This is a genomic window from Actinoplanes sp. NBC_00393 (assembly GCF_036053395.1).
Classification (GTDB): domain Bacteria; phylum Actinomycetota; class Actinomycetes; order Mycobacteriales; family Micromonosporaceae; genus Actinoplanes.
This window is the reverse complement of the sequence record NZ_CP107942.1, coordinates 115,343-172,150: the sequence shown is the minus strand read 5'-3', so window position 1 is coordinate 172,150 and position 56,808 is coordinate 115,343. Positions and strand designations below refer to the sequence as shown.

Annotated in this window: 51 protein-coding genes (1 of these 51 running past the window's edge); 11 read left to right on the top strand and 40 right to left on the bottom strand. The window is 69.1% G+C overall.

The window, feature by feature from the left end:
• On the top strand, positions 1 to 1,360 hold the 3' portion of the coding sequence (locus tag OHA21_RS00745; protein ID WP_328469054.1) for an MFS transporter. Its footprint begins 74 nt before the window's first position; 1,360 of the gene's 1,434 nt are visible here — the last part of the coding sequence; its start codon lies beyond the left edge, outside the window; the stop codon is at positions 1,358 to 1,360.
• A gap of 32 nt (positions 1,361 to 1,392) precedes the next feature.
• Here the strand turns inward: OHA21_RS00745 and OHA21_RS00740 are convergent, their stop codons facing one another.
• Genes OHA21_RS00740 through OHA21_RS00700 form a run of 9 tightly spaced genes read right to left on the bottom strand, consistent with a single transcriptional unit; the run spans position 1,393 to position 11,340 of the window.
• Positions 1,393 to 2,958 (bottom strand): MFS transporter, encoded by a 1,566-nt coding sequence (locus tag OHA21_RS00740; RefSeq protein ID WP_328469052.1) that lies wholly within the window; start codon positions 2,956 to 2,958, stop codon positions 1,393 to 1,395.
• A complete protein-coding gene (locus tag OHA21_RS00735; protein WP_328469050.1) occupies positions 2,955 to 4,166 on the bottom strand; it encodes an MFS transporter in 1,212 nt (403 codons plus the stop codon). Before OHA21_RS00735 ends, OHA21_RS00740 begins: the two co-directional genes overlap by 4 nt.
• Positions 4,163 to 4,912 (bottom strand): alpha/beta hydrolase, encoded by a 750-nt coding sequence (locus OHA21_RS00730; RefSeq protein ID WP_328469048.1) that lies wholly within the window; start codon positions 4,910 to 4,912, stop codon positions 4,163 to 4,165. Before OHA21_RS00730 ends, OHA21_RS00735 begins: the two co-directional genes overlap by 4 nt.
• The gene (locus OHA21_RS00725; protein ID WP_328469046.1) at positions 4,913 to 5,740 is read right to left on the bottom strand and encodes an N-acyl homoserine lactonase family protein; all 828 of its coding nucleotides are present in this window, start codon (positions 5,738 to 5,740) and stop codon (positions 4,913 to 4,915) included.
• Positions 5,740 to 6,549, bottom strand: a complete 810-nt coding sequence (locus tag OHA21_RS00720) for an IclR family transcriptional regulator domain-containing protein (protein ID WP_328469044.1) — start codon at positions 6,547 to 6,549, stop codon at positions 5,740 to 5,742. Before OHA21_RS00720 ends, OHA21_RS00725 begins: the two co-directional genes overlap by 1 nt.
• On the bottom strand, positions 6,549 to 7,295 hold the full coding sequence (locus tag OHA21_RS00715; RefSeq protein ID WP_328469042.1) for an enoyl-CoA hydratase/isomerase family protein: 747 nt from the start codon (positions 7,293 to 7,295) through the stop codon (positions 6,549 to 6,551). The genes OHA21_RS00720 and OHA21_RS00715 overlap by 1 nt, the downstream gene beginning before the upstream one ends.
• Positions 7,292 to 8,884 (bottom strand): class I adenylate-forming enzyme family protein, encoded by a 1,593-nt coding sequence (locus OHA21_RS00710; RefSeq protein WP_328469040.1) that lies wholly within the window; start codon positions 8,882 to 8,884, stop codon positions 7,292 to 7,294. Before OHA21_RS00710 ends, OHA21_RS00715 begins: the two co-directional genes overlap by 4 nt.
• 40 nt (positions 8,885 to 8,924) lie before the next feature.
• Positions 8,925 to 10,094 (bottom strand): iron-containing alcohol dehydrogenase family protein, encoded by a 1,170-nt coding sequence (locus OHA21_RS00705; protein WP_328469038.1) that lies wholly within the window; start codon positions 10,092 to 10,094, stop codon positions 8,925 to 8,927.
• Positions 10,095 to 10,152: 58 nt separating this feature from the next.
• The gene (locus OHA21_RS00700) at positions 10,153 to 11,340 is read right to left on the bottom strand and encodes a CaiB/BaiF CoA transferase family protein (RefSeq protein WP_328469036.1); all 1,188 of its coding nucleotides are present in this window, start codon (positions 11,338 to 11,340) and stop codon (positions 10,153 to 10,155) included.
• 418 nt (positions 11,341 to 11,758) lie between these two features.
• Between OHA21_RS00700 and OHA21_RS00695 the strand changes: the two genes are divergently transcribed.
• Genes OHA21_RS00695 through OHA21_RS00680 form a run of 4 tightly spaced genes read left to right on the top strand, consistent with a single transcriptional unit; the run spans position 11,759 to position 16,528 of the window.
• Positions 11,759 to 13,102: an MFS transporter gene (locus OHA21_RS00695; RefSeq protein WP_328469034.1), complete on the top strand. Its 1,344-nt coding sequence runs from the start codon at positions 11,759 to 11,761 to the stop codon at positions 13,100 to 13,102.
• Positions 13,099 to 13,848 (top strand): N-acyl homoserine lactonase family protein, encoded by a 750-nt coding sequence (locus tag OHA21_RS00690; RefSeq protein ID WP_328469032.1) that lies wholly within the window; start codon positions 13,099 to 13,101, stop codon positions 13,846 to 13,848. Before OHA21_RS00695 ends, OHA21_RS00690 begins: the two co-directional genes overlap by 4 nt.
• A complete protein-coding gene (locus OHA21_RS00685; protein WP_328469031.1) occupies positions 13,845 to 15,419 on the top strand; it encodes a class I adenylate-forming enzyme family protein in 1,575 nt (524 codons plus the stop codon). Before OHA21_RS00690 ends, OHA21_RS00685 begins: the two co-directional genes overlap by 4 nt.
• Positions 15,416 to 16,528 (top strand): hypothetical protein, encoded by a 1,113-nt coding sequence (locus OHA21_RS00680; RefSeq protein WP_328469029.1) that lies wholly within the window; start codon positions 15,416 to 15,418, stop codon positions 16,526 to 16,528. Before OHA21_RS00685 ends, OHA21_RS00680 begins: the two co-directional genes overlap by 4 nt.
• 36 nt (positions 16,529 to 16,564) lie before the next feature.
• Here OHA21_RS00680 and OHA21_RS00675 read toward each other — a convergent pair whose 3' ends face one another.
• From OHA21_RS00675 to OHA21_RS00630, 10 genes are all read right to left on the bottom strand, one after another.
• The gene (locus OHA21_RS00675) at positions 16,565 to 17,032 is read right to left on the bottom strand and encodes a hypothetical protein (protein WP_328469027.1); all 468 of its coding nucleotides are present in this window, start codon (positions 17,030 to 17,032) and stop codon (positions 16,565 to 16,567) included.
• A gap of 66 nt (positions 17,033 to 17,098) precedes the next feature.
• Positions 17,099 to 17,980, bottom strand: a complete 882-nt coding sequence (locus tag OHA21_RS00670) for an FAD:protein FMN transferase (protein WP_328469025.1) — start codon at positions 17,978 to 17,980, stop codon at positions 17,099 to 17,101.
• Positions 17,981 to 18,143: 163 nt separating this feature from the next.
• The gene (locus OHA21_RS00665) at positions 18,144 to 19,001 is read right to left on the bottom strand and encodes an aldo/keto reductase (protein WP_328469023.1); all 858 of its coding nucleotides are present in this window, start codon (positions 18,999 to 19,001) and stop codon (positions 18,144 to 18,146) included.
• 74 nt (positions 19,002 to 19,075) lie between these two features.
• Complete coding sequence (locus OHA21_RS00660; protein WP_328469021.1) at positions 19,076 to 20,161, bottom strand: NAD(P)-dependent alcohol dehydrogenase; 1,086 nt, start codon at positions 20,159 to 20,161, stop codon at positions 19,076 to 19,078.
• Positions 20,162 to 20,166: 5 nt separating this feature from the next.
• Positions 20,167 to 21,579, bottom strand: coding sequence for an aldehyde dehydrogenase family protein (locus OHA21_RS00655; RefSeq protein WP_328469019.1), 1,413 nt, complete (start codon positions 21,577 to 21,579; stop codon positions 20,167 to 20,169).
• A gap of 132 nt (positions 21,580 to 21,711) precedes the next feature.
• Positions 21,712 to 22,476: an IclR family transcriptional regulator gene (locus OHA21_RS00650; RefSeq protein WP_328469017.1), complete on the bottom strand. Its 765-nt coding sequence runs from the start codon at positions 22,474 to 22,476 to the stop codon at positions 21,712 to 21,714.
• 26 nt (positions 22,477 to 22,502) lie between these two features.
• Positions 22,503 to 23,249 (bottom strand): enoyl-CoA hydratase/isomerase family protein, encoded by a 747-nt coding sequence (locus OHA21_RS00645; protein WP_328469015.1) that lies wholly within the window; start codon positions 23,247 to 23,249, stop codon positions 22,503 to 22,505.
• Positions 23,250 to 23,298: 49 nt separating this feature from the next.
• Entirely contained in the window at positions 23,299 to 24,471 is a 1,173-nt protein-coding gene (locus OHA21_RS00640) for an FAS1-like dehydratase domain-containing protein (protein ID WP_328469013.1), read from the bottom strand.
• Between the two features lie 58 nt (positions 24,472 to 24,529).
• Positions 24,530 to 25,603, bottom strand: a complete 1,074-nt coding sequence (locus OHA21_RS00635; protein ID WP_328469011.1) for a zinc-binding dehydrogenase — start codon at positions 25,601 to 25,603, stop codon at positions 24,530 to 24,532.
• Positions 25,604 to 25,621: 18 nt separating this feature from the next.
• Complete coding sequence (locus tag OHA21_RS00630) at positions 25,622 to 26,809, bottom strand: CaiB/BaiF CoA transferase family protein (RefSeq protein ID WP_328469009.1); 1,188 nt, start codon at positions 26,807 to 26,809, stop codon at positions 25,622 to 25,624.
• 266 nt (positions 26,810 to 27,075) lie between these two features.
• Between OHA21_RS00630 and OHA21_RS00625 the strand changes: the two genes are divergently transcribed.
• On the top strand, positions 27,076 to 28,002 hold the full coding sequence (locus tag OHA21_RS00625) for an NAD(P)-dependent oxidoreductase (RefSeq protein ID WP_328469008.1): 927 nt from the start codon (positions 27,076 to 27,078) through the stop codon (positions 28,000 to 28,002).
• 24 nt (positions 28,003 to 28,026) lie between these two features.
• Entirely contained in the window at positions 28,027 to 28,422 is a 396-nt protein-coding gene (locus OHA21_RS00620) for a carboxymuconolactone decarboxylase family protein (protein ID WP_328469006.1), read from the top strand.
• A gap of 113 nt (positions 28,423 to 28,535) precedes the next feature.
• Here OHA21_RS00620 and OHA21_RS00615 read toward each other — a convergent pair whose 3' ends face one another.
• On the bottom strand, positions 28,536 to 29,564 hold the full coding sequence (locus OHA21_RS00615) for an MBL fold metallo-hydrolase (RefSeq protein WP_328469004.1): 1,029 nt from the start codon (positions 29,562 to 29,564) through the stop codon (positions 28,536 to 28,538).
• Between the two features lie 252 nt (positions 29,565 to 29,816).
• On the opposite strand from OHA21_RS00615, the gene OHA21_RS00610 reads away from it, so the two are divergent.
• Positions 29,817 to 31,301 (top strand): aldehyde dehydrogenase family protein, encoded by a 1,485-nt coding sequence (locus tag OHA21_RS00610; RefSeq protein WP_328469002.1) that lies wholly within the window; start codon positions 29,817 to 29,819, stop codon positions 31,299 to 31,301.
• Between the two features lie 94 nt (positions 31,302 to 31,395).
• On the opposite strand, the gene OHA21_RS00605 is transcribed toward OHA21_RS00610, so the two are convergent.
• The 16 genes from OHA21_RS00605 to OHA21_RS00530 form a co-directional block, all read right to left on the bottom strand.
• Positions 31,396 to 32,226, bottom strand: a complete 831-nt coding sequence (locus tag OHA21_RS00605) for an oxidoreductase (RefSeq protein ID WP_328469000.1) — start codon at positions 32,224 to 32,226, stop codon at positions 31,396 to 31,398.
• A gap of 274 nt (positions 32,227 to 32,500) precedes the next feature.
• Positions 32,501 to 33,886, bottom strand: a complete 1,386-nt coding sequence (locus tag OHA21_RS00600) for a GGDEF domain-containing protein (RefSeq protein WP_328468998.1) — start codon at positions 33,884 to 33,886, stop codon at positions 32,501 to 32,503.
• A gap of 448 nt (positions 33,887 to 34,334) precedes the next feature.
• Positions 34,335 to 34,667, bottom strand: a complete 333-nt coding sequence (locus OHA21_RS00595; RefSeq protein WP_328468996.1) for a peptidase inhibitor family I36 protein — start codon at positions 34,665 to 34,667, stop codon at positions 34,335 to 34,337.
• Between the two features lie 373 nt (positions 34,668 to 35,040).
• On the bottom strand, positions 35,041 to 35,178 hold the full coding sequence (locus OHA21_RS00590; protein ID WP_328468994.1) for a hypothetical protein: 138 nt from the start codon (positions 35,176 to 35,178) through the stop codon (positions 35,041 to 35,043).
• Positions 35,179 to 35,267: 89 nt separating this feature from the next.
• Positions 35,268 to 37,526, bottom strand: a complete 2,259-nt coding sequence (locus OHA21_RS00585; RefSeq protein WP_328468992.1) for a glycoside hydrolase family 3 C-terminal domain-containing protein — start codon at positions 37,524 to 37,526, stop codon at positions 35,268 to 35,270.
• A gap of 271 nt (positions 37,527 to 37,797) precedes the next feature.
• Positions 37,798 to 39,309, bottom strand: a complete 1,512-nt coding sequence (locus OHA21_RS00580; protein WP_328468990.1) for a carboxylesterase/lipase family protein — start codon at positions 39,307 to 39,309, stop codon at positions 37,798 to 37,800.
• 158 nt (positions 39,310 to 39,467) lie between these two features.
• Positions 39,468 to 40,337 carry a carbohydrate ABC transporter permease gene (locus OHA21_RS00575; RefSeq protein ID WP_328468988.1) on the bottom strand — a complete coding sequence of 290 codons (870 nt, stop codon included), beginning with the start codon at positions 40,335 to 40,337 and terminating at the stop codon, positions 39,468 to 39,470.
• Position 40,338: 1 nt separating this feature from the next.
• Entirely contained in the window at positions 40,339 to 41,262 is a 924-nt protein-coding gene (locus tag OHA21_RS00570; protein ID WP_328468986.1) for a carbohydrate ABC transporter permease, read from the bottom strand.
• Entirely contained in the window at positions 41,259 to 42,644 is a 1,386-nt protein-coding gene (locus OHA21_RS00565) for a substrate-binding domain-containing protein (RefSeq protein WP_328468984.1), read from the bottom strand. The genes OHA21_RS00570 and OHA21_RS00565 overlap by 4 nt, the downstream gene beginning before the upstream one ends.
• A gap of 394 nt (positions 42,645 to 43,038) precedes the next feature.
• Complete coding sequence (locus tag OHA21_RS00560) at positions 43,039 to 43,893, bottom strand: helix-turn-helix domain-containing protein (RefSeq protein WP_328468982.1); 855 nt, start codon at positions 43,891 to 43,893, stop codon at positions 43,039 to 43,041.
• A gap of 84 nt (positions 43,894 to 43,977) precedes the next feature.
• Positions 43,978 to 45,129, bottom strand: coding sequence for a (R)-mandelonitrile lyase (locus OHA21_RS00555; protein WP_328468980.1), 1,152 nt, complete (start codon positions 45,127 to 45,129; stop codon positions 43,978 to 43,980).
• Positions 45,130 to 45,209: 80 nt separating this feature from the next.
• On the bottom strand, positions 45,210 to 46,193 hold the full coding sequence (locus OHA21_RS00550) for an aldo/keto reductase (protein WP_328468978.1): 984 nt from the start codon (positions 46,191 to 46,193) through the stop codon (positions 45,210 to 45,212).
• A 76-nt stretch (positions 46,194 to 46,269) separates the two neighbouring features.
• Entirely contained in the window at positions 46,270 to 47,166 is an 897-nt protein-coding gene (locus tag OHA21_RS00545; RefSeq protein ID WP_328468976.1) for an aldo/keto reductase, read from the bottom strand.
• A gap of 5 nt (positions 47,167 to 47,171) precedes the next feature.
• Entirely contained in the window at positions 47,172 to 47,567 is a 396-nt protein-coding gene (locus OHA21_RS00540) for a DUF2255 family protein (RefSeq protein ID WP_328468974.1), read from the bottom strand.
• Between the two features lie 118 nt (positions 47,568 to 47,685).
• Positions 47,686 to 48,723, bottom strand: coding sequence for a zinc-dependent alcohol dehydrogenase family protein (locus OHA21_RS00535; RefSeq protein ID WP_328468972.1), 1,038 nt, complete (start codon positions 48,721 to 48,723; stop codon positions 47,686 to 47,688).
• A gap of 54 nt (positions 48,724 to 48,777) precedes the next feature.
• Positions 48,778 to 50,169 carry an MFS transporter gene (locus OHA21_RS00530; protein WP_328468970.1) on the bottom strand — a complete coding sequence of 464 codons (1,392 nt, stop codon included), beginning with the start codon at positions 50,167 to 50,169 and terminating at the stop codon, positions 48,778 to 48,780.
• Positions 50,170 to 50,269: 100 nt separating this feature from the next.
• Here OHA21_RS00530 and OHA21_RS00525 point away from each other — a divergent pair, with 100 nt between their 5' ends.
• Complete coding sequence (locus OHA21_RS00525; protein WP_328468968.1) at positions 50,270 to 51,151, top strand: helix-turn-helix transcriptional regulator; 882 nt, start codon at positions 50,270 to 50,272, stop codon at positions 51,149 to 51,151.
• Between the two features lie 75 nt (positions 51,152 to 51,226).
• Here the strand turns inward: OHA21_RS00525 and OHA21_RS00520 are convergent, their stop codons facing one another.
• The 3 genes from OHA21_RS00520 to OHA21_RS00510 form a co-directional block, all read right to left on the bottom strand.
• The gene (locus OHA21_RS00520; protein WP_328468967.1) at positions 51,227 to 51,919 is read right to left on the bottom strand and encodes a flavodoxin; all 693 of its coding nucleotides are present in this window, start codon (positions 51,917 to 51,919) and stop codon (positions 51,227 to 51,229) included.
• Positions 51,920 to 51,934: 15 nt separating this feature from the next.
• The gene (locus tag OHA21_RS00515) at positions 51,935 to 52,819 is read right to left on the bottom strand and encodes a helix-turn-helix transcriptional regulator (protein ID WP_328468966.1); all 885 of its coding nucleotides are present in this window, start codon (positions 52,817 to 52,819) and stop codon (positions 51,935 to 51,937) included.
• An 85-nt stretch (positions 52,820 to 52,904) separates the two neighbouring features.
• Complete coding sequence (locus OHA21_RS00510; protein ID WP_328468964.1) at positions 52,905 to 54,086, bottom strand: aldo/keto reductase; 1,182 nt, start codon at positions 54,084 to 54,086, stop codon at positions 52,905 to 52,907.
• Between the two features lie 779 nt (positions 54,087 to 54,865).
• Here OHA21_RS00510 and OHA21_RS00505 point away from each other — a divergent pair.
• Positions 54,866 to 55,843, top strand: a complete 978-nt coding sequence (locus OHA21_RS00505; RefSeq protein WP_328468962.1) for an alpha/beta hydrolase — start codon at positions 54,866 to 54,868, stop codon at positions 55,841 to 55,843.
• A 58-nt stretch (positions 55,844 to 55,901) separates the two neighbouring features.
• The gene (locus OHA21_RS00500) at positions 55,902 to 56,123 is read left to right on the top strand and encodes a hypothetical protein (protein WP_328468960.1); all 222 of its coding nucleotides are present in this window, start codon (positions 55,902 to 55,904) and stop codon (positions 56,121 to 56,123) included.
• 206 nt (positions 56,124 to 56,329) lie between these two features.
• On the opposite strand, the gene OHA21_RS00495 is transcribed toward OHA21_RS00500, so the two are convergent.
• Positions 56,330 to 56,779 carry a DoxX family protein gene (locus tag OHA21_RS00495; RefSeq protein WP_328468958.1) on the bottom strand — a complete coding sequence of 150 codons (450 nt, stop codon included), beginning with the start codon at positions 56,777 to 56,779 and terminating at the stop codon, positions 56,330 to 56,332.
• Positions 56,780 to 56,808: the final 29 nt, after the last annotated feature.

The following is a 56,808-nucleotide window of genomic DNA, read 5'->3' as shown; positions in this document are numbered from 1 at the left end:
GGTGAGCTATCTGATGATCGTGATCGACATCTCGATCGTCATCACCGGGTTGCCGCAGATCCGCGCCGATCTCGGGTTCTCCGCCACGGGGCTGTCCTGGGTGACGAACGCCTACACGCTCGCGTTCGGTGGACTCCTCCTGCTGGGCGCCCGGGCCGGCGACCTGTTCGGCCGGCGGCGCATGTTCATCACCGGACTGGCGCTGTTCATGGTGGCGTCCCTGGCCGTCGCGACGGCGCAATCGGTCGTCTGGCTGCTGACCGCCCGGGCGGTGCAGGGCGTGGGAGCCGCCGTCCTCGCGCCGTCGACGCTGGCGCTGCTGACCACGACGTTCCCGCCCGGGCCCGGGCGGGTCCGGGCGATCGGCTTCTATGGCGCCACCGCCGGGCTGGGAGCCAGTGTCGGCCTGGTCCTGGGCGGCGTCCTCACCGACCTGGTGTCCTGGCGCGCGGGCTTCTTCCTCAATATTCCGGTGGGTGTCGCTCTGGTGGTCGCGGGCCGGCGCCTGCTTCCCGAGACGGACCCGCGCCCGGGACGGCTGGATCTGCCGGGCGCGCTGACGTCGACGCTCGGCATGACGGCCGTGGTTTTCGGCCTGGTGAACGCGGCCGAAACCGGCTGGTCGGATCGGCAGACCGTCGGCGCGCTCGCCGGGGGCGTCCTGCTGCTCATGCTCTTCCTCGTCCAGGAACGGCGCGCCGAACAGCCGATCCTGCCGCTGCGCTTGTTCGCGAGCCGCGAGCGCACCGGAGGGTACGCCGGCCGTCTTCTGTTCCTCGGCGGGATGTTGAGCTTCTGGTTCTTCATCACCCAGTACCTGCAGGGAGTGCTCGGCCTCAGTCCACTGGCGACCGGGTTCGCCTTCCTGCCCACGACGGTGGTGAGCTTCGGCGTTGCGGTCTCGGCGCGTCGGCTGACCCAGTGGTTAGGCAGTGCCCCGGTGCTGGCCGGTTCCATGATCCTCTCGATCATCGGCATGGCATGGCTCGGCCGGCTCTCCGCGGACACCTCGTACCTGACCGGCGTCGCGCTGCCGATGCTGCTCATCGGCGCCGGGCAGGGCGGCACGATGCCTCGGCTCACGTCAGCGGGCGTGGCAGGCGTACCCGCGGAGGACGCCGGCGTCGCGGGAGGACTGGTCAATGTCGCCCACCAGCTCGGCGGTTGCCTCGGCCTCGCGGTCCTCGTCACGGTGTTCGCCGCCGCGGGTTCCGCCGACCTCGACGGCGATCGTCTGCTGGCGCACCGGATCGGGGCCGCGATCACGTCCGGCGCAGCCCTGATCACCCTGGCTTTCGTCGTCGTGACGGTCCTCATCGTCTGGCCCGCTCTACGACGCGGCCGCCTCCGGGAGCAATGACCCGACGGCTTGGTGCCCCACTCCCGTCGCTGTCACGGTGGCAGCAGGTGGTCCGCCCGCGGAGGCGGATCCGAGAAGGCGTACGCCGTAGTCTCGAGCGCCCTGTCCTCTGCGGTGAGGCGTCCGCCGTGCTGCCGCACATGCTCGTCCCACGACGGGACGGTGAAGAACTCGACGAAACGGTCGGGGCGGGCACCGTCGCGGTACAGCTCCCACCGTGACGCCCCGGTGCGCAGGCGGGACCGGCGCAGCGGCGCCATCGCCTCCAGGAATCTCGCCTCCCGCTCCGACCTGACCGTGTACTCGACCGCCACCACGACCGGACCGGCTTGTGGTTCCGGCTCGAAGGCCAGTCGCGCGTCCGGCCAGACCACCGGCTGGAGGTCGAGCTGCTCCGTCTGGGGGACAGGCCACACCAGGCCGGCCAGGACACCGGCCAGCACCGCCGCCGCGGCCATCAGCAGCGCCGATTCCAGACCCGTGCCATCGGCGACGAGCCCCCACAGCAGGGCTCCGAGAGCCTGCGAACCCGTGACGACGACGAGGTACAGCCCCAGGCCGCGGGCGCGGACCCACGCGGGCAGGAACAGCTGCAGCTCAGCGTTCAGCGTGGACATGACCGCCGTCCAGGCCAGTCCCGCGAGCAGGAGTGTGACCAGAGCCGCCAGGAAACCGGGAGCCAGGACGATCGCCGCCTGGGCAGCGGCGTAGAGAGTCCCCGCGGCGCCCAGCATCCCGTTGGTTGTCAGGTGCGTCCGTACTCGTCCCAGTACCAGGGCTCCCAGGACGGCTCCGACGCCGAGCGCGCCGAACAGCGCCCCGAAACCGTCCGCGCCGAGCCCCAGACGCCGGCTGGCGATGAGGGGCAATAACCCCCAGAGCGCCATCGCGGGCGCGATGAACAGGGCCGATCGCAGCATGACCCGTCGTACGACGGGTTCGTTCCAAACGTAGCGGCCGCCCGCCCGGAGCGCCGGCAGAAAGCGCTCCCGCGCCGGCGAACCGCCCAGGGGCCGGCGCCAGAGAAGGAGCACCAGGGCGAAGAACATCACCGACGCCGCGTTCACCGCGAAGACGAACGGAACGCTCAGGCGGGCGATCACGAGTCCCGCCAGGGCAGGTCCGACGGAGCGGGCAAGGTTGACGCTGACCATGTGCAACCTGGCCGCGGCCCTCAGCTGCGTCCTGGGAAGCAGCTCCGGGATCAGGGATTGCCATCCTGGGTGCTGAACCGCCACGCCGGCTCCGAGCGCGAACGTCAGGGCGAGCAGGAGTGACGGCGGCATCGCTCCCGCCACCGTGAGCACGACGAGCAGGCAGGCGACCGCGAGAAAGTAGATCTGCACCGTCAGGAGCAACCATCGCCGGTCGAAGGAATCGGCCAGCACCCCGCCCGGCAGCGCCAGGAGCATCACCGGCAGGGTGCTGGCCGCTTGGACCAGCGAGACCAGGACGGCGGCGTTGGGGGCGTCGACCAGCAGCCACTGAGCGCCGACCGTCTGCATCCACGTGCCGACGGTGCTGACCATCATCCCCAGCCAAAGCCAGCGGAAGGCGCGTCGCCGGAACGGCGCCCAGATCGAGGCTTCCACGGTCATCGTCGCCCGCCGGCCGGCCGCAACAGCCACAGCGCGAGAAGCCCGCAGATCAGGGCGCAGGCTCCGCCCACCACGAGCGCAAGCCGGGTCCCGAGCGTCTCCGCGAGCAGACCGCTCAGTGGAGCGCCGAGACCGACCCCGCCCAGGACGGCCACGGTGAACAGGCCCATCATGCGTCCGCGCATGCCCTTGTCCACGCGCAGCTGGAGACTGGCCGCTCCGCCGTTGACGAGCACGGTTGTGCCCAGCCCGAGGAACACCGCTGTCACCGCTGCGAAGCCGACCGTCGGGGACACCGCCAGGCAGAGCTGGGCTGCCCCGTACACGCAGGCACCGCCGCCCAGCAACTGCCCGCCCACGCCGGTCCGGCGGGCCAGCCAGAAGGCTCCCGCGATCGAGCCGACCGCCATCGCGGCCATCAGCAGTGCGAACGTCGTGCTCGTCCCGCGCAGGTCCCGGACCGCGAACAGCGGGAAGAGGACGTGCCAGTTGAAGGCGAGGGTCGACGTGCCGAGCAGCAGCAGCAGGACGACACGCAGATACCGATCCCTCCAGGCCAGGCGAAGCCCTTCGCGCAGTGTTCCCCGAGCTGATGCGGCGGGGCTGCGGAAAACCTTCCCACCTCGGCCGATGATCACCAGCGCGAGCAGGGACAGCGACGTGCACACGCCGGTGGCGACGAAGCCCCAGCCGAATCCGAAGGAGTTGATGACGAGGGCGGCGAGCGCCGGTCCGATCATGCGTGCGAGCTGCAGCAGGACGCCGTTGAGGCTCAGCGCGTTGGTCACCGCCTCCTCGGGTACCAGCTCGGCGGCGTACGTGCGCCGAGCCGGTTGGTCGAAGGCCCACGCCACGCCCGTGACGGCGGCGAACACCAGTACCCACGCCACCGAGACCACGTCGGCGAGCACCATCAGGCCCAGCAGCAGCGAGCTGACTGTCGTCACCGCCTGGGTGGCGAGGATGAGCCGCCGGGTGTCGACGCGGTCGGTCAGTGCTCCGGCGTAGGGCGCCACCAGGAACAGCGGAATGTTCTGCACTGCGGTGACGATCCCGACCATGGTTCCGCTGTCTGTCAGCTCGAGCACCAGCAGCGACTGGGTGACCACGTAGAACCAGAAGCCGGTCTGCGAGATCGACTGGCCGCCGAAGAACAGGCGGTAGGAGCCGTAGCGGAACGAGGCGAACGTCCCGGTCTTCGTGTTCATGTGGGCGCCACGAGGTCGACGCTCTCCAGGAGCAGGCTCGTCAGTGCCTCAGGCGCTGTGACCATGGCGTCGTGGACGGCGTCGAGCCGGCGATAGTGGAAGCGGTCGTCGCGCGCGCTCCGCTCGCGGGCTCGCTCCAGCAGCTTCGGCCACGTCGGCGACCGGACGCACTCGATGTACATGCCCGGCCAGGCCCACGCCCGTTCGGTGGAACCGGCGGGGTCCCGATAGGTCTTGAGCGGCTGGGCGGTCGTCCTGCTGTTCACCCAGGCGACGTCCGCCGGATCGGACACCCCGTATGACGACGCGTCGGACGGAGGCAGGAACCAGCCCTCGCCGTGCGCGTCGGCGAGCGCGACCATCTGAGCGGCACGGTCAGGACCGATCAGGTCGAACACCGATTCCCCGGTCCTCGGCATGTGCGCGTCGAGGTGGACGAGGATCCGGACGCGCCGGCCGATGTGCTCCATGGCGGCGCCGGCGACAGCACCGCCGTAACTGTGCGCCACGAGCACCGCCTGCTCGATGTCCTCGAACTCGAATACCCCGACCAGGTCCTGGACGTGAACCTGGAGGCCGATGTCCGGATGCAGCAGGTGCGACCGCTCCCCCAGCCCGGTCAGCGTCGGGGCGTACACCTCGTGGCCGGCCGCGCGGAGCAGGCGTGCCACACGGCGCCAGCACCAACCTCCGTGCCGTCCACCGTGCAGCAGGACGAAGGGCGGGCGCCTCTGGTTCTGCGCCACTCACCGTCTCCCGTTGTCAGTGAGGGGACCGAGCGGCCGGGTGAGGTCGGCGCACTCCGGCGCAGTCGTCTCGAACATCCGCATCACGGCTGCGTCGTGGCCCGGCACGAGAGTGGTGCCGGGGCGGGCGGCGAGCCTGCGCACCTGTTCGAGGCCGCGGTAAACGCCTTCCAGGTCGGTGAAGATGTGGAAAGGCCGGTCGCGCGTGAGCACGTCGTAGTAGTGGACGGCGTCGGAGGCGAGCAGCACGCGACCGCCGGCCGTGCCGGCCTCGACGACCAGCTGGCCCGGGGTGTGCCCCGGGACCACGGTCGCTTGGATCCCGGGGAAGAGCTCGGTGGTCCCGTCGCCGACGAGTTGCAGCCGGCCCTCCGCGTCGAGGCGCTGGACCTGTTCGAGCTCGCTGCGCTCGATCGCCCACCCGATGGTGGGCCTGCTGCCGAAGGGTCCCGCCCAGAACTCGAGCTCGGCGTGGGCCATGCTGAAGGTGGCGTTCGGGAACAGCCCGATGTTGCCGACGTGGTCGAAGTGCATGTGTGAGAGCACCACGTGGTCGACGTCCCCGGGCCGGACGTCCATGCGGGAGAGCAACTCGAGCGGCACGGTGGTGAAGGCACGGTTGCGCTGCGCCGCTTTCTCCTCGCTGTAGCCGCAGTCGACGAGGACCGTCCGCCGGCGGTCGCGGATCAGCCAGAAGTAATAGCCGGAGGTGATCTGCTCGTCAGGCTCCCCGTAGAGCTCGAAGCGGTAGTAGGTCCCGCTGGCGGTCGTGTCCGACCGCGTGGCGTACCGCAGCGCATGGACCTCGTAAGCGGGCGACGCGTCCACTAGATCGGCTCCCGCGGGGCGGTCTTGCGCCGGGTCCACGAGGCGACGTGCTTGAGCAGAATCTTGCGCACCTTCTCCTCCTGCGGCTCCACCTCGGCGGTCTGACCGATCAGGACGGCCGCGGCGACGCTCTCCCCCGCCTGGTTGCGCACCACGCTCGCGAGCGCGATCTGTGTGCCGTGGTGGCGGAAGTTGCGGGAGACACCGGTCCTGCGGATCTCGGCGAACTCGGCGAGGAACATCGACACGGCCTCGCCGTCCGCCGCCTGATGCCGGCGCAGGTAGGCATCCCGCTCCGCGTCGGCCTTCGCTGCCAGCAGGGCCTTGCCGCCCGCGGTGTTGATGACCTGCCGTCGGATGTTGGTGCGCGCGGCGAAGCCGGAGAGGGCATCAGTGCCCGACTCACCGACGTAGATGAGGTGATCGCCCGCCTCGACCCCGAGGAACACCGTCATCCCCGTGTCCTTGTGCAGGGCGTCGAGGTCGGCTTGGCTCACCTGACCGGCTCTGATGTGACCGCTCGCCAGCGTCAGCCCGTAGATGGCGGGCCCGAGGTAGAAGCGCCGATCGACCTCGTACAGCCAGCCCTTGGCCAGAAGCCCTCGGATGAAGCCGTGCACGGAACTCTTGGGCGCGTCGAGGGCCCTGGCCAGATCGGCGAAACCGATCCCTGGGTGGTAGACGACCTCCTCGAGGATCTGCGTCACCCGATCGATGGTGCGGTGATTCTTCGGGCCGCCCGGCTCGGCCTGCGTGGATTCCTGGATCACACGCGGCAGTGTACCGACCACCGTACGCTGATTCGCCATTACGAACCCGTGAAGTGAGGCGGCCGCTTGGCGAACGACGCCGCGACTCCCTCGGCGAAGTCGGCCGTCCCGAGCAGCGCGGCCTGCGCGTCCGCCTCCAGGTCGAGTGCGGTGCCCACGTCGGCGATCAGCGGGCGGCGCAGCGTGGCGCGGATCGAGCGCACGGACAGCGGCGCCGAGGCCGCGATCCGGCCGGCGAACTCGACGGCCGCCTCGCGCGGATCGTCCGCCACGGCGTCGCACAGGCCCATGGCCAACGCCTCCTCACCCGAGACCGATCGTCCCGTGTACAGCAGTTCCTGCGCCCGTTGCGCACCGACCGCTCGCGGCAGGGTGACGGTCAGCGCGAACCCCTGGTGGAAGCCGAGCCTGGCGAAGTTCGCGGTGAGCCGTGCCCCCGGAGACGCCACGCGGAAGTCCGCGGACATCGCCAGCCCGAGACCACCACCGATCGCCGCGCCGTGCACCGCTGCCACCACGGGCGTGCGCGCAGAGAAGATCCGGTACGCCTGCCGGTACACCCGCCGGATACCCGCCGCGCCCAGCCCGCGCAGGTCCGCACCCGCGCAGAAGTGCTTGCCCTGCGCGCAGAGCACAACCGCCGTGACGTCGTCCGTCTCGTCGATATCGAGGAGGGCGTCGGCCAGCTCGGTGAGCAGCGCCTCGTCGAAGACATTGCTGGGCGGGCGTCGCAGCTCCAGCAGGGCGACGCGGTCGGCCGCCTTCTCCCGTTCGACGTCGCTCATGCCGCTCCCCCCGGCGCGGTGGTGAGCGCGGCCGCCGCTTCGGCCGCCAGCACCCCCTTGTCGATCTTTCCGGAGTGGGTGGTCGGCAACGGCTCGCGCTGGATCCGCCAACGCGTCGGCACCGCGAAGGACGCGAGCCGGGACCTGAGACCACGCGCGAGGTCCTCGGCGATGAGGTCCGCCTCCACGACGACGGCGGCCATGATCTCCTCGCCGAGATCGGGATGCGGCACGCCGAAGACGGCTGACTCCACCACCCCGTCGATGCCAGACAGGGCCTTCTCCACCGCTGCCGGCGCGACGTTCTCACCACCCCGGATGATCATTTCCTTTGCGCGGCCGGTGATCCACAGGTAGCCGTCCTCGTCGAGACGGCCCAGGTCGCCGGTGTGCAGCCAACCCTCGGCGTCGATCGGCGAGTCCTCGGCGCCGTAGTACCCGATCATCTGGGTGACGCAGCGGATCACGATCTCGCCGTCCGGCCGACCGGACGGCTCGAGCGTCCGCAGTTCCACGAGCGGCAACGGCCGCCCGGTGCTGCCGGGGCGTTCGGTGGTGTCGCGGCCCGAGGCGGCGGTGGCTTGCCCGCCGTTCTCCGTCAGGCCGTACCCCGTCGCGACCCGGGGTTCCACGCCGGGCAGCCCCGCCCGGAGCTGGGCCAGGAACTCGGCGTGCACTGGTGCCCCGCCCACTGTGATCGACACGATCGACGTCAGGTCGCGCGTGTGGACGTCGGGGTGCTCCAGGACCCGGGAGACCATCGTGGGGACGGCGCTCCAGCGTACGATCCGCCATTGCTCGATCAACCGCAGCGCCTCCGCCGGGTCGAACCGCCCCGCGGGCATGACCAGCGTGTCCCCCACAGTGATCGCCCGGATCAGCGTCTGGATGCCGCCGATGTGGAACATCGGCCCGGTGTGCAGTCCGGCGTCCCCGGTGGCCTCGTCGACCTGCTGCGGCAACCGACGGGTGATGTGCAACAGCATGTGCAGCCCGGCCAGCAGCGAACGGTGTGAGAGGACGACCGCCTTCGGCGTGCCCGAGGTTCCTGAGGTGAATACGAACGCCGCCGGGTCGTCCTCGTCGCGCACACGAGCGGCAGCCGGCGCCACGGCGGCCGTCGGGACCGGACAGTCCCATGGCCCGGCCGGCATACCCTCGGGCAGGGCACGCGCCGCGCGGGCGTCCGCGAGGACGAGGGCCGGCTCCAGCAGGTCCAGGGCATCCGCCACCTCGCCGGCGCCCCACCATGCGTTGCCCAGCACCGGAACGGCCCCCACGGTCACCAGCGCCCAGAAGTTGATGATCCACTCCGGGCTGTTGAAGCCCGTCAGCAGCACTCGATCACCGGGCGCGAGCCCGTCCGCGGCGAGCCGCGCCGCCTTGGCCTCGGCCGCCCGGCGCAGACCAGCGAAGGTCACGACCCGCTCACCCTGGACCAGGTGCGGACGGTCGCCCCAGCGGTCCGCGAAGGCGAGCAGCGTCCCGATGTCGCGGGGACGCTCGGTGTAAACGCGGAACGGGACGCCCCGGACCCGTTCGGTGCCGATCTCCTTGCCCCATACCGCTGGCGACGTTTGCGTCGTCATCACGTTCCTCCGGTGATCGTCGTGCGTTCGGTGACCGGCTTCACCACGCGCCCACCAGCAGCTCGCGCACGTCGCGCTCGTCGGGCGGACGGGGTCCGGCGGTGATGGCCCAGTCGTCCATGGCGTGAGCGACGACCTCGACGATCGAGTCCTGTGCCACGCCGACGTCGCGGAGCCGGGACGGCACCTCGAAGCTCGCCAAGAGGCGCTCGATCTCCTCGATCACCGCGCCGGGGGCGGGCTCGGCAAGCCCCAGGTAGTCACCGAGGGCCACGATCCGGTGCGGGACGGCGCTCGCGTTGAACCGCATCGCGTGCGGCAGCAGCAGCGCCTCCACGACACCGTTGGGCGCCGCGGATCGGGGCCCGATGGCGTGCGACAGCGCCTGGGCGAGACCGCCGCCGCTGTGGTCGCTGCCTTGCCCGCTCAGGACGGCCGCGAGCATCAGCTGAAGGCGCGGCCCCGCCTGGTCCGGCTCTTCGGTCACCCTCGGCAGCCACGCCACCACCGTACGGAGTGCGTGCGCCAGCAGGGCGTCGGCGAGGGGGTCGACCTGCCGGGACTGCAGGCCCTCCACCGCCATCGAGAAGACGTTCAGGGCGGCGGACCAGCTCAGCCGGGGTGGCGCGGTGAGCGCCATCACCGGGTCGAGGATCACGCCCTGGGCGCGGGCCTTCGGGTCGTAGAGCGCGAGCCGCTCACCCGTCTCCGGATCCCGCACGGCTGCACCGGCCTTGGCGTAGGCCGACGTCGGCGTGCTCGGCACGACCCATTGCGGCAGCTTGGGCGCGGCGAGCCGCGGGCTCACCAGGCGCCCGCCCTCCCGCCGGGTGCACAGGTCCCGTACGTCCTTGCCCTCGCCCAGCAGGATCGTCGCCGCGCGCGCCGTGACGACAGACGAGCCACCGCCCACGGCGACAACCGCGTCCGCGTCGTGGGCCTCGAGGAACGCGCGGGCCCGCTCCACCGTGGGCAGGGGGCTGTGCTCCTCGACGCCGTCGAACTGGCCGGCGAGACGGTCGCCGAGCGCCGCGTGCAGCGCGCCCATCGCTTCGGTGTGCTCGGCGACCGCGGGGATGCAGACGATCACCGCGCGGCGGGCGCCGACGCGGGCCAGCTCGCGAGGAAGCGCTTCGAGCGCCCCCTCTCCGCAGAAGGTGCGGAAGGCGGGGCTCAGGTGGCGGATTCTCAGTTCGGGTGCAGTGCTCACTCTGATCACGGTCGCCGTGTCCCTTCGTCGTGGCGCGACGAGAGCGCCGTGCCGGCCATCAGATGACCCCGGCGTTGCGGAGCCCGGCGATCTCGCCGGTGGTCATGCCCAACTCCTTGGTCAGCACCTCGTCGGTGTGCTCGCCGAGATCGCCGGCCCGGGTGGGCTCGACGATGGGTGAGCCGGAGAGGAACAGCGGGCTGCCCAGCGTCATGAAAGATCCCTTGTCGTCCGTGACGGTGCGCAGGACGCCGCGGGCGAGCACGTGGGGGTCCGCCAGCAGCTCCGGGAGCGTCACCACCGGGGCACAAGGAATCTTCAGCCCGCCGAGCAGGCTGGTCAGGCCGCCCTTGGTCCGGGTGGCGGTCCAGTGGCCGATCATGACGTCCAGGTCGTCCATGTGGCGGCACCGGTCCGCCATCGTCGCGAAACGCGGGTCCTCCGCGGCCGGGTCCCCGATCTGGGCGCGCAGGCGCTCCCAGTGCGCCTGGGTCGGGCACAGCAGGGTCACCCAGCCGTCGATGGCCGGGTACGCGTTGTAGGGCGCCACTGCCAGGCTGCCGTGCCGGTTGCCGGTTCGCTCCGGGCTGTCCGTGGCCTGGCTGATCACACCCGCGATGTTGGACGTCAGGGCGGGGAGGATGGCGTCCTGGAGGGCGACCTCGACATGCTGCCCCTCACCGGTTCGGGTCCGCTGGAACAGCGCGGTGACGATGCCCGCGAGCATGTGGGCGCCGCCGACGAAGTCGACGACGGACGGGCCGGTACGCACCGGGGCGCCGTCCTCGAAGCCGGTGGTGCTCATGATCGCGGTGCGCGCCTGAATGGTGAGGTCCATGGCGGACTCGCCCGCATAGGGACCGAACGACCCGAAACCGGTGCCGGACGCCATGATCAGCCGGGGGTTGACCCGCCGGAGATCGTCGTAGCCGAGGCCGAAGCGGTCCATGGCGCCCGGGGAGAGGTTCTGCACCAGCACGTCGGCACCGCGGACGAGGTCACGGAGCACGTCCTGCCCGGCCGGGACGGACAGATCCAGGCGGATGGTCCGCTTGCCGGAGTTCAGGAACCGGAACTGGATCGGGCCGCCGTCCGCGTCAACCGTGGGCAGCCGCCGGTAGGGGTCGCCCTGCGGCGCCTCGATTTTGATCACGTCCGCACCGAGGCGGGCCATCAACATCGTGCAGTACGGCGCGAAGTAGAACTGCCCGACGCAGATCACCTTCACACCCTCTAGCGCGGTCATCCGGGCGCCTCCGTCGATGCCGGCGTCACACGGCTCGGGAAGGACGGTCGTCGTTCGGTCACGGCAGCCCCCTCCAGGTCACGACACCGTCGGCAGGGCTGAGGCCCACTCGCTACCGGGATGCCTGAACACGGACACCATCGCGTTCGCTATTACGAACCGATGTACGTATTTGAGCCTGAGGCTACGGTCGGCCCGAGGTCGTGTCAACGCGTCGGAACCGCCGCGGGAAGTTCTGAGACACAGACCTGAGATCGGGAACAGGCGAACCCGCGCCAGGACCTCGAGATGCCTATTGACCACGCTTGTGACCCAGGTTACTTTCGCTGAAAGTTCCCGATGACAAATACTAGTTCGTATATAAGAACACCGACATCGGGTCGTCTCGCCTCACCGACGAGCATCTGAGGAGTTGCCGATGACCATGCAGCTGCCCCCCGACAGCGTGGCGAGACCGGACTCCGGCTCCACCACGCCCGCGCCCACCCCGCCCGCGAAGATGCGCAGGGTGGCCTTCGCCAGCTTCATCGGCACAGTCATCGAGTTCTACGACTTCAGCATCTACGGGACGGCGGCGGCTCTCGTCTTCGCCGGCGCGTTCTTCTCCGCCCTCGGCGACCAGTCGGCGACCGTCGTGTCCTTCGCGACGCTCGGTGTGGCCTTCGTGGCCCGCCCGCTCGGCTCGATCCTATTCGGGCACTACGGCGACCGGCTCGGCCGCAAGCGCACGCTGATTGCCACCATGGCGTTGATGGGTACGGCCACCGTGCTGATCGGCCTGCTCCCCACCTCGGCCAGCATAGGCGTCGTCGCGCCGATCCTGCTCGTGCTGCTTCGCATCGCCCAGGGCCTGGCCGCCGGCGGCGAATGGGCCGGCGCCGCACTGTTCACCTCCGAGCACTCCCCGAAGGACCGCCGCGGCTTCTGGGCGATGTTCACCAACCTCGGCGGCGCCTTCGCGAACGTGCTCGCGCTGACCGTGTACCTGATCGTGGCCCTCTACATGAGCGACGACACCTTCACCTCCTGGGGCTGGCGCATCCCGTTCCTGATCAGCGTGGTCCTGGTCGCCGTCGGCCTCTACGTGCGGTTGCGGATCGAGGAGACGCCCGCGTTCGAGGCCGAGGCGCGACGCCGTCGCGACGACGGCGGGCTGCCCTTCAAGGATGCTTTCAAGCACGGCTGGAGACGGATCCTGCTGGGCTCCGGCGCGCTGGTGATGGCCTTCTCGCTCGGCTACATCGGCATCGCGTACCTCACCAACTACGGCACCGCGACCCTCGGTCTCAGCCGCCCGACCGTGCTGCTGGCGGGCATCATCGGGAACCTCGTGAACGGCCTGTTCTGCGTACTCGGGGGGACCCTCTCCGACCGGTTCGGGCGCCGGAAGGTCCTCTTGACCGCCAACATGCTCGGCATCCCCTGGGCCCTGCTCCTGTTCCCCGTCCTGGACGTCGGCACGATCGGCGCGTTCTACGCCGGCATGCTGATCACCTTCATGATCGCCGGCACCGGCTTCGGCGTCGCCGGATCCTTCCTGTCCGAGCTCTTCCCCACCCGGTACCGCTACACCGCCGCGGGCCTGTCCTACAGCCTGGCCGGCGTCCTGGGCGGAGCCATCCCGCCGCTGGTGGCCGCCAGCATCATCGGCACCTACGGCGGCCTGTTCTTCGGCGCCCTGCTGGCCGGCTACTGCTTCCTCGGCCTCTTGTGCACGCTGGCGCTGCGTGAGACGCGGGACAGTGACCTGGTGGACGCATGACGTTGTCGGTCACAGCGCTGTCCGTGGGGCGGGTCTTCGGCCTGCCGAAGCCGTCGCTCACCTACCTCCGCGGCTGGGGGCAGGCCATGGACATCCCCCTCATCATGTTCGTGATCCGGGGTGACGGGCCGCCCGTGGTCGTCGACACCGGCGCCGACCTCGCCCGGGCGATCGCGCACCACGGGATCCGGATGGAGCAGACCCCGCAGGAGGAACCCGCCGCGGCGCTGCGGTCGCTCGGGGTGGATCCGGACGAGGTACGGGTCGTCGTCAACACGCACCTCCACTGGGATCACAGCTCCAACAACCACCTGTTCCCCAACGCCCGCATCGTGATACAGCAGCGGGAGATCGCCTACGCCTCGCAGCCGGTGCCCTGGCACCGCCGTCAGTTCGAGCACCTGCCCGAGCTGACGGCGGCGTGGCGGCGCGCCGAGGACCGGATCGACCCGGTCGACGGCGACGCCGAGGTGGCGCCGGGGGTGTCGGTGGTCGCCCTGCCCGGCCACACCCCGGGGTCGCAGGGCGTCATCGTCGAGGCCGCAACGAAGCGCTACCTCCTGGCCGGCGACTGCGTCGACCTCTACGAGAACTGGGCAGGCGACGGCGAGAACCGGCACATCCCGTCCGGCTTTTTCACCGACATCATCGCGTACGAGGACAGCCTCAACCGCATCGAGAAGCTCGGTTGCGAGGTCGTCCCGAGCCACGACCCGCTCGTGGTCGAGCGCCGCGAGTTCCGGTGACATCGGTCGAGCCCTGGGGGCGCGACCTCGTGGTCGAGCGGGTGCGTGGCGTCCCGTACCGCATGTACGCGCCCCGGGTGCGCCGCCTGTCGGCGCTGCTGGACCACGCGGACCGCTGGGCGGGCCGGGCACACGTGGTGCAGGGTGACGCCCGGCTCGACTTCGGTGATCTGCGCATCGCTGTGCGCCGCCGGGCCGCATCCCTGCAGGCGCAGGGGATCGGGACCGGTGACCGCGTCGCGCTGCTCGGGTGGAACGGCCCCGACTGGATCGTGAACGCGTGGGCGGTGCTCTGGCTCGGCGCCGTCCCGGTCCTCGCCAACGCCTGGTGGGGCACCCGCGAACTGGAACACGCCGTCACGCTGCTCAAGCCGCGTCTCGTGCTCGCCGACGACCGCCTGGCCGCCAGGCTGCCCGCCGGCACCCCGGTCGGCTCGTGGCCGGCGGACACCAGCTCCCGACTGCTTCCCGAGCGGGAGGGCGGCGACGACGAGATCGAGCCGGCGCTGATCCTCTTCACGTCCGGCAGCACCGGGACCGCGAAGGCGGTGGAGCTGTCGCATCGGTCCGTCGTCTCCGGTCTGCACTCGCTGCTGGCCGTCACCCGACGGCTCCCCCAGGACCTGAACGAGGCGCCGCCCAGCGTCGCACTCCACACGGCTCCGCTGTTCCACGTCGGCGGCGTGCAGACCCTCGTCCGCGCCGTCGTAGTCGGCGAGACGCTCGTGTTCCCGGCTGGCCGGTTCGACGCCGACGAGGCGATACGCCTGATCACGACGCACCGCATCACCCGCTGGAGCGCCGTGCCGACGATGGCCGCCCGACTGCTCGACGCCCTGCAGCGGCATCCTGCCGACCTGAGCAGCCTCCGCTCGCTCACCCTCGGCGGGGCGCCCGCCCACGTCTCCCTGTATCGGCGCATCCGCGAGGAACTGCCCTCCGTCGAGGCGCGGATCGCCACCGGATACGGGCTGACCGAGAACGGCGGGCAGGCAACGGCGGCCACCGGGCGCGACACCCGGGACCGTCCCGGCGGGTGCGGGGTCCCGCTTCCCGCCGTCGAGATCGCCTTCGGCGAGCGGTCCGGTGACGGTGACGGCGAGGTGCTGATCCGGTCGGCCTCGCAAATGCTCGGCTACGCCGGCGAATCCTGCGGCCCGATCGACGACGACGGGTGGCTGCACACCGGTGACCTCGGGCACCTCGACGACGACGGTCACCTATGGGTGACCGGCCGCTCAAAGGACCTCATCCTCCGGGGCGGCGAGAACATCGCCCCGCTCTCCGTCGAGCGCGCGCTGGCCGGCGTCGAAGGGGTCCTCGACGCCGCCGTGTTCGGGCTGCCTCATCCCGAACTCGGAGAGGAGGTCGCCGCGGTCGTGGTGGTCGACGACGACACCTTCGCGCGACCGGGCCTTCAGGCGTACGTGGCCGGAGAGCTGCGGGCGGTCCTGGCGTCCTTCGCCGTGCCGACGCGCTGGCGCTTCCAGACCGGCAGGCTCCCCGTCCTCGGTGCCGAGAAGGTCGACAAGCGCGCTCTCGCCCGCCACTTCACCGCGCCGGGCCGATGACGCCCAAGGCCCTGGTGATCGGGGGTACGGGTCCGACCGGCCCGGGCGTGGTGACCGGGCTCCTCGAGCGTGGGTTCCAGGTGACCGTCCTGCACGGCGGCCAGCACGAAGCGCACCTGCCGCCCGAGGTCCGGCACGTCCACACCGACCCGCATTGGCCGGAGACCCTGGCCGCCGGCCTGGGCCGTGAGGAGTTCGAGCTGGTGGTGGCCCAGTACGGGCGGCTCGCGGTCACCACCGAGGTGATGACCGGCCGGACCAGCCGGCTGATCGCCATCGGCGGCGCCCACGGCTCGCTCGCGTCCCCCAGCGACCCGCGCTGGGGCCCGCTGGGTCGTCCGGCGCTGGTGCCCGAGGAGGACGAGCATCTGGAGCGGGATCCGGAGCAGGGCAAGCTGGCCGTCAAGATGGCCGCCGCCGAGCAGGCCCTTTTCGAGGCGCACGACGCCGGCGCGTTCCAGGCGACGTTGCTGGCTTATCCGGTGGTCTACGGCCCCCGGCAGCTGGCACCGCACGAGTGGTGCATCGTGCGGCGGATCCTGGACGGCAGGCGGCGGATCGTGATCGCCGACGGCGGCATCCGCCTGGAGAGCCGGCTCCACACGGTCAACGCGGTGCACGCCGTCATGCTCGCGGTGGACCAGCCCGCCGCCGCGTCGGGACGCAAGTACGTGGTCGCCGACGACACCGTCGTGGACATGCGGCACCGCATCGAGTTCGTCGCCGCGCGGCTCGGAGCCGAGGTCGAACTCGTGGACCTGCCGTACCTACTGGCCACCCCGTGCCATCCCTACTGGCGCCACGGGCCCGACCACCGGCTGCGGAACACCGAGCGGATCCGGGCCGAGCTGGGGTACACCGACACGGTCGCGGCCGACGCGGCCCTCGCTGCGACGGTCGACTGGCTCGTGGCGAACCCGCCGTCCCCCGGCGGCCCGGAGGAGAGCCGCCTGGGCGACCGGTTCGACTACACGCACGAGGACGATCTGATCGCACAGTGGGACGCCGTGCGTCACGGATGGTCCGACGAGGCACCGGCCTTCCGTGCCACACACGCCTACCGGCACCCGCGGCACCCCGGGGAGACATGGAGCCCAGGAACACGGTGAGGCGCGCGGTGAACGTTTTCAGCCGTTCACTCCCTCTCAGTTGCCGGCACGCGCCTGGTCGCGGATCGCCGCGACAGCGTTGTTGAATCCGTCCGCGCAGCCGCTCGCACCGGCCAGTTTGCCGACCCTGACCTCGTCGATGCTCTTCCCGATCACCTCGTCCGGCACAGCGGCCGCGAACCGCTCCTGGTAGCCCCGGGAGGTGTCGTTGTTCTCCGGCATCGGCTCGACCGTGACGTCGGTGATCGTGCCGGCACGCAGGCCGAGAGTGATGGTCATATAGGACGGCGCGCCGCCATATACTCCCCTCGCGGTGTAGGTTCCGTCCTCGTAGCCCGCGCCGCCCGATTCTGTGCTGATGCCCGGCGGCGAGCTGCCGGCCGGCGTGCTCGGTGGACTCGCCGGCGGCGAGGTGTCGGGGCCAGAGCACGCGGCCAGGGGCACTGCGACGGCGAGCGACGCGGCGGCCGCGACGGTAGTGCGGTTGACGAGGCGAGATTTCATGATCTTCTCCAGGTCAGATGTTCTTCACCGAACGGGGCGTTGCCGTCGAATGCAGGCGTAGCGGCATCAGAGAAAGAGCTCACCGTCGAAGTCGTTCGACCACTGGACCCGGCCGTCGGCCAACATCCGCACCCACGTGACCTCGAACGAACGCAGACAGTCAGGAGCGCTGACGAACAAGGCAGTCGCCAGGCCGTCGGCGGTGGCCGCGTCCGCGGCAAGGGCCCAGGTCGCGACGACATCCGACACGGGACGGCGGGTCCGGCCGTCGAGGACATGGTGCAGTCCTTCACCCCAGGTCCGCCGATTCGCCGCCGACGCGCACAGCGCCCGATCCCGCAGCTGAACGGTGCCGATGACCCGTCCAGGGGAGGTGGGGTGTTCCAGTCCCACGACGACGGGCTCGGGACCACGATGCCGCAGATCGCCGCTGCCGTCGACGAGGAACTCGCCGATGCCGGCATCCAGCAGCGCCTCGGCGATGAGATCGACCAGGTAACCCTTCCCGGCCGCCCCGACGTCGATCACCACCGGATGGTCCGTGATGATCGTGGTTCCGTCCCGGCGGATGTCGCCGAGCCAGGAATCCCGGCGCCGGCGACCTGACAGCGCAGACTCATCGGGAGTGAGGCTGTACCGGGCGTCGTAGCCGAGCAGTTCGAGATCCCTGCCGACGAGCGGGTCGACCGCTCCGCCAGTCGCCGCGACCAGCCGGTCGTAGAGCTCGAACAATGCGGCGTCGCGGGCGGGGAACCGGAAACGTCCGCCGCCCTCGGCATGTGCGATCTCGGTGACCAGCGAGTCCCCACGGAACCGGGACCAGACCTGATCGAAGTCCTCCGCGAGCGCGCAGATCTCCTGCCGGAGTTCCTCGGACAGGAGGCGGCCGGAGTCGATCTCCCAGGCCGTACCGATCGCGGTGAACCGAAATGGGTCGCCGGCACTCATCAGCCGTCCTTCAGCCGGTGACCGGATCGACAAGGACGTGTCTCGGCTCGTTCGCTGCTTCGTCACCTGTGGTGACAGGCATTTGAGCCTCCTCTCGACGGCGTGGTGACCCGGGTGACGTTCATGGGCGCCGCCGCCGTCTGCACCGGCACCCCATGAGCGGTCAGTCGACGCGACGGCCGCCGAGCCAGGTGACCATCGCGGGGTCGCGGTGGTCGAAGAACGCGGACACGCCGGTGTCCAGGGCCGCGATCCGGGTGATCTCGTCGTCGGTCAGCTCGAAGTCGAAGACGTCGAGATTCTCCGCCATGCGGTCGGGGCGCACCGACTTGGGGATGACGACGACGTCGCGCTGAATGAGCCACCGAAGCACGACCTGGGCAACGGATTTGCCGTGCGCCTCGCCGATCTCGGTCAGCGTCGGGTTGGTGAACAGGTCGTTTCTGCCTTCGGCGAACGGGCCCCAGGACTCGATCTGCACGCCGTGCTCGCGCAGCAGCGGCTGGTAGTCGGCGCGCTGGAAGAACGGATGCGTCTCGATCTGGTTGACCGCCGGCGTGATGTCGTTGTGCTGGATGAGGTCCACGAGCCGGTCCGGGTAGAAGTTGGAGACTCCGATCGCCTTGATCAGGCCCTCGGCGTACAGCTTCTGCATCGCGTGCCAGGAGCTGTAGTAGTCACCCAGCGGCTGGTGGATCAGGTACAGGTCGAGGTAGTCCAGGCCGAGGTTGCGCAGGGACTTGTCGAACTCGCGCCGAGCGGTGTCCTCACCGGTGTGCTGGATCCACAGCTTGGTCGTGATGAACAGCTGGTCGCGCGGGATGCCGCTCTTGGCGATGGCGCGGCCGACAGCTTCCTCGTTGCCGTACGAGGCGGCGGTGTCGAGGGACCGGTAACCGGCGGCGAGGGCGTCGGTGACGACCTGTTCAGTCTGCTCGCCGGGAACCTGGAAGACGCCGAACCCGAGAATCGGCATTTTCACGCCGTTGTTCAAGGTGACGTCCGGAATTGCGGCAGACATCAATGATTCCTCTCGTTCCGGGTGTGCTCTCACGGAGGAAATCTCGCGGAGAGGGAAGCAGGTGCGAACTCGTTTCAGCCTAGGCATTCGCCGCCGGATGAGGGGGTCACTGTTGGTACCCCCATCGTCTTTACGTCGATGACGAACCTGTAGCGCACATCGCCCTTGGCGACTCGGTCGAAGGCGCCGTCGATCTCGTCCGCGCCGATGATCTCGACTTCCGCGTGGATGCCCCGTTCGGCGCAGAAGTCGAGCATCTCCTGTGTCTCGGCGATGCCGCCGACCAACGTTCCGGCCAGCGACCGCCGGTTGTACAGCAGCGAGAAGACGTCAAGGGTGATCGGCTTCTTCGGCACGCCGAGCATCACCATGGTGCCGTCGAGGGCGAGCAGGCCGAGAAACGCGTCATAGTCGATCCGGGCCGGCACTGTCGAAAGGATCAGGTCGAAGGTGCCGGCGAACTCGGTGAAGATCGCTGGATCGGTGCTCAGCCGATAGTCCTCGGCTCCTCGTTGGAACGCGTCGGTCTGTTTGTCCATGGTCAGTTCGAAAACGGTGGTGTGCGCGCCCAGCGCCGCTGAGATGGCCACGCCGACGTGCCCGAGACCGCCGAAGCCGAGGATCGCGACCTTCTTGCCGGGCCCGGCCTTCCAGTGCCGCAACGGGGAATAGAGGGTGATGCCGGCGCACAGCAGCGGAGCCGCGTTCGGCAACGGAATCTCGTCGGGAATGCGCACCACGTACGCCTCGTCCACCACGATCTTCTCGCTGTAGCCGCCCAGCGTCTTCGTACCGTCCCGGCCGATCGAGTTGTAGGTGCGGACGTGGTCGCGCCGGCAGTACGGCTCCAGCCCGGCGCGGCAGAACTCGCACTCCCGGCACGAGTCGACCAGGCAGCCGACGCCGACCCGGTCACCCACGGCGAACCGGGTCACCTCCGGCCCGATCGCCGAGACGATCCCGGCGATCTCGTGGCCGGGCACGATCGGGTACATCGTCGTGCCGAACTCACCGCGGGCCCGGCTCACGTCGGTGTGACAGACGCCGGAGAACGCGATGTCGATGAGCACGTCGGCCGGACCGAGGTCACGGCGCTGGATGCGAATGGCGCGGAACGGTTCCGCCGGGCCGGATGTGGCCCGGGCGTTGACGGTGATCACCGGACTCAGCCGATCGACTTGTACTCGAGGAACTCCTCGATGCCGTAGCGCCCGAACTCCCGGCCGATTCCGGAGAGCTTGAAGCCGCCGTGCGGCGCGCGCGGGTTGACCGGCGAGCCGTTGATCCGGATGCGCCCGGCCCGCAGCCTCTTCGCCAGCGCCCGCGCGCGGGCCTCGTCGCCGGCCCAGATCGCTCCGGCCAGGCCGTACTCGGTGTCGTTGGCGATCCGGAAGGCGTCGTCCTCGTCGTCGAAGGGGATGATGACGACCACCGGGCCGAAGATCTCCTCGCGCGCGATGCGGGAGTTGTTGTCGCCGGAGAACACCGTCGGGCGCACGAAGAAGCCGCGATCGAGCCCGTCCGGCGCCTCGGCGCCGCCGGTCAGCAACCGGGCCCCGTCCTCGAGGCCGGCGTGAATGTAGTCGCGGATCCGCTGGCGCTGCGTCGCGTTGGCAACCGGGCCGAGCGTCGTCGCCGGGTTGAAGGGGTCGCCGAGAACGTAACTTTCCGCTTTGCGGACGGCGATCTCCTCCGCCTCGGCCAGCCGGGACCGGGGGACCAGCACCCGGGACAGGCCGCCACAGACCTGACCGGAGTTACGGAAGGCGTCCTCGATACCCACTTCGACGGCCCGCTTCAGGTCGGCGTCAGGAAGGATCACATTGGCGGACTTGCCGCCGAGTTCCAAGGCCACCTTCTTGACCCGCTGAGAGGCCAGTTCCATCACCCGGCGCCCGGCGCGGACCGAGCCGGTCAGCGAGACCATGTCGACCAGGGGATGGGTCACGATCGCCTCACCGACGACCGGACCGTTGCCGGAGACGAGGTTGAACACGCCCTCCGGCAGGCCTGCGGCCGCGACCATCTCAGCGAAGATGAAGGAACTCAGCGGTGCGACTTCGGTGCCCTTGAGCACGACGGTGCATCCGGCGGCGAGCGCCGCACCGGCTTTCATGCAGACCATCCGCATCGGCCCGTTCCACGGTGTGATGGCACCAACCACGCCGGCGGCTTCGCGGGCGACCACCGTGTGCCCGGTCCGTTCCTCCCACACCACCGACGGCAGGCTGTCCGCGAGGCTTCGCAGGTCCTCCACGGCAGCCGCCGCTTGGGACTCCTGGGCGATGCGGTAGGGCTGGCCGATCTCGCTGACGATCGCACGGGTGATCTCGTCGGCTCGCTCCGCGGTGAGCTTGGCGAGATTGTCGAGCATCGCCAGGCGCTCTTCGATCGTGGTCTGAGACCATGCCGGGAACGCCGCCGCGGCGGCTCGGGCGGCTCTGTCTGCGTCCTCGGCCGAGCCGGCCGGGATGGTGGCGACCGGTTCCTCGGTCACCGGGTTGATCACGGTCAGACGCTCGGCCGTGGTGGACGCGACCCACGTCCCGTTGATGAAGATCTCATCCCGCTCGATCATCAGGCACCTCCAGGTCTAGTTCTCATATACGAACAACCTGTCGCATTAGCGATTCGTGCCCACGCTAAAGCGCCCGCGTGACCGAAGTCAACGGGAGGTTTCGCTGCCTGATGAGAGTGTGGGGAGAACCGGTCAGAGCGCTTCGCGCGGCGCCACTTCGCGCTGCGACCATGCCGCGACGTGCTTGACCAGGAGTCGGCGCAGCCTCGCCTCGCGCGGTTCGGCGTCGGCCGTAGGCCCGACGAGAACCGCCACGGCCACGGCCTTGCCCGCGCGGTCGCGCACCACGCTGGCCAGCGCCAGCTGGGCGCCGTGATGGCGGAAGTTCTTGGCCACGCCGGTCTTGACGATGCCGGGGAACTGCGAGAGGAACGCGGAGACCAGCTCGCCGTCCTGCCGTCGAAGGTAGGCCTCCCGCGTGCCGTCGGCCTGGGCCGCGAGCAGGGCCTTGCCGCCGGCGGTGTCGATGAGCGTCCGGCGGATGTTGCTGCGCGCGGCGAACCCGGTCATCGCATCGCTGCCGGACTCGCCGATGTAGATGAGGTGGTCGCCGGCCTGGACGCCGAGGAACACCGTCATCCTGGTGTCGTTGTGCAGGGCGTCGAGATCGGCCTGGGTGACCTGCCCGGCCCGGATGTTGCCGCTGGCCAGCGTCAGCGCGTAGACGGCCGGGCCGAGATAGAAACGCTTGTCGGCCTCGTACAGCCAGCCCTTGGCAAGCAGACCACGGATGAAGCCGTGCACAGAGCTTCGCGGCGCGTCAAGGGCCCGGGCGAGCTCGGCGAAGCCCATGCCGGGGTTGTAGACGACCTCCTCGAGGATCTGCGTGACACGGTCGATGGTGCGGTGGCCCTTCGCGGCCTCGGCGTCGGCTTGCTCGCTCACGGCCATGACCATACCGGCACCCCACCGGGAGTTCGTAGCTACGAACCGACGAACTTCGGCGGACGTCGTTCCCCCGCGGCTGACACCCCCTCGGCGAAATCTGCGGTGCCCAGCAGAGCGGTCTGCGCGGCCGCCTCGACGTCCAGCGCCGTCGACACTTCCCCGACCAGGCGGCGGCGCAGGGTCGCCCGGATGGCGACCAGCGACAGCGGCGCCGACGACGCGATCCGCTCGGCCATGGCCAGAGCGCCGGCGCGGGGATCGTCCGAGACCTGGTCGCAAAGCCCGATCGTCGCCGCCTCCTCGCCGCTGACCGACCGGCTGGTGTACAGCAACTCCGCGGCGCGCTGCTCTCCGACCAGCCGGGGCAGCGTGACCGTCAACGCGAAGCCCTGGTGGAATCCGAGACGCGCGAAGTTCGCCGTGAGTCGCGCCGTCGGCGCGACCACGCGGAAGTCGGCCGCCAACGCCAGGCCGAGGCCGCCACCGACAGCGGCGCCCTGCACCGCGGCGATGATCGGCTTGCGGCCGGAGAACACCCGGAACGCCTGACGGTAGATCCGGCGGATCCAGGCCTCCCCCATGCCGCGCAGGTCAGCACCGGCACAGAAGTGCCGGCCCTGGGAGCAGAGCACGACGCACGACACGGCGGCGTCGTGGTCGAGATCCTGCAGCGTGTCGGCCAGCTCGGTCAGCAGCGCCTCGTCGAAGTAGTTGTTCGGCGGGCGTTGCATCTCCAGCACCGCCACCCGCCCGACGCCCGAGATCCCGACGAGGCGGCTCATCGGCGGCCGGCCGCACGACGGCGCGCGGCAGGATCTGGGTACTGCTTGGTCACCGCTGCGCCTCCTTGCGCGGCAGGACGACGGTGGCCGTACCCGGCATGCAGTTCTGTTCCCTCTGGTTGGTCGCCCAGGTCCGCAGATGCACCACCGCGTCGCCGTCGGCGTCAATCTCTTTGCGGACGACGGCGCCGCCCAGCCGGACCACGTCGGAGAGGTAGACATGCGCGCGGTACTGCCCGTGGATCGCTTTGACCCGGCCGGCGTCGCCGATCCAGTGGGTGAGCGAGTGGATCTGCCAGCAGGTGCGCTGAATGCCGACGTCGTAGGCGATCTGCGCACCCTGCAACTGGGCGGCGTAGTCGTTGTAGTGCACCGAGTACACCGGCTCGAGGGCGTGCGTGTTCGGATCACGGAACGCCCACTTCGGGTGCTTGCGGTAGCGCCGCAGAGCCACCCCGTGCGCGGACAGACGCGGAATCGGGGCAGCCCCGGAGGCGACGTACGCGATCTCGTCGGTGAGCCCGATCGGACCCTTGGTGATGGTGTCGATCTCGTCGCCGACCTGTACGTCCTCCCAGTACCGGGGCTCTGCCCCGCGCGGGGTCTCGGCGAGGATGTCCTCCTCGACCGCGGCGAGTTGTTCGTCGGTCCATGGATGCGGGAGTTCGATCTTCCGGGAGCTGCGCCGCTTCTGCATCTCACCGCGCTCGAAGCGCATCCGGGAGCAGATGAACCGCGCGACGAGTTGGTCGTCCTGGTTCCAGTACTCCTGGCGCAGGTAGTCCTTGATCCGGCGGCCGCCGAAGGAGCTGTCGACCGGATCGTCGAACCCGTCGAACCAGACCCGCGCCGTTATCTTGTCACCGACCCGGATCGGCGCGTGGAAGCTCACGTCGGTCTCGGCGTGGAATCCGCCGAGCCCACGCCAACCCACCTGGACCGAGCCGAGGCAGGCGAAGATGAAGCTGGGCGGGGCGACGATGGCGCCGTACGGGCCGGCGGCCGCGTACGCCTCATCCGTCCACAGCGGGTTGTCGTCGCCGATGCCCTCGGCGAAACGCAGGATGGCCAGCCGGGTCGCGTACTCGTTGTTGACGCACGCGTCCGTCCGCAGCTCGGTGCCGATCAGGTTGCGCATGTCGGTCAGCATCTCGTCGGTGAACTTGCCGGTGGCCAGTTCCCTGCCGAACTTCGCGTCGGAGGGGGTATCGGTGCTTGTCATCGGAGTCCTCCGCAGAAAGGGGTCACGTGCCGCAGGTTCAGGTCGGTCGCCACGCCGGTCAGAGCTCCACCACCGCGCGGCCACCGACCCGGCCGGCGTGCAGGTCGTCGACGGCGGTGTTCAGCTGGTCGAGGGGGTAGCGGTCGGTGACCAGCGCGCTGGGATCGAACCGGCCGTCGGCGGTCCATGCCGTGAACGTCGGGAAATCCCGAACCGGGTCGCAGCTGCCGCCCACACAGCCGACCAGGCTCTTCTCGCCGTTGAGCAGGTCGAAGCTGTCCAGCTGGAACGGGGTGCGGGGAATCCCGACGAGGATGTCGGCGCCGCCGCGGATCCCGGCACCGCGGATCCCCGGGCGGACCGCCGCGAGACTGATCGGGATGTTCGCGCCACGTCCGGTGCAGTCCAGCGCGACGTCGACACCGCGGGTACCGTCCAGGTTCGTGGTGAGTGCGCGGATCGCCTCCACCGGGTCGCCGGTCGCCGCGTTGACGACGTCGGTGGCGCCGAATCGCCGGGCCAGTTTCAGCTTGTCGTCGTCGATGTCGACCGCGATGACCGGATGCGCGCCGAGGATCGAAGCGGCGGCCACCGCGCACAGGCCGACGCCGCCGGTTCCCCAGACCGCGACACTCTGCCCGGCGGTGACGCCGGCCGTGTTCATCACCGCCCCGGCGCCGGTCATCAGGGCACAGCCGATGATTGCGCCGAGGTCCGCTGAAAGGCCCGGCAACGCCTTCACCACGTATTGCTCATCCACCAACGCGTGGGTACCCCACGTGAAGGTGTTGTGCGTCGTCGCCCTCGAACCGTCGGCCAGGATCACCGAAGTGGCCGCCGGCGGACGGCCCTCAAGCGGTGTCCTGGGGATCCAGGTGACCAGCACGTGGTCGCCCGGGCGGACGTAGGTCACCCGGTCCCCCACTGCGGCGACGGTGCCGATCGACTCGTGGCCGAGGACCAGCGGCGTGCCGCGGCCGGGATCGAAGATCCGGTCGAGCTGACTGTGGCACACGCCGAAAGCCTTCTGCCGCACAACGACCTCGTAGGGCCCGGCCTGAAGATCCACCTCGTGCAGGTCGAGGGTCTGCCGGCCCGGCGGAAGAACGGCGATGCGGGCGTGCACGGCCATGGCTCTGCTCCCTTGCTCTCAGACGATGCCGGTCTCGTGCAGTTTGGCGATCTCGTCCACGGTCAGACCGAGTTCGTCGCGCAGTACCTCATCGGTGTGCTCGCCGAGCCGGCCGGCCCGTGACGGTTCGACCATCGGCGAGTCGGAGAGGAACAGCGGACTGCCGAGCGTGGTGAACGGTCCTCGCTCGTCGGTGGCTTCGTGCAGCACGCCGCGGGCCCGCACGTGCGGGTCGTCCAGCAGCTCGGGCAGTGTCACGACCGGGGCGAAGGGAATCTTGGAGGCCTTCAGCGCGGTTGCCAGCTCGGCCTTGGTCCGGCCCCGGGTCCAACCGCTGACCAGCGCGTCGACGGTGTCCATGTGATCGCAGCGCCCGGTCATGCTCGCGAACCGCGGGTCCGCGGTGGCCGGATCGTCCATCAGCGCGCAGAGCCGCTGCCAGTGTGTGTCGGTGGGACAGAGAATCGTCATCCAGCCGTCGGCCGCCGGGTAGGCGTTGTAGGGCGCCACCGACATTCCACCGTGCCGGTTCCCGGTCCGTTCGCGGCTGACCGCGCCCGGGCTGAGCAGCCCGGCGATGTTGGAGGTGAGCGACGGCAGGATCGCATCCTGCAGGGAGACCTCGACGTGCTGGCCGCGGCCGGTGCGGGTGCGCTGAAACAGCGCCGCCAGCACACCGGCGATCAGGTGGGTGCCGGCCATGAAGTCGACCACGGAGGGGCCGGTACGCACCGGAGGCCCGTCCTCGAAGCCGGTGGTGCTCATGATCGCAGTCCGGGCCTGGATCGTGAGGTCCATCGCGGGTTCCCCGGCGTAGGGACCGAAGGAGCCGAATCCGGTGCCCGATGCCATGACCAGCTGGGGGTTGATTTTACTGAGCTGCTCGTACCCCAGTCCGAATCGATCCATCGCGCCAGGCGAGAGGTTCTGCACCAGCACGTCCGCAGTACGGACCAGTTTGCGGAGCACATCCTGGCCCTCGGGAGCCTTCAGGTCCAGGCGCATGACGCGCTTGCCGGAGTTCAGAAAACGAAACTGGAGCGGCTCGCCGTTCTCGTCGAGCGTGGGCAACCGCCGATACGGATCGCCGGCCGGCGACTCGATCTTGATCACGTCGGCGCCCAGGCGAGCCATCAGCATGCTGCAGTACGGCGCGAAGTAGAACTGGCCGAGGCAGATCACCTTCACACCCTCGAGGGCGGTCATATCAGCCTCCGTCATCGTGCCGGCGGGATCACCCGGCGCCCTTACTCGAAAAGTTCTTATTTACGAACTGCAGTACGCATTTACAGTCTCGACCCTAGGTTGACATCGCCATGGCTGTCAACGCCGGACGCGCCGCGCAGCGATCCCTCGCGGCCGTTGACACCTCGTGCCGGCGCGCCTAGGTTTCGTTGCGTGAGTGTTTCGCATATAGAGCCAGTAGTTCGCATATAAGAATCTGCGACTCGCACCATCGAAGGGAACCGCACATGAAGGTGGGATTCATCGGCCTCGGCGCCATGGGCGCAGGCATGGCGCTGAATCTGCGAAAGGCCGGCCACGACCTGGTCGTGCACGACCTCGATCGCGAGCGCGCCGCGCCGCACCTCCAAGCCGGGGCCGTCTGGGCCGGCAGCATCGCCGAGGTGGGCGCCGCGGCCGACGTCGTCTTCACCTCTCTTCCCGGCCCGACGGAGATGCGCGCGGCCGGTCTCGGCGACGGCGGCCTGCTCCGCGCCATGCGCCGGGGCACCGCCTGGTTCGACCTGACCACCAACTCGCCCACCGTGGTGCGCGAGGTCCACGCCGTCTGCCGGAGCGCCGGCGTCGAGCTGTTCGACGCCCCGGTCAGCGGCGGCCCGAAGGGGGCGACCTCCGGCAAGCTGGCCATCTACGTCGGCGGCGACCAGGCTGCCTTCGAGCAGTACCGGACGCTGCTCGACGCCATCGGCGACAAGGTCCTGCGTGTCGGCGACATCGGCGCGGGAAACACCGCCAAGCTGGTGCACAACTGCGCGAGCATCACCATCCGCGCGGCCATCGCCGAGGTGTTCACGCTAGGCGTCAAAGCCGGCGTCGAACCCGCCGCGCTCTGGCACGCGATGCGGCAGGGCGCGATCGGCCGCGCCCGCACCTTCGACCGCATCGGTGACCGCTACCTGCAGGCCGCTTTTGAGCCGCCGTCGTTCGCGCTCAACCTGGCGAACAAGGACCTGCGGCTGGCGCTGGAGCTCGCCGGACAGCTCGAGGTCCCAATGCACTGCGCCGAGGTCGTCGCCGAGGACTTCCAGGAGGCGCTGGAGCGCGGCTGGGGCGGCCGCGACTCGCAATCACCGATGGCACTGCAGAACGAGCGGGCGGGCGTGACGATCAAGCTCTCCGCCGAGGAAGTTCAGGACGTTCTCGACCGGGGCTGACCCGGCGACCAGCAAGGAGATCACGTGACCGGCAACAACGCAGCCACCAGCAAGGAAACCGGCCGCCGGATCCTCGGCGAACTGATGGGCGAGGACTACCTGGTCAAGAAGGACAAGGCCCGCAACAACTTCAACGCCGCTCTTCAGGACTACTCCGAAGAGGTCTGCTTCGGCCGGATCTGGGCCCGCGAGGGCCTGGACCGCAAACAACGCAGCATGATCAACATCGCCATGCTCACCGCACTCAACCGGCCCGCCCAGCTGGCACACCACGTCGAAGGCGCGATGACCAACGGCTGCACGGTCGCCGAGATCCAGGAGATTCTGCTGCAGGCCGCCGTGTACTGCGGCCTGCCCGCCGCCGGCGAGGCCTTCCGCGTCGCTGAGGACGTCCTGCGCTCGCACGGCCACCTCGACTGACACCGGCCGCTGCACGCCGGCATCGCCTCGGACGGCGGTGCCGGCTTTTCGCGGCTCCTCACCTCATGCCGTGGCGACCCGCCGACCACCAGCCACAAGGACGACGGAAGCCATCACGCGTCCCACCGCACGGGCCGCCCGGGCCACTGCACCAGCCGGCCGTCGTTCGTCAGCCGAACCAGGTGGGCGTACGTCTCCGCCAGCGCCGAGCGCAGTGACCGCGGGGTGAAGTCGCGGAAGGGCCGGGCCCAGGTCACCGCCTGGGCCACCTCCCAGACTGTGCAGCCCCCCTGGTGGACGGCCTGTTCGATCTCTGCGAGTCGGGAGTGATGGTGGGCGCCGATCGCGTCCAGCCGATCGGTGAGCCGGTCGAACGGCCATTCGTGGCCGGGCAGCGCCGTCAGCGAGTCAGGCAGTTCGCGCAACCGGCCCAGCGAGAACATGAAGTCGTGCAGTGGGTCGGGGTCGGAGCCCGGCCGCCGCGCCACGTTGGGGGTGACTTTCGGCAGGACGTGGTCGCCGGTGAAGATCAGGTCACGTTCGGTCTCGTGGAAGCAGACCGAGCCCGGGGTGTGCCCCGGGGTGTGCAGCGCCACCAGGCGGCCCTGCGTGCCGGGTACCTTGGCGCCGTCGGCGAGCAGGATGTCGGGCGCAGCGGAGGGCAGGACGGCGTCAAGCCGGGTGAGCTCGTCGCGCAGATCGGCCCGGACGGCGGCTGGCACCCCGCATTCCTGCAGCCAGTGACCGATCGCGGTGACCCGTTCCCGGCGTTCGGATTCGTCGACCCGGATCTGGGCGCGTTCGGCCGGGTGGGTGCCTATCCAGGCGCCGGCGTTTTCCCGGATGCGCGGGGCCAGCCCGTAGTGGTCCGGGTGGGCGTGCGTGGCGACCACTCCGATCACCTCGTCCAGGCTGCCGCCCGCACGCGTGAGGCCCTGGCAGAACGCTTCCCAGGCGTCGTCGGAATTCCATCCGAGGTCGACGACGACCAGCCCGGCCGGGTATCGCAGCGTGTAAGAGAAGGAGTAGGCGAGCGGGCTGGGGAAGGGGATCGCCGACGCCCAGACGCCGCTGCGTACGGCGAAGCCGTCGAGCCGGCGTGCCGGTTTCTCGGCGGCGTGCACCGGCGACGGTTCCCGCATCAAACAGCCGTCCTCATATACGAACTCGTTATCGCATTCAAGATGCGGCGGACCCTACGCGCGCTGCCGAGGCCGAGTCAACGCGTCCGGGCGCCGGGACGGGTCACCGTTGCGTTGCCGCCCGACCACGTGTGTTCGTCGCGTTGCCGGCCGAGCCGACGTCGTTGACACGCCGAAATCCGGATGGAAGCATATCGGAATAACGATCAGCAGTTCGTATTTGAGAACACGATGGAAGGTGTGGTCGACGCGATGTCCTCGAGCACGAGAGCCCTGCCCCCGCTGCTGCGCCGAGGCGACTCCCCCGTCGGCATGCTCATCGACGGCGAATGGACGACGCCGACGAGCGCCACGACCCCGGTGTTCGATCCCGCTACGGGCGCGGTCATCGCCTCCGTCGCCCGCGGTGACGCGAAGTCCGTAGACGCGGCGGTCACTGTCGCCCGGCAGTCCTTCGACGAGGGCCGATGGCGCGGCCTTTCCAGTACCGACCGCGGTGCTGTCCTCTGGCGCGCCGGCGACCTCATGCGCGAACAGGCCGACGACCTGGCAAGACTGGAGAGCCTCAACCTTGGCCTGCCCGTCGCCCAGGCCAAGGCCATGGTTCTCGAAGCCGCTGCCCAGTTCCGGTACTACGCGGGCTGGGCCGACAAGATCCACGGCCGCACCGTCGACCTCGGACCCGCCGACCGCCGGGTCCAGGGATACACGCTGCGCGAACCGATCGGCGTCGCCGGACTCATCACCCCCTGGAACGCGCCGCTGAGCATGGCCGCCAAGAAGCTGGCGCCCGCCCTGGCCGCCGGATGCTCGTGTGTGCTCAAGCCCGCCGAGGAGACACCCCTGACCTCGTTGTGGCTGGGGCAGATCCTGCTCGACGCGGGTGTCCCGGCCGGCGTGGTCAACGTCGTCACGGGCATCGGCGAACACGCCGGCGCCGCCCTCGCGGAGCACGCGGATGTGGACGTGCTCTCGTTCACCGGGTCGACCGAGGTGGGCCGCCTCATCGTGCACGCGGCCACCGGCAACATGAAGAAACTGACGCTCGAACTCGGCGGCAAGTCCCCCGTCATCGTGTTCGGCGACGCCAACCTGGAGGCCGCCATCCCCGGCGCCGCCTCCGCCGTCTTCTGGAACTCCGGCCAGGTCTGCGCCGCGGGCACCCGGTTGTTCGTCCACGAGTCCGTGTACGAACAGGTCGTCGCCGGTGTAGCCGAAGCCGGCCGTGCGATGCGTCTGGGCCCCGGCTCGGACCCTGATGCCGACCTCGGCCCGCTGATCTCGCAGAAGCAGCTCGACCGGGTGTCGGGCTACGTCAGCCAGGGCGTCCGCGACGGCGCCCGGGTGGTCAGCGGCGGCTCCCGGGTCGGCGAGCGGGGCTACTTCTTCGAACCCACCGTCCTGGTGGACGTCGACCAATCCATGACGGTGATGCGGGAGGAGGTCTTCGGGCCGGTGCTGGGCGTGATGCCTTTCTCCGACACCGATCAGGCCGTCGCGCTGGCCAACGACAGCTCGTACGGTCTCGCCTCCAGCATCTGGACCCGCGACGGCGCCCTGGCGCACTCGGTGGCTCGGCGGCTGCGCGCCGGACGAGTCGGCATCAACGTGCACCGCGCCGGCGGGGCGTACATGCCCGCCGGCGGCTACCGGCAGTCGGGCTGGGGCCGCGAGAGCGGCCCGGAGGCCCTGGAGAACTACCTCGAGACGAAGTCTGTCGTCTCCCAGCTGGCTTGAACCGGCACGCCCAGGATGCCGGGACAGACCGAGAGGATTCCGGCCCCGGGTCTGTCCCGGCGCGTCCGCGTCCACGACCAGGTCGCCCGGCCCGTCAGGCCGAGAGATCGGTGCTGGTGGTCAGGTGACGCCAGGACTCGATCTCGGCGCGCTCGTCGTCCAGGACGCCGCTGACGGCGGCGAGCGCGTCGGTGCCCAGCAGCAGCAACGCCGGCGGCCTGCCGGAGCCGACGGCGGTGATCAACGCCGCGGCGGCCTTCGCCGGGTCGCCGGGCTGGTGGCCGTGGCTGGTGTCGTGAACCTTGCGGCGCCTGCCGGCGGTGTCGGCGTAGTCGTCGATCACCGTGGCCGACTCGGTTAGCGATCGGCCGGCGAAGTCGGTCCGGAAGGCGCCCGGCTCGACGGCGGTCACCGTGATTCCCAGCGGCCCCAGCTCCTTGCGCAATGAGCCCGACATGCCCTCCAGCGCTGCTTTGGCGGCGGAGTAGTAGCCGGATCCGGGCGCGCAGATCCGCGCGCCGATCGAGGAGATGTTCACGATCGCGCCGCTGCGCCGGGCTCGCATGCCCGGCAACACCGCCTTGATCATGCTGACCGCGCCGAAGAAGTTCGTCGCGAACAGCCGCTGCACATCCGCGTCGCCGCCCTCCTCCACCGCCGCGCGGTAGCCGTAGCCGGCGTTGTTGACCAGCACATCCACCCCGCCGAATCGGGCGTCGGCCTGCCGGACCGCGTCGCAGACCTGTTCCGGATCCGTCACGTCCAACGACAACGCGAGCGCCGTGCGCGGGTGGCTCTCGGCGAAGTCCTCGACCTTGGTCACGTCGCGGGCGGTGACGACCGCGTTGTCGCCGCGGTCGAGAACAGCTCGGGCGAGGGCCCGGCCCAGGCCAGTGGAGCATCCGGTGATCAGCCAGGTGTTCATGAGTAAACCCTTCAGTCGGCGGTTCCCAGCAGACCTCCGGCGCCGGCGGCCAGGGAGCCCCTGCCGTGAGGGGTAACAGCAAGGGCTTCCATCGCGGGTTCCGGCGTGTCAGTAGCCGTAGGGCGGACGGCCGCCGAGGAACCGGCCTTGAAGAGTCCGTCGAACTCCGGCGGTCAGGCGAGTTATTGGAATCTGGTGCCGCCGGTACGCCTGGCTGCCGTCCGTCACGAGCGGGGCACCGGATCGTGGCTGGTAGGTCAGGTGTGAGGGGACGTTACTCGTACGCCTGTGGGGCGAGGTCGCGGGCGCGGCGGATGGCCCGCTTGTTCTCGTACATCGCCTCGTCCGCACGAGCCACCAAGGCGTCGGTGCCGACGTCGCCCGGGCCCATAATCCCGAGCCCGATCGCGGCACGGATCTGCACGACCACGTCGCCGATCATGACTGGCTGTTCCATTTCCCGGCGTAGCCTGCGTACGACCGCCTCCGCGTTCTCCAGCGATCCGATACCCGTGAGCACCACCGCGAACTCGTCACCGCCGAGCCTGCCTGCGACGTCGGAGCCGAGCACCGCGCGGCGCAGCATCCGGGCGAACTCGATCAGTAGCCGATCGCCGGCGGCGTGACCGAGCGTGTCGTTAACCTGTTTGAACTCATTCAGATCGGCCAGCAGCAGGCCCGCCGGCGGGCCGCCACGGACGGTCCTGGCCATCGCCCACTCCAGCGCCTCGTAGGTGTGCGTCCGGTTCGCCAGTCCGGTGAGGCCGTCGGTCACCGCCTTCTTGTGGACCTCCCACAGGGTCATCACCTGCCGCGTCACGACGATGCAGGTCAGCACGACCGAACCGAACACCATGCCGAGCAGCCGGTACGGCTCGTCCCCGCGCACCGCCGAGATGACCAGCAATGCCAGCCCCAGTGCGACAGCGAAGTACGGGGCGACGCTGAAAGCTCTGCGCCGGGGCAGGCCGCGGGTGTTCCGGCTGGATGACCGACTCTGCTCGAACGCGGCCGCCGCGATGAGGAAGTGGCCGGTCAACCAGAGCATGAATTGCCATGCGTAGACATCACGGAAGCCGGAATCCAGACGGAGGCCACCGAGATGCATATCGCCCACCATCTCGAGAGTCATCGCGGCCGCCAGGAGGATCATGGGCCGGCGCACCGACTCGTCGACTCCTCGCATCAGCACCAGGACGATGCCGAAGAGCAAAGTCAGATCTCCCAGAGGCAGCGCTATCGCGGCGAGAACAGCGCCGGTACCGAGCCTGTGCTCGGTGAGTGCCGGACCCACAGCGACATACCACATCACCATGACTCCGGCAACGACGATCACCCCGGCGTCCAGGCCCAATTTGAGCCCGGACAGCCGGCTGTCCAAGCGGCGAGGCACCAGCAGCAGCCCGACGAGCATCATCGGCGTGAAGGCGAGCCGCAGAAGGTCGCCGGGGGCCGGAAACTGCCGCCAGGAGGTGAATACCGCGAAGCAGATGGCGGAGGCGATCAGTAGACCGATGGCGGCCGCGAACCATCCCCAGGCACGGCGGGTCGACGAGTTCAACGCCGACCGGGTACTCGCGCCCACTGCGAAGATGAAGGCGACGATGTTGATGAGCAGCATGGGCGGTCCGGCGACCCCCACCATGGCGTTGCCGCGCATGCTGGTCACCGCTATCGCGGCGAGTCCCACGGCTAGTACGGCGCCGGTGAGCCCGTAGAACGGGACGGTGCCCCGGCGCGGCGCCCGTCGTCCGCTTCCAGGAGCCAACCGCCGATACCGGCCGCCGATGTGCATGACGTCTCCGAGTTTCTTTCGCCTGCGCTTTCTGATCGGCCGGACTGCGGCAATGCTGAACGTTTGAGCCCTGACCTGGGCGCACGAGGCCGGTGTCGTAGGCGACGATGACGGCCTGGATGCGGTCGCGGGCGCCGGCCTCGCCCAGGATTTGGCTCGCTACGGAGAGATCGGGCCCGGTCGTGGTACCACGGGGGGCACACGGCTTGCCGTATCGGTACCGCGGTAACACTGCGGGTGCACCGGAACGTGAAGCCGGCGCCCGGCCTCGCCGAGGAGCTTCCGGCCGAGCTTCCCAGTCGAGGTTCCCGTGTCAGGGCACCCAGATGCTCCCGAGTGTGGAGCCGTTGAGGATCGGCGTACCGCCCGGTGGCAGTTGGTCGGGGCCGCCAAGGCAGTCATCGTTCAAGAACAGCGCAGCGCTTGCGGGGTTGGTGTTGTAGGCCGAGCGGGCGCGGCCGCTCCAGCCGTGTTCCGCCAGGCTGATACAGACCCCGGATCCCGGCGGCCACGAGCTCAGGGTGAGTCGGACGCCCGCGTAGTGCTCGCCCTCGTACAGGCAGACCGTGTTGATGAAAGGGCAATCCGCACGGGCCGCCGGGACGGGGTGCGCCACGGCTGGCGCCGTCGCGCCGAGCAGGACCATCGCTGAGAGTGTGGCGCTGAGTAGGTGGGGCCGGTATCGGCGCAGGACCGTCTTGGCATGCATTCCACATCTCCCGTTCAGGACTGGAGTCGATTCCAGTGCGCGTGGTGCCGGGACTTGGTTCAGCGGTCAGCTTGGCCGGAAGAGGGCACCGGTGGCAGGCCGTGCCGCTCCAGGGAATGTCAGGCCCCCTATTCGCAGGCGTCGATCAGCCACGAGGGGGTGAACGTTGCCACTCACTGCGCGTGCTGCGACCGGCCAAGCCGCGCATGTGGTGGCCGGGTTCGGCCCACGCGCCGTTCTGCTCGTCGGAGACCTCCGCCATCCATGTGACGGTCCGACCGCCGGCCGGAGCCGGTCATGACCAGGTGCGTCATGGTGGAGGCGGTGCGGCCCCGTCCCAGTGTTCGACGCCGGGCGAGCACCAGGCGATGTCGCCGACCCGGATCTGCTCGATCGGGCCGCCACACTGCTGTGTCAGGCTGGTGCTCAGTGACGACGGGCTTCTCATGGACGCACCCACGGCGAGAAGTGCCCTATGGAATGCCACCGCCCTGCCAGCTGATCCCGAGGTCCACCCCAGCCGCACTCGAGGCGGACCTACGTCGGAGCGCCCTCGTCCTCGGCAATGTGCAAAGCATGCGGTCCGGCAACTCCCCGGGGTTGGATGTCCAATCCGGTGACGACGTGGCGGTCGATACCAAGTCTCGGGAACGCAGTCAGGGTGGTCAGGGGGAAGTCGCCGAGCACGGTCAGCGACTCGGGGTCACTGAGGATGCCGGTGGGGTTGCCGTCGGCGTCGGCCCCGACGGCTGCGCGCAGCGCGGCGGCCCCCTCGGGGTCGGCCAGCCACTCGCGCAGGGTCGACTCGGCGGTCAGCGGCACCGGGAAAGCTTCGGCGGGTACGTCGACGGTGACGCTCAGCCGCAGGTCGCGTGATGACGAGCCTACGCTGACGTGGAACGTGCCGCCGTGCAACAGCCACCGCTGGTGGCGGGTGGACCAGTAGGAGAGGTCGCGTGGGTCGAGGTGGAACGTCACTGTCTCACTGCCACCGGGCAGCAGGTCGATCTTCGTGAAGGCTTTCAGCTCCCGTACGGGGCGGGCCACGGGTGACGGTGGGGCGCCGATGTAAAGCTGCACGACCTCCTTGCCGGGCCGATCGCCGGTGTTGACGACGGCGCAGGTGACCAGCACCGAGGAATCGGCGGTCACCGTGACGGTGAGATCGTGGTAGGTGAACGACGTGTAGGAAAGACCGTGACCGAACGGGTAGGCGACGTCGCGGCCGGTGGCGTCGTAACCGCGGTAGCCGACGAAGACACCCTCGCCGTACCGCACGTGCCCTTGCTCTCCGGGGAAGTTCAGGAAGGACGGGTTGTCCGCAAGGTGCACCGGCAGGGTCTCGGCGAGACGCCCGGACGGGTTGACGGCGCCGAACAGCAGGTCGGCGACCGCGCCGCCGGCCGCCTGCCCGGACAGCCAGGTTTCCAGGATCGCGCCTGCGTGCCGGTCCCACGAGGACACCTCCACCGCGGAGCCGTTGGCCAGCACCACCACCACTCTGCGGTTCACCGCTGCCACCTGTTCCAGCAGCGCGATCTGAGCTTCGGGTAGATGCATGTGCCACCGGTCAGCGCCTTCTGACTCGTCGCCGGCGGGCAGGCCGAGGAACAGCACCACGGTGTCCGCGCGGCGGGCGAGCGCCACAGCTTGCTCGCCACCGTCGGCATATTCCACGGTGACGCCGGCCGGTGCAGCCGTTCGCAGCTCGTCCAACGGCACGTCGATGCGGGTGGGGTTGACCTGGGAACTGCCGGCGCCCTGAAAGCGAGGGGCGCGGGCGAACTCGCCGATCACGGCGATCGTGTCGCCGGCCACCGGCTGCAGCGGCAGCAACTGACGGTCGTTCTTGAGCAGCACCGCGCAGTCAGCTGCCGCGGCGCGGGCCAAGGTGTGATGAGTGCCTACGTCGAAGCCAGTCGGCGCCGGGTCGGCACAACGGTCTACCAGCTGCAGGATCCGCTGCGCCGTCTGGTCGAGCACCTTCTCGTCGAGGGTGCCGTCGTGGACGGCGGCGACGATCGCGGTGTCGCTGACGCCCCGGTTGGGCGGCATCTCCAGGTCGAGGCCGGCGGTAAGCGCCGCCACCCGGTCACGGACCGCTCCCCAGTCGGAGACCACGACGCCGTCGAAGCCCCATTCGTCGCGCAGCACCTCGGTGAGCAGCCACCGGTGTTCGGAGGCGGGCACCCCGTTGATGCGGTTGTAGGCGCACATGACCATCCAGGGCCGGGCCCGGATGACGATGCGTTCGAAGTGCGGCAGGTAGATTTCGCGCAGCGTTCGCTCGTCGACGTCGGCGCTGACCCGCAGCCGGTCGGTCTCCTGATTGTTGGCGGCGAAGTGCTTCACGCACGCGCCGACGCCCTGACTCTGCACCCCGACGACGTGGGCCTCGCCCAGGACGCCGGCCAGCAACGGGTCCTCGGAGAAGTACTCGAAGTTGCGCCCGCACAGCGGGGACCGTTTGATGTTGACGCCGGGGCCGAGCACCACCGCCACCCCCTGCGCGCAAGCTTCCGCGCCGATCGCCGCGCCGATGCGCCGCACCAGGTCGGGATCCCACGACGAGCCGAGTGCGGAGGCGGTCGGGAAGCAGGTGGCGGGCAGGCTGCCGGAGATACCGGCCTGATTGCCGTCGGGCTGGCGACGCAGCCCGTGCGGGCCGTCAGACAGCATGATCGCCGGGATACCGAGGCGCGGCACCGGTGCCGTGTGCCAGACGGTGGAGCCGAGGCACATCGCCGCCTTCTCCTGCAGGGTCAATTCAGTCAGCAGGTCCGCAGCGGACGTCATCGGACGCGTGTCTCCGTTCGTGTGGATGTCGAGCGGCCCGGTGCGGGCGAAGCCTGAGCGCTGGATTTGGGAAGCGGGTGGAAGCGTCATCGACGGCGATTGTCTCCGCGTGGGCTTGCGCCAGGTCGACCCGCTGTTTGCGGTAGTCCTGCAACGCAAGGCCACCAAGGCAACGGCCGTCGTGGCTGGGCCCCAGCCGACAGCGATGCGCACGCCGGGCTGACCGGCCCGCCACCGCGCGACTGCCTTGCCGCGCGGTGGCCTGGCCGGCTCAGCGCGGTCGGGGCAGTCCGCCCGCGGCCTCGGACACGTCCAGCCGTTCCTTGCGAGGATCGGGTCCCGCGACAATCGTCCCGTCCGGGCTGAAGTCGGTGATCGAGTCGCGGCCGACGGCGTGCCGGGGCCATTGCGGCACCGTGCGGCCGTTCGGATTGCCGTTGCGCGCGAAGTTGGCCCAGTAGGTGTTGGCAAGCCGCGCCACCGCACTGTCCTGCGCCGTCGGCTGCGTGCCGCCGGCGGCGAGGGTGTCGAAGACGAAGGGGATCTCCGCCGCGTGGGGAACCCCGTTCACCCACTGGTCGCGACGCGCGGTCGGGACATAGGAGAAGCGATAGAGATAAGTGGGTGCCCCCACGCGCGCGAACGCATTGGCGGTGAACCGCGCGGGCTCGGCCTGGGCGCGGTCGATGCCGACCATCATCAGCACCTGCTGCAGGGTGGCGGTGCCGTCGGGATCGTAGACCGCCCGCGCCCAGGCCGCGTGCTCCCGGAACTGGGCGAACAACTCATCCTTGCTGTCGGCGGCGACGAAGCCGATGAAGTCGGCGCTGTTCGTTCCGATCATCAGCGGCGCGCGCTTCTGCCGGCCGGCCCGGTAGGCGCTCTCCGCGGTTTCGACAGCGAGCCGGCCATCGAGGATCGGCCCCGGATAGGTCGGTGGACCGCCCGGCCCAGCGGTCTCCTGCCCGCCGTCGACGACCTGCGCGGTGTCGAGCGCGCGCAGCTGGGCGAGCGCGGCGGCGCCGGTGCCCTCGATCTCGTACCGTTGTGCGAAGTTGACGCCGATCGTCTCGGCCGAGACCGGGTAGAGCGGATCGGCCCCGTCGGCGCGCAGCGGCCGGCCGGTCAGCACGCCGTCGCGCCCGCCGCCGGACTGGATTATGGCCTTGTCGAAGACTCCGCGCGACAACGGCGAGGTCAGGTGCGTGTGCACCGAGACGCCACCCGCCGATTCACCGAAGATGGTGACGTTGCGGGGATCGCCACCGAACGCGGCGATGTTGCGCCGCACCCAGTTCAGCGCGGCGATCTGGTCGAGATAGCCGTAGTTGCCCTTGACCTCGCCGCGGTGCTCGGCGGTAAGCCCCGGAAAGGCGAAGAAGCCGAACCGGCCCAGCCGATAGTTGATGGTGACCAGCGCTACGCCCTGGCGCGCGAACGCCTCACCCGAGTAATTCGGCTGCGCGCCACTGCCGGCGACGAAGCCGCCGCCGTGGATCCACACCATCACCGGCAACTTGGCACCCACCTTGGCCCCCGACGGGCGCCACACGTTGACGAACAGACAGTCCTCTGAGTAGCCCTGGGGCGGGGGTGTGCCGCGGCCCGCCTGCGCGCAGTCGGCGCCGAACTGGCTGCCGTCACGGACGCCCGGCCACGGCTTCGCCTTCTGGGTCGGGCGCCAACGGTAGGCGCCGACCGGCGGCGCGGCATAGGGGATGCCTTTGAAACTCTGCACCCCGGCCTCCGTCACCCCGCGTACGGAGCCGGACACGGTACGCACGACCGGTGGGTCGGAGGAAAGGGCGGTCTCGATGGGCGGTGCGCCTCGACCTGCCGGGGAACTCATGCTCCCCACGACCGAACCGCAGCCCGCCAGCAAACCTATGGCGGCGCTTGCGCACAGCAATATGCGTCCAGGTGCTTTCAACGTCTTCCCTCCTACTTACCGAACCCAGCGGTCAAGCCGCTGAGCAGCTGTCGACGGCCGACCGCGTACAGCAGGACGATGGGGATGGTGGTGAGCGTGACCGACGCCGCGATGGCCGGCACGTTGATGCCGAACTGCCCCTGGAAGGTCCACAGCGCGAGCGGCATGGTGCGCTGCTCGGGGCTCTGGGTGAGTACCAGTGGCAGCAGGAAGCCGTTCCAGATGGCCAGCGCGTTGTAGATGGTCACGGTGACCAGTGCGGGGCGGGTGAGCGGGAAGGCGAGCCGCCACAGCGTGCCCCACTCGGTGGCGCCGTCCATCCGCATCGACTCGAACAGCTCGCGCGGCACGTCGCGGATGAAGTTGGCCAGCACCAGAACCGACAGCGGGATGGCGAACGCGATGGACGGCAGGATAATCGCCAGCAGCGTGTCGTACATCTCGAGCCGGATGATGATCAGGTAGACCGGGATGATCACTGCTTGCAATGGGATGGCCAGGCCCGTCAGGAACAGTGAGTTGATCGACCTGACCCGGCGATCACGGGCGGCGCGGACGATGCCGTAGGCCGCCATGAACGAGATCACGACGGCCGGGACCACCGCACCTACCGTGACCACCATGCTGTTGAGGAAGTACCGGACGAAGTCGTTTTCGATGACCGACCGGTAGTTGTCCAAGGTCGGGGTGGACGGCGGGGCGAACGTGTTCGTGACGAAGTAGTTCGCCTGAGTCTTGAAGCTCGTGATGACGATCCAGTAGATCGGCAGCATCACGATGAGCAGCCAGACCCAGCCGAAGGTGCCGCCCAGCCAATTGGACCGCGCCTTCCGGCGGGCCGGTGTGATCCGCCGGTGGGCGCCGGTGTCGATGGTCGCCACGTCACATCCCTTCCATCTGGCTCTCGTCGCCGCGGCCACCGAGCCGCCGCAGCAGCTGAGCCAGGGCCACCCCGACCAGGACCAGGATCACCGCGATACAGCTCGCCGGACCCATCAGGTTGGCCATGAACCCCTTCTGGTACATCTCCAGGGCCAGAGCCCGGGTGGCGTCGCCCGGGCCGCCGGCGGTGAGCACGTAGATCAGGTCGAAGAAGGTCAGCGAGCCCACGACCATCAGCGTCGAGGACGTGATGATCGTGTACTTGATCTGCGGCAGCGTGATCAGGAAGAACTGGCGTAACCGCCCGGCGCCGTCGATCTGCGCCGCTTCGTAGAGCGCGATGGGGATCTGCCGGACCGCGCCCTGGTAGATCAGTGAGTGGAACGGGATGAACTGCCAGGACACCACGAAGATCAGGACGCCCATCGCGAGCGTGGGGTCACCCAGCCAGTCCTGGTTGAGCGCGCTGATCCCGAGCCCGGATCCGATGCCGAAGTTGGGGTCGAGCATCGCCTTGTAGGTGATCGAGATGGCCGCTGAACTGAGCAGCAGCGGGATGAAGTAGAGCACGGCGAGTAAGCCGCGATAGCGGTGTCGCGCGGCGATGAAGACGCCGATCAGGATGGATAGCGGGGTCTGCACCAGCCAGGAAAGAAACATGATCTGGAACGTGATGCCGAGTGCGTGTGGCAGCCCGGGGTCGCTCAGTGCCGCCTTCCAGCTGGTCAGGCCGGTCGGGCGGATGTCACCGATGCCGTCCCAGGTGGTGAAGCTGAGCCCGAGCGCACCGAGCAGCGGGATGAGCCCGAACGCCAGGAACATCAGCAGCGCGGGCATGGTCATCCAGAGGACGGAGCCGCCCCGCTCGCGGCTCGCGGTGGGCACCTGGTCGACGCGGACCGCGGGCGGAGCGAGGGTCGTCATTTGCCGATGACCCCGTTCATGCTGTCGACCCACTGCTGCGGGCTGATCTGCAACTGGAACAGCTTGGCGATGTTGTCCAGCAGGGTCTCGGCCGCGGTCGGGCTCAGCGCCTGGTCCCACGACTGTTGGAAGGTTTTGGCGTTCACCGCTGTCTCGTGGACGAAGTTAAGGAAGTCCGCGTTCGGCGATGAAGCGAGTTGCGCGGCGCTGTCCTTGAGCGTCGGCACATAGCCCGCACCGACCCAGCCCTTGACCTCCTCGTCGTCTACCAGGGTGGTGGAGAAGTACTTCTTGGCGATGTCCTTCTGCGCCTGGGGGGCCTTCGACGAGATGGACAGGTACTGGCCGGGGTTGCCCACCGCGTTACCCGGGTCGCCCTTGCCGCCGTCGATCGGGGGAAAGTTCATGAAGCCGAGGCCGCCGCTGGAGACGAAGTCGCCGCCGTTGGCCTTCTGGATGCCGTACGACCAGGTGCCGTGCACCATCATCGCGGCCTTGCCGGTGTAGAGCAGGGCCTGGTCGGCGTTCGAGTCGGCGGTGGTCGAGGAGAAGCCCTTCTGGAAACCGTCCGCCTTCACCAGGTCCTGAACCATCGTAAGCATGGTCAGCACCGCCGGGTCGGACCATGCGTTCTTCTCGCCGGCGAAGACGCGGTTGAACACGTCGGAGCCGGCCGTGCGGTCGAGCAGGAACTCGAGCCACATCATGTTGGGCCAGCGGGACTGGCCACCCATGGAGAACGGCGCGATGCCCTGAGCATTGAACTTCGGGACCAGATCGAGAATGTCGCCGTACGTCTGCGGGGGCTGCACGCCGACCTGCTCGAAGACCTTCTTGTTGTAGAACAGGACGATCGGCGTCACGCTCTCGACCGGCATCGCGTAGATCTTGCCGTCCACGGTGGCCGCACCGAACGACGCCGGGATGATCTTGTCCTTGACCGCGGCGTTTTCGCCGAACCAACCGGTGAGGTCGTCGACCTGGCCGGCCTCGACATAGCTCTTGAGGCCCCCACCACCCCAGTTGAAGATCATCGACGGGCCCTCGCCAGCCCCGATGGCGGTCTTGATCTTCTGCTTGTACGCATCGTTCTGGAAGTACGAGCCCGTGATCGGTGTGTCCGGGTTGGCCTTGTTGAAGCGGTCCACAGCCGCGCGACGGATCGGCTCGCTGGGCATGCCGCTCAGCGCCCAATACGTTGCCGCACCCTCAGCGCCGCTGCTGTCGCTCCCGCCGGACGGGCCCGAACTGCCACATGCCGCGAGAGTTGCCGCCGCACCTACACCAACGTTGAGTCTCAGGAAATCACGACGATTCATTATTGTCTCCGTTTCGACACCGGCTTCAGGAAAGCTGCGTGTGGAGGCCGGCTGCTGGTTCATCCGATAGTTCGGCGGCACGCCTGACGGCGCGCCGCTCGGGCGATCGAGGTCGGTGCCCGGCCAACAGGGATTTCGGGCCGGGCCTCGGTTCGAGTGGGGGGACACGCAAGTGTGGGACCTGCGTTACCGGGTTAAGGCACGACGCTAGGGGAAGGCCCGATCACCGGGGAGGCCCGCACTTACCCGGGAATCCAATTCGGGGTAACTTCAGGTCCCCCATCTGGAAAACCGCAGCGTGGGGCCGACGAATCCGCTCGCGGGAAGGGTGTATTGCCAATACCCCTTTTGAAGCCGCCTCGTGAACGTTACTGGCCGCGATTCCCACGGCTATCTCACTGGACGTGCGACTTCCACGCAAGAGCGTGCCGGCCATCGTCCGGCACGGCTCCAGGCGTTATCGGTCCAGCAGAACCAGTGCGTCGTGATCGGGTGTGCCGGGTTCGGCGAGGTAGGTCACCAGCCGATGGCCGGCGGTGCCCTCGATCTGCATGGCTTGGACCGTGAGGGTCATGGTGCCGACCTGCGGATGGTGGAGGGTTTTGGACGTCCCGGTGAACGGGCGCACCTCGTACCTGTCCCATAGCCAGGCGAAGTCTGTGCTCGCAGTCGCCAGCTCGGCGACCAGCTCGGTGACGTCCGGGGCGTCCGGCTCGCGACCAGCCACGGCGCGCAGACGGGCGACGCAGCCACTTGTCATGAGTTTCCAGTCCGGAAACAGTGCACGGGCCGCCGGGTGCAGGAACACGTAACGGATGACGTTGCGCCGCTGCACCGGCCAATCCTCGATGCCGGGCAACGTCCGCAGTCCACCGGGATTGCAGGCGAGCAGGTCCAGGGTGCGGCTGAGCACCCGCGCCGGATATGGGCGCAGGCGCTCCAGCAGCAGATCGGTGCCTGGCGCCGGCCGGCACTCGTCAGGCACCACGGACGGTTTCGGCAGCATGCTGGTTGCCCGGGTGGCGATGGCGAACAGGTGCCCACGCTCGTTCGCATCCAGGCGGAGCGCGGCGGCTAACGCGTCGATGACGGCATGGCTGGGCCGATGCTCCTTGCCGCGCTCTAGCCGGATGTAGTAGTCCACGCTGACCCCGGCCAGCGCGGCGAGCTCTTCCCGGCGCAGCCCGGGGGTGCGCCGCCATCCGGGGCCAACCCCGATGCCCGCGTGCTCAGGGGTTACTTGCGCACGACGGGCACGCAGGAAACGACCCAGCTCAGTGCCACCGTTTGCACCTTGCGGTTCTTGCGCCATGGGCATCAGCCTTCCAGCGCTGACCTTCGAACTTGCTGATAGAAATTCACATATCAAGGCGATGTTCGGCTTGCCAGCGCCGTCTTACCGGGGTCTGTTGCTCAGCACCTCTTCGAGAATGCGGCGTGCGGTGGCGGCCTGTGCTTGACCCGCCTCGGCGTGCAGGACGGACACCAGACCTCGCAGATTCTCCTCGGTCAGCCCGTTGTGGAGGCCGACGGCGAAGTGTGACCGCAGCTGTGCGTCGGCGCCGCCGAGGTTGGCCAGAGCCGCGATCGTGGCGAGTTCCCGGCTCTGCCAGCTGAGGTTGTCGCGGCCGAAGATGTCGCCGAACAGATGCGCTTTGAGGAACTGGTCGATCGCCGGCGCAAAGGTGATGTAGGGAGCGCTCGCTGGCGCGCCGACCAATCGGGTCTGGTTTTCCGTGCCGAGCTCGAGGCTGCTCTTGTCGCTGGGTAGCGGATTCGGCTCCGGGCCGGGCTCGTCGATGATGCCGGCGGCCTTGCGTTCATCCAGCACGGTCATGAATGTTGTGATGCTGTTGAGGCTGCGGGGGAAGCCGGCGTAGGCGTACAGCTGAACCAGGATCTCTTTGATCTCGTTGACGGTCAGCCCGGCGTCCAGGCCCTCGTTCAACGCCTTACGCAGTTCGGGCAGCCGTCCCGCCGCGGTGAACGCCGCGATGGTCACCATCGTCTGCTGCTGTCGAGTCAGGCCGCGAATGTTGTGTTCCGGCTCGGCGTAGCTGCCGTACTGCTCGTCGGAGACCTTCTCCATCCACGTGACGGTGCGGCCGTCGAGCACACTGCTCATGGCGAGGTGCGTCATGGCCGAATGCGGCGCGGCCCCGTGCCAGTGTTTGACACCGGGCGGGCACCAGACGACGTCTCCGGCCTGGATCTGCTCGACCGGGCCACCCCACTGCTGGGTCAGACCGGTTCCCTCGGTGACGACCAGCCGCTGCCCCGCGGGATGGACGTGCCACGCGGACCGTGCGCCGGGCTGGAAGGTGACGTACGCGCCGCCATACGCGGCCGTGTCCTCCGCGGCGAACAATGCCTGCACATGCACGTCGCCGGTGAAGTTCTCGGCCGGGCCGATGCTGGACGGCTGCGTGCCGCTGCGGGTGATCACCTGTCGTCTCTCCTTGTCTGTCTCCGGCTGCGGACGGGCGGCGCCGGACGACGCGGCCAACGCGACCACGGACATGGTCAGTGCTGTCAGTACCTTCCTCATCGCGTGCCTCCAACTTCAGTGAGGCCGGCACCGCGACGGGCCGTGGCCGGCGAGCCGGACGTCCGGCACCGTGGAGCGGTTCAGCGCTCAATCATCTGCATCTGCTCGTCGGTGTGGTGGCCGCCCTCGGCCGGGGTCAGCGCGTCAAGCTTGGCGACCTGCTCGGGGGTGAGTTCGACGGCGTCGGCGGCGGTGTTCTCCTCCACCCGGCTGACCCGCTTGGTGCCGGGAATCGGGACGATGTCGCCACCGCGGGTCAGCAGCCAGGCCAGGGCGACCTGGGCCGGGGTGGCGTCCACCTCGTCGGCGACATGCTGCACCTCGTCGGCGATGCGCAGGTTGCGCTGGAAGTTCTCGCCGGTGAACCGCGGATTGCTCTTGCGGAAGTCGTCGTCGTCGAGGCGCTCGATGTCGGCCGGAGTGCGCAGGGCGCCGGTGAGGAAGCCATGCCCGAGCGGGGAGTACGGCACCAGGCCGATGCCGAGCTCACGCAGCACGGGAAGGACCTGTTCCTGGTCGCGCGTCCAGAGGGAGTACTCCGACTGCAGGGCGGTGACCGGGTGCACGGCGTGGGCGCGGCGGATGGTGTCGATCCAGGCCTCGGACAGGCCGATGTAGCGGATCTTGCCGTCCTTCACGAGCTCCGCGAGGGCGCCCATGGTCTCCTCGATCGGGGTGTTCGGGTCGACCCGGTGCTGGTAGTAGAGGTCGATGTGGTCGGTGCCGAGCCGCTTCAGCGAGCCTTCGACGGCGGTGCGGATGTTGTCGGGGCTGCTGTCCAGCGTCCACGGGCCGCGGCCGTCGTGCGCGACGAGGCCGAACTTGGTGGCCAGCACGACCTGATCGCGGCGGCCCTTCAGCGCCCGGCCGACGAGTTCCTCGTTGACGTACGGGCCGTAGATCTCCGCGGTGTCGATCAGCGTGACCCCGAGCTCGACGGCACGGTGGATGGTGCGGATCGACTCGGCGTCGTCGCTGCCGGCGCCGGTGTAGCCATGTGACATGCCCATGGCGCCCAGGCCGATCCGGGCAACCTCGAGTTCACCGAGCTTGGCGGTGCGCATTTGGTTTTCCTCCGTGTCGTCGGTCGGGGGGTGAAGCCGCCGTTGCCCGGCGGCTGATGGGCGACGGCGAGTCGGATCAGGCTTCGGGGATGTCGCGGTGGAAGTTCTCCAGGGTGATGACGGCGGGCTCAGGGCCGCCGCGCTTGCCGGTGTCCAGGCCGTCGATGGCGGCGAGCTCGTCGGCGGTCAACTCGAAGTCGACGACGTCCAAGTTCTCCGCCATGCGGGCCGGCTTCGTCGACTTCGGGATCGCCGAGCGGCCCTGCTGCAGGTGCCAGCGCAGCATCACCTGCGCCGGCGTCTTGCCGTGCGCCTGGGCGATCCCGGCGATCACCGGGTCCTGCAGGGTGCTGGTGTGCTCGCCCTCGCGGTAGAACGTGATGCCACCGATCGGTGACCACGCCTGGGACAGGATGCCGTGCTGGGCGCCGAACGCCTGCACCTCACGCTGAGCGAAGTACGGGTGCACCTCGATCTGGTTCACCGCGGGCACCACCGTGGCCCTGTCCAGCAACGCGGTCAGGTGGTCGACCATGAAGTTGCTGACGCCGATGGCGCGGACCTTGCCGTCTGCCAGCAGCGTCTCCAGGGCACGGTAGGCGCCGAGAGTCTTGTCAAAATCCGACGGCAGGGCCTGGTGCAGGATCAGCAGATCGATCTGGTCGACGCCGAGTTTGCCGGCACTCTTGTCGAAGCCGTGCAGCGTCTCGTCGTACCCGTAATCGCTGATCCAGATCTTGGTCTCGAGGAAGACCGCCGAGCGGTCTAGGCCGGACTTCGCGACGGCCTCGCCGACCTGCCGCTCGTTGCCGTAGGCGGCTGCGGTGTCGATGTGCCGGTAGCCGGCCGACAGCGCCGCCTCGACCGCCGAGCGGGTCTCGTCCGGCGGAGTCTGGAAGACACCGAATCCGAGGGCGGGCATCTCGACGCCGTTGTTCAACGTCAGCTGCGGGATCGTGGACATGCTGGCCATTCCTCTCAGGGTCGGGGAAGCAGGCGGACGGTGACCGGGTGCGCCTTCTCCCCCACGACGGATCCCACGATGGCGGGCCCGTAGCGGTCGTACTTGGCGTGGTAGGCGGCGTCGATGTCGGCATGGTCGGCGCCTGCGGGTTCGGTGAATGTCACGTCGCGTTCCAGGCCGCCGGCCCGGATGCGGCCGGCGCCGCTGCGCACGGCCCGGGCGAACCATTGGCTGGTCACACCGCGGGCCGAGCGGACATACAGATCGCCATCGACGCGCACGACCCAGATCGTCACGTACGGGCGCAGGGTGCCGTCGTCGCGTAGCGACGCGATCAGCAGTTCCTCGGCGCAGCCGATCGCCGTCAGCTCGTCACTCGTCCAGGACGTCATCGTCGATTCGTTCGCCACCGTGTCTCCTTCTCGGTGCGGCCACGACCGCGCGGCCGCCCGAACCAGCTAACAGCGCCGGGACCGCCGCAGGGAGTCTCTGTGGAAACGGGTACTGGCAGGGTCCCCCAGAGCACGTTTAGGCGCCGATCCGCACGAGTGACTTGGTCGCGCGGCGCTCGAGCATCGCGGTGTAGGCGTCGCCGATCCCGTCGAGGTCGGTTTCGTAGTCGAAGACGAGGCCGGGATTGATGCGCTCGGCCAGGACGTCGTCGAGCAACTCCGGGATGTAGCGGCGGGCCGGTGCCACACCGCCGCGTAGCCCGATGTTACGGAAGATGACCGTCTGAATCGGCACGACAGAGTCGTGCGGCACACCGACGGCGCCGACGATCGACCCGACCCGGGCGATCCCGAATGCGGTGGCCATCGACTGGCCGGTGCCGACGCATTCCAGGGCAGCATCGACGCCGATACCACTGGTCATCTCCATGATCAGCTTGGTGGCGTCGTCGCCGCGCTCGGTCACGATGTCGGTCGCGCCGAACTCGCGGGCGAGAGCCTGACGTACGGGATTGCGGCTCAGTGAGATGATCCGTTCGGCGCCGAGGCGTTTGGCGGCAATGACCGCGCACAGACCGACCGCCCCGTCGCCAACGACCGCCACGGTGTCGCCGGCCTTCACGCCGGCGCTGACCGCGGCGTGGTGCCCGGTGCACATCACGTCCGACAGCGCCACCAGCGACTTGAGGACAGCGTCCGAGTGCCCGTGGCCCGGCACCTTGACCAGTGTGGCGTCAGCGAACGGAACGCGGACGTACTCGCCCTGCCCGCCGTCGACGCCGTGGTTGCCGAACGAGCCGCCGTGCAGGCAGTTCCCTTGCCAGCCGGCGAGGCAGTTGGCGCAGGTGCCGTCACAGAAAGTGAACGGTGCCACGACAAGGTCCCCGGGCCGCAGCGTGCTGACGTCAGCGCCGACCTGCTCGACGACGCCGATGAACTCGTGGCCGATCGGGCCGAGCGCGTGCGGGTTGACCCCTCGGTAATACCAGAGATCGGAGCCGCAGACGCAGCCCAGCGTCACCCGTACGACCGCGTCGGCGGGAGTCTCCAGACGCGGGTCGGGGCGCTCGCCGACGGTGATGTCACCGGGACCGCCGTAGAGAGTGGCTCGCATGGTGGGTCCTTTCCTGGCTTATGCCGTAGCAGGTTTTGCCCCATCAGGGCTGGTTCATGTGCGCGCGGGACGCAACGCCAGACTTGCGGCAGCGGTGAACAGAATGAGGATCGCGGTGGCGGTGAGGCTGATCCGCAGGCCGGCGAGGAAGGTGGGCCGGCTCGCGACGACGGCACCGTAGGCGGCAACGCCGAGCGACCCGCCCATCTGGCGAAAGGTGTTGAAGACACCACCGGCCGTGCCGGCGCGCTCACGCGGAACGCTGTCGAGGATCAGTGCGGTGATCGGCGGGACGGTGAACGAGCCCCCGACACCGACCGGCACCATGACGGCGGCCACCAGCAGCGTCGGCGCGTCGGCGGGTAACAGTACGAGGCCGGCAAGGCCGGCGGCCATCACCAGCTGGCCGCCGACGATCGGCACGACGGGGCCGAATCGGGCGGCGGTGCGGGCGGCGAGCGGGTTGAGGACCGCGACCAGGGCGGTCATCGGCAGAAACAGCAGGCCGGTGACAAACGGCGACGCGCCGCGCAGCTGCTGGAAGTACAGCGACTGGAGGAAGACGACGCCGTAGAAACCGACCATGCCGAGGAAGCCGACCGCAAGGGCGACGCCGAGGGTGCGGGAGCGGAACAGGCCCAGAGGCACCATGGGGTGACGGCTTCGGACCTGGGCGGCGAGGAACACGACGATGGCGGCGACGGCGAGCGCGAACGCGGCGAGGATCAGCGGGCTGGCGAAGCCGAGGGCTCCGCCTTCGATGACCGCGAAGGTGAGTGCGGCGAGAGCAAGCACCGCGGCGATCTGGCCGGTCCAGTCGAACGGCACGATGGTGCGGGGTGATTCGGCGGCGCGGCGCAGCACCAGCACAGCGATGAGGCCGACCGGCAGATTGAGGAAGAAAATGAGCCGCCAATCCAGTTGGGTCAGCGCGCCGCCGAGGACCGGTCCGGCCGCGGCGGCGATCGCTCCGCCCATCGCCCAGTAGGCGATGGCCTTGGCCCGGGCGGCGCCGTCGGGGTAGGCGGCCCGGATCAACGCCAGCGAGGTCGGGGTGATCAGGGCGGCGCCGACGCCCTGCAGTATTCGTGCCGCGACCAGCCAGCCGAGCCCCGGTGCCAGGCCGCAGGCCGCGGATGCCACCACGAAAATCATCATGCCTATTCCGTACGCGCGACGCGCGCCGACGCGGTCGGAGAACGTGCCGGCGAACAGCAGCAGGGCGGAGAACATCAACGTGTAGCCGGTGACCACCCACTGCAGACCGGACAGACTGCCGCCGTAGCCGGCGCTGATGTCGGGCAGTGCGACATTGACGACCTGGGTGTCGAGGGTGACGACGGCGAAGCCGAGCATCGCCACCGTCAACGACGCGCCGGGCCGTGTTGCCGGCTGCGCTGTGGCGGCATCAGGCCTCGTGGGCGCCGCGGGCGAGGAAGTGGACATGCTCTCAGCAAATCGCCAGCGGGCTCTGGTAGGGAGGCACGGACCAAAGGGGTAACGACAGGGACCCCCTCAATTCCGGTGGCCTCCCTAACGTGGGGGTATGGGTATCGACAACCGCGACGAGGTCCGCGCGTTCCTCACCTCACGCCGGGCGAAGGTCAGCCCGGAGCAGGCGGGTATCCCGGCGTACGGCAGCCGTCGCGTGACCGGACTGCGCCGAGGGGAAGTCGCCGCGCTCGCCGGGGTCAGCGTCGAGTACTACACCCGGATGGAGCGCGGCAACCTGGCCGGCGCCTCCGACAGCGTCTTGGACGCCATCGCCCGCGCGTTGCACCTCGACGACACCGAGACCACACACCTGCACCACCTGGCACGCGCCGCCGGCCCGGCACCGGCACGCACCCGTGCACGCCGTGACAGCACGCCGGAGATCCGGCCTACGATCCGCCGCCTGCTCGACTCGATGACCGGGGTTCCCGCGTTCCTGCGCAACTACCGCTTCGACATCCTGGCGGCAAACCCGCTGGGCATGGCGCTGTACGCGCCGTTATTCGTCAGCGGCCCGGCGCTGCCGGTCAATTCGCTGCGATTCACATTCCTGAATCCGCACGCCCAGATGTTCTACCCCGAGTGGGCGAAGACCGCCCGCTCCGCGGTCGGCGCGCTGCGCATCGCCGCCGCTCAGAACCCCCACGACCAGCAGCTGATGAACCTCATCGGGGAGCTGTCCATGCGCAGCGACGATTTCCGCACGTGGTGGGCCGCCCAGGACGTCTACGTGCACCGCCACGGCACGAAGCGGTTCCACCACCCGGCCATCGGCGAACTGGAACTGGCCTACGAAGCGCTCGAGCTGCCCGGTGACGAGGCTCTGAGCATTGTCACCTACTCCGCCGAGCCGGGCACTGCCTCCGGCGACGGCCTCGAACTGCTCGCCACCTGGGCCGCGACGAAGCAGAGCGCCACAGCCGGAGCCGAATGACGTCAGCCCGGGCTCAAGCCAGAGCTGGCGGCCGTGGGCGGGCCGGCCAGCTGCAGATCCGCGACCTTCCGTAGATCAGCGGGTGAGCAGGCCGATCCGGCGTAGCCACGCGTCGACCGCGGGCTCGGCGTCGGCGACTTCCTCACCGCGCACAGCAAGGCCCTCCCCCAGTCGCGCGCCGGGGCAGGACGCGGCGTAGTCACGTTCTGTCGTGCCGAGACCGCTCATCGCGTGCGTAGTGAGCGGGTGGATCGTCTTGCCGGTGAAATCGAGGCCTTCGACCAACGTGGTCATGATCATGGGCGCTCGGACGTTCCAGATCGGGCTGCCCAACAGGATCGTGTCGTACCCGTCGATCGAGGTCAGCGGGTTGGCGATGCCCGGCCGGGCATCGCCTCGCTGCTCCTGCAAGTTACGCTCGACCGTCGGCTGATACTCGTCGGGATACGGGTCGACAGCCTCGATCTTGTGGACTTCGCAGCCGATGAGCCTGCTGATGTAACCCGCGACAACCTCGGTGTTGCCGACCGTCAGACGCCGGCGGCCGCCGTTGAAGTAGTTCTCCCCGGCACGGGAGAAATAGGCCAACAGCACCGTGCGGCCGCCTGAGGACGACGTGGCCGCCGCGCTGCGCGACGCGCTGCCGCCTGCCGGAGACGTCACCGGTGAACTACCACAAGCGTTCACCATTGCGCTCGCCGCTGTCCCGGCAACACCGGCCAGCGCGCTCTTGAGTACCGCGCGGCGTGGGTGCCTGTTCATCGTCATCCTTCCCAGCTGCCATCACCCGTTCGGTAGCGGCGCATCGTCAGGCCGGGCGAGTTGCCCGCCGCCGGTGGCGGCCCAGCCGGCGAGCAGCCGAAGGCCGTCCGCCGAGGCGCTACCGGGCTCGGCGCAGTACACGACCAGGGCCTGGTCGTCGTCGGCAGCCGGCATGAGCACCTCGAAGGTCAACTCGAGCGGGCCGACCACCGGGTGCTGCAGGCGTTTGACACCGGTCGTATGGGCGCGCACGTCGTGACGCGCCCAGCGGGTGCGGAACTGATCGCTGCGAGTGCTCAGCTCACCGATGAGCTCGGTCAGTCCTTTGTCGTACGGGTAGCGGGCGGCCTGCACATGCAGCAGTGCGACTACGTCGTCGGCGACCTTCGCCCAGTCGGTCCAGAATTGCGCGGCCCGGGCGTCGAGGAACACGAACCGGGCGTGGTTGGGCGCGCCGGCGCGCTCGTAGAGCGGCGCGAGCAGGGCCCGGCCCAACGGGTTTGCGGCAACCAGATCAGCGCGGCGGTCGAGGACGAACCCCGGCGCGCCAGTCAGCGCGTCCAGCAGGCGTTGCAGGTTGGGGCGTACCTTGCGGCTCGGGTCCGGGCGCCGGCGGCGCGCCGCCGGTCCACAGTTGCGGGCGAGGTCCGCCAGATGCGTCCGTTCCGCGTCGTCCAGTCGCAGTGCACGGGCGACCGCGTCCAGGACGCTGTCGGAGACTCCGGCGAGGTTGCCGCGCTCCAGCCGGGTGTAGTACTCGATACTCACTCCGGCGAGCCGTGCGACCTCGGAGCGCCGCAAGCCAGGGACTCGGCGGGGGCCGTGTACCGGCAGGTCCACCTGTTGCGGGCTGACTTTGGCTCGGCGGGACATCATGAAGTCGCGGATCTCGCTGCGGTTGTCCACGCAGCCCAGGCTAGGGAGCCGGCGCGGCCGGAGGGGGTCCCTGTCATTACACCCTTGGGTAAAGCCCCCCTTCGCGGCCCGCAGGTCACGGCATCGGCGCCTCGACTCCAGTCCCGGCGAGCACCGGCGCGGGCAGGCGTTCCCCCTTGATCTCGATCGCGTTCAGAGCAGTCGTGAACTCCTGCAGCTCGTTGCCGGCGAAGGTGACCTCCTCGGCGCCGATGTTCTCCAGCAGGTGCAACGTGCGGGTGGCGGACGGGATCGGCACGATCCACGGCTTCTGCGCCTGCAACCACGCCAGCGACAGCTGTGCCGGGGTGGCGCCCTTGCGCACCGACCAGTCGTGCAGCAACTGCACCACCGCCATGTTCGCGGCCATGTTCTCCCGCGAGTGCCGCGGCACCATCGCCCGGAAGTCACCTTCGGCGAACCGGGTGTAGGGATTGATGGTTCCGGTCGTGAAGCCGTAGGACAGCGGCGCCCACGGCACGAACCCGATACCGAGCTCTTCGCACAGCGGCAGGACCTGCTCCTCAGAACCACGCCACAGCAGGTTGTACTCGTTCTGGATCGCCGTCAGCGGCTGCACCGCATGAGCCCGGCGGATCGTCTGCACGCCCGGCTCGGACAGGCCCCAGTGCCGGACTTTGCCCGCCGTGATCAGCTCCTTGACCGCGCCCGCCACATCTTCGATCGGCACGGCGGGGTCGACGCGGTGCTGGTAGAGAAGGTCGATGTGGTCGGTGCGCAGTCGCTGGAGCATGGCGTCGACGGCCTGCGGGATGTGATCGGGCCGGCTGTTGAAGCCTTCGCCACGTTCGCCGGTCTGCGGGTCGACGTTCATCCCGAACTTCGTCGCGATCACCACGCGGTCGCGGACCGGTTGCAGCGCCTCACCGAGGATGCGCTCCGACTCCAGCGGCCCGTACACCTCCGCCGTGTCGAAGAAGGTGACCCCTTGATCGACGGCGGTGCGGATGATCCCGACCATGTTCTCTCGGCTGCTGACCGGCCCGTAAAGATTGCCCGGCATGGTCTGGCAACCGAGCCCGAGGCTGGACACCTCCAGCGAGCCGAGCCGCCGACGGGCGGCCAGAGTGATCGCCGTCGTCGCGGTCTCCCCGCCCCCGGCCGGTGCGACGCTGCGGTCGGCCGCTGTCACCTGATCATCGGAGGTGCAGCCCACCAGTCCGGCGACCAGAGGAGTCGACGCGATACCGGCCGCACCCAGCAGGAACCGGCGACGGCTGTTGTTATTGTCAGACATTCGGCACCTTCTCGTATCAGCGATATGGGCGTGGCTCTCTTTCTCATCGAACCCGCAACATCGACCGTTTGGGAGCTTCTGCTGGGAGGGGTAAAGACAGGGACCCTGTAGCAGGTTTAGAACCCAGGAACACAGCATCAGCGCTGGTCACAGCTCAGGTGCCGCCTGCGGTTCGCAGCAGGGCGGACAACGCACTGAATGCGAACTGCGGATCCTTATCCGCGGAGTGATATCGCGATCACGGCAGGACCGGAAACGCGTCGTAATCCTCAGCGGGCACTCAGGAAATGGCAATAACAACGGAATACGGATGCGGCTTGCTTCTCGCGGCCAGCGCCGGTAGAACGCCGAAGCCGTGCTGCGATCAGGCCCGCAGGAGGCGGCGGCGCGGTGAGTCTCGGCCGGGGTGCTGGCCGGGCGAGGCAGCGCACAAGATCCCGGCACGAAGCGCATGTCGTGTGCGTCGCGCAATCTGACGGCGTCGAGGGTACGCAGCCAGACAAATATCTGGGAGGTACTGGCGTTACACCGTTCAACGGTGCCTCCCACAAGCGCAGCGGCTGGGCTTAGCTGGGTCAAGGAGATCACAGCCGCGGCTTCGGGCCTGTTGCAGCGCGCTGCGATCACCTACCCGGTCGTCGTCCGGGCGGGCAGTCGTCGACACTTCGCCCGGACGACGACCCAGCCCGGCAAGATTTCGACCAGGAGATGCATCTGATGGAGACCCGCAGCACGCGCACCCAACAAAGCGGATCATGAGAGCGCGCACGCTATCGGTGTTGGCCGTCATCGTCGTAGTGACCTTGCTGACGACGATTGCGTTGTCCAGGCGGACTCAGCGTGACGATGGCAGTCGCGCGAGCAGTCCGGCGTTCACTCCGTCGGTGCCCGCCGACATGCTCGCCCGTTTTCAGGACACCCCGGCCCGACGACAGGGCGAAGTGGTGCGCGTCGACTATTCGACCCGGCACAACAACGCGACGACCGGCAAACATGCGCTGGTCTATCTACCGGCCGGCTACAACGAACAGGATCAGCAGACACGTTATGACGTTCTGTATCTGATGCACGGCGCCGGCATGACCACAGAAAGCTTCTTCGGCGGTGCCGGCGAGTCGTCGGTGGTGAAGAACATGCTGGACCACATGATCGAGGAAGGTCTACTGAAGGCGACGATCGTCGTCACGCCGACGTTCTACCCGGACGACAATGCCAGCCTCGACCTGCACTACGCCGGACAGCTGGACAGAGCGTTCCCCCAGGAACTGGAGAACGATCTCATGCCGGCTGTCGAGGGCCGTTATCACACCTATGCGCGGACCACCGACGCTGCCGGGTTCACCGCCTCGCGGACGCACCGCGCCTTCGCTGGTTTCTCCATGGGTGCCGTTACGACGTGGTATGTCTTCATCAACAACCTCGACTACTTCGCCTACTTCATGCCGATGGCAGGTGACTGCTGGGTGATCGAGGACTCGGGCGGAGCCGCCGCGCCGGAGCAGACCGCCGCCTATCTCGACCGGGTCGCCCGAGACTCCGGTTACCAGCGCGACGACTACCTGATCGCGGCGTCGGTCGGGTCGGGCGACGGCACGAGCTACCAGATGGAGCCGCAGATCCGTGAGATGCGGAAGATGTCGCGCAGCTTCGATTCGGGCGACACCGGCAACCTGCGCTATGCCCTCGATCCTGGCGGCGGGCACGATGCGGAGTCGCTGTACCGGCAGTTCTACGGCTCGATCCAGTTGTTCTTCTGATCGGGTAGATCGAGGCTGCCTCGCCAGAACAGCAAATACATCCGCTGAGGAGAGCACTATGCGTTTGAGAACCGCCTCCGGTACGGCCGCGGCAATCCTCGCCGTCACCGCGGCTACGGCCTTCGCGCTCGTCGTCGGCATCACCTCACCGTCCGGCGGCGTCTCCGAGAGCGCCGGACCCGACAACTTGCTGGTGATCGGGAAAGGTCCTGCGGCGCTGCACACCGGCTACGACTGGACCTCCTGGAACTGCCCAGACCGGCAGGATGTCGCCAGCTGATCGTCTCTAGTCGTGGCTGGTCACGGGGTAGTCGGTGGTGACGCTCCGTTCGCGCCACGCCTCGATCTCGGCGCGGTAGTGCGGCCGCTGACGCGCTACGCCTACTGGCCAGTTGGGCAGCAACGAGCCCGATCACCGCACCGAATCACGCAAGGCCCACCGGCTGACCGGACCAGAGCCGGCCACCACGGCTGCTAACGGCGCGTTCAACGCCCCGCTGCAGTCGCGCGGCGAGCCGACGCACGAGACAGCCGCGGCGCGATCAGGCGGTCCAGGCTGAACTGTCCGGCACCGACGGCGGCGAACACCAGGGCACCGGCGCCAAGCGCAAGCACGAGCTCGAAGCCGTTGTCGCCGACGAAGATGCCGTTGCCGACATGCACAAGGACGAACGCACCCAGCATGTTCAGCGCCAGCAGGACCCCTGCCACGGATACGGCAAGGCCCAGGACCAGAGCGATGCCACCGGCGAACTCCACGACCGCGGCGAACCAAGCGCTCAGCGTGGGCAACGGGACGCCCATCTGCTCAAACGACGCCGCAGTGCCGTCCAGCCCGTATTCGGTGAACTTCTGCCATCCATGGGCGATGAAGATGACACCGAGACCGACGCGGGCGATGAGCAGAGCCAGGTTACGAAGCGCAGCGGTGTTCATGACCGTGTTCCTTCTTCCGCGGGCTGGCT

What these genes read in the sequence shown, in the direction of transcription:
- OHA21_RS00525 (WP_328468968.1), top strand. Translation starts at nt 50,270, where the DNA reads ATGGGTATCGACAACCGCGACGAGGTCCGCGCGTTCCTCACCTCACGC.
- OHA21_RS00610 (WP_328469002.1), top strand. Translation starts at nt 29,817, where the DNA reads ATGTCCTCGAGCACGAGAGCCCTGCCCCCGCTGCTGCGCCGAGGCGAC.
- OHA21_RS00645 (WP_328469015.1), bottom strand. Translation starts at nt 23,249, where the DNA reads ATGAGCCGCCTCGTCGGGATCTCGGGCGTCGGGCGGGTGGCGGTGCTG.
- OHA21_RS00640 (WP_328469013.1), bottom strand. Translation starts at nt 24,471, where the DNA reads ATGACAAGCACCGATACCCCCTCCGACGCGAAGTTCGGCAGGGAACTG.
- OHA21_RS00510 (WP_328468964.1), bottom strand. Translation starts at nt 54,086, where the DNA reads ATGTCTGACAATAACAACAGCCGTCGCCGGTTCCTGCTGGGTGCGGCC.
- OHA21_RS00695 (WP_328469034.1), top strand. Translation starts at nt 11,759, where the DNA reads ATGACCATGCAGCTGCCCCCCGACAGCGTGGCGAGACCGGACTCCGGC.
- OHA21_RS00665 (WP_328469023.1), bottom strand. Translation starts at nt 19,001, where the DNA reads ATGTCTGCCGCAATTCCGGACGTCACCTTGAACAACGGCGTGAAAATG.
- OHA21_RS00495 (WP_328468958.1), bottom strand. Translation starts at nt 56,779, where the DNA reads ATGAACACCGCTGCGCTTCGTAACCTGGCTCTGCTCATCGCCCGCGTC.
- OHA21_RS00655 (WP_328469019.1), bottom strand. Translation starts at nt 21,579, where the DNA reads ATGATCGAGCGGGATGAGATCTTCATCAACGGGACGTGGGTCGCGTCC.
- OHA21_RS00585 (WP_328468992.1), bottom strand. Translation starts at nt 37,526, where the DNA reads ATGACGTCCGCTGCGGACCTGCTGACTGAATTGACCCTGCAGGAGAAG.
- OHA21_RS00590 (WP_328468994.1), bottom strand. Translation starts at nt 35,178, where the DNA reads ATGAGAAGCCCGTCGTCACTGAGCACCAGCCTGACACAGCAGTGTGGC.
- OHA21_RS00670 (WP_328469025.1), bottom strand. Translation starts at nt 17,980, where the DNA reads ATGAGTGCCGGCGACCCATTTCGGTTCACCGCGATCGGTACGGCCTGG.
- OHA21_RS00600 (WP_328468998.1), bottom strand. Translation starts at nt 33,886, where the DNA reads ATGCGCGGCAACGCCATGGTGGGGGTCGCCGGACCGCCCATGCTGCTC.
- OHA21_RS00690 (WP_328469032.1), top strand. Translation starts at nt 13,099, where the DNA reads ATGACGTTGTCGGTCACAGCGCTGTCCGTGGGGCGGGTCTTCGGCCTG.
- OHA21_RS00650 (WP_328469017.1), bottom strand. Translation starts at nt 22,476, where the DNA reads ATGGTCATGGCCGTGAGCGAGCAAGCCGACGCCGAGGCCGCGAAGGGC.
- OHA21_RS00680 (WP_328469029.1), top strand. Translation starts at nt 15,416, where the DNA reads ATGACGCCCAAGGCCCTGGTGATCGGGGGTACGGGTCCGACCGGCCCG.
- OHA21_RS00570 (WP_328468986.1), bottom strand. Translation starts at nt 41,262, where the DNA reads ATGACGACCCTCGCTCCGCCCGCGGTCCGCGTCGACCAGGTGCCCACC.
- OHA21_RS00565 (WP_328468984.1), bottom strand. Translation starts at nt 42,644, where the DNA reads ATGAACCAGCAGCCGGCCTCCACACGCAGCTTTCCTGAAGCCGGTGTC.
- OHA21_RS00710 (WP_328469040.1), bottom strand. Translation starts at nt 8,884, where the DNA reads ATGACGACGCAAACGTCGCCAGCGGTATGGGGCAAGGAGATCGGCACC.
- OHA21_RS00555 (WP_328468980.1), bottom strand. Translation starts at nt 45,129, where the DNA reads ATGAGGAAGGTACTGACAGCACTGACCATGTCCGTGGTCGCGTTGGCC.
- OHA21_RS00605 (WP_328469000.1), bottom strand. Translation starts at nt 32,226, where the DNA reads ATGAACACCTGGCTGATCACCGGATGCTCCACTGGCCTGGGCCGGGCC.
- OHA21_RS00560 (WP_328468982.1), bottom strand. Translation starts at nt 43,893, where the DNA reads ATGGCGCAAGAACCGCAAGGTGCAAACGGTGGCACTGAGCTGGGTCGT.
- OHA21_RS00635 (WP_328469011.1), bottom strand. Translation starts at nt 25,603, where the DNA reads ATGGCCGTGCACGCCCGCATCGCCGTTCTTCCGCCGGGCCGGCAGACC.
- OHA21_RS00700 (WP_328469036.1), bottom strand. Translation starts at nt 11,340, where the DNA reads ATGACCGCGCTAGAGGGTGTGAAGGTGATCTGCGTCGGGCAGTTCTAC.
- OHA21_RS00615 (WP_328469004.1), bottom strand. Translation starts at nt 29,564, where the DNA reads ATGCGGGAACCGTCGCCGGTGCACGCCGCCGAGAAACCGGCACGCCGG.
- OHA21_RS00500 (WP_328468960.1), top strand. Translation starts at nt 55,902, where the DNA reads ATGCGTTTGAGAACCGCCTCCGGTACGGCCGCGGCAATCCTCGCCGTC.
- OHA21_RS00535 (WP_328468972.1), bottom strand. Translation starts at nt 48,723, where the DNA reads ATGCGAGCCACTCTCTACGGCGGTCCCGGTGACATCACCGTCGGCGAG.
- OHA21_RS00530 (WP_328468970.1), bottom strand. Translation starts at nt 50,169, where the DNA reads ATGTCCACTTCCTCGCCCGCGGCGCCCACGAGGCCTGATGCCGCCACA.
- OHA21_RS00550 (WP_328468978.1), bottom strand. Translation starts at nt 46,193, where the DNA reads ATGCGCACCGCCAAGCTCGGTGAACTCGAGGTTGCCCGGATCGGCCTG.
- OHA21_RS00520 (WP_328468967.1), bottom strand. Translation starts at nt 51,919, where the DNA reads ATGACGATGAACAGGCACCCACGCCGCGCGGTACTCAAGAGCGCGCTG.
- OHA21_RS00675 (WP_328469027.1), bottom strand. Translation starts at nt 17,032, where the DNA reads ATGAAATCTCGCCTCGTCAACCGCACTACCGTCGCGGCCGCCGCGTCG.
- OHA21_RS00735 (WP_328469050.1), bottom strand. Translation starts at nt 4,166, where the DNA reads ATGAACACGAAGACCGGGACGTTCGCCTCGTTCCGCTACGGCTCCTAC.
- OHA21_RS00740 (WP_328469052.1), bottom strand. Translation starts at nt 2,958, where the DNA reads ATGACCGTGGAAGCCTCGATCTGGGCGCCGTTCCGGCGACGCGCCTTC.
- OHA21_RS00595 (WP_328468996.1), bottom strand. Translation starts at nt 34,667, where the DNA reads ATGGTCCTGCTCGGCGCGACGGCGCCAGCCGTGGCGCACCCCGTCCCG.
- OHA21_RS00720 (WP_328469044.1), bottom strand. Translation starts at nt 6,549, where the DNA reads ATGGCGAATCAGCGTACGGTGGTCGGTACACTGCCGCGTGTGATCCAG.
- OHA21_RS00630 (WP_328469009.1), bottom strand. Translation starts at nt 26,809, where the DNA reads ATGACCGCCCTCGAGGGTGTGAAGGTGATCTGCCTCGGCCAGTTCTAC.
- OHA21_RS00545 (WP_328468976.1), bottom strand. Translation starts at nt 47,166, where the DNA reads ATGGCCAGCATGTCCACGATCCCGCAGCTGACGTTGAACAACGGCGTC.
- OHA21_RS00625 (WP_328469008.1), top strand. Translation starts at nt 27,076, where the DNA reads ATGAAGGTGGGATTCATCGGCCTCGGCGCCATGGGCGCAGGCATGGCG.
- OHA21_RS00715 (WP_328469042.1), bottom strand. Translation starts at nt 7,295, where the DNA reads ATGAGCGACGTCGAACGGGAGAAGGCGGCCGACCGCGTCGCCCTGCTG.